This is a genomic window from Merdimonas faecis (assembly GCF_001754075.1).
Classification (GTDB): Bacteria; Bacillota; Clostridia; order Lachnospirales; family Lachnospiraceae; genus Merdimonas; species Merdimonas faecis.
Genome location: NZ_MIEH01000016.1, coordinates 1 through 56343, shown reverse-complemented (window position 1 = coordinate 56343; position 56343 = coordinate 1). Strand labels below are relative to the sequence as shown.

Here is a 56343-nt window from a genome sequence, read left to right as displayed (position 1 = left end):
ACTGATTGTCAAATGGTCTTTCTTCCACAGAACAAACAGGATACGTCCCTGACCACCGCTGATCTCAATGCCGTTTTCGCTTAACATTCTTTCAAAAATACGATCCTGGAGCTGTTTGATCTGTGAAATATAAAATCCACCTTTCGTCTCCACCTATCCGCCTCCATTCTTATTAGAATAGTTCTATTTAGAACAATTATAGTATAATAGTCCTCTCTATGCAACATATTTTCCGCTAGTTATATAAGACTTCTCTTTGGACTGCTATTCTTTACCAGCCTCTTTTGACCACTCCATCAGATACTCTTCTTCTTTAGTATCTTCGTCTGTCATTTCCCGCCGAATCCGGAAACCTTCCCGCAGATAAAAGCGGACTGCCTTTTCATTCTTCCGATATACGTGAAGTGCCAGTTCTGCTTTCTTCTCCTTCACAAAATCAAGAAGCGCCTTCCCAATCCCCCGGGACTGCGCCCCTTTCCGCACAAAAATCCCTGCAATATAGCTCTGATCCAGCCCAATAAAGCCCAGGATTTCTCCGTTCTCCTCATAGACATACATCTCAGCCTGCAAGAACATCTCCTTCACCAGCGCAAGATTTCCTTCCCAGTACTCTGCCGGGACAAAGAAATGGGCTTCCATATTGGTATCCAGCCAGATCTTTGCTACAGCATCGATATCATCCTCTTGCAAATGCCTGATCTGATTTTTCATCTGACCTTCAATCTGACTTTCCGTCTCCATTTTCTTCTCCCCTCTTCCTTTACAGTTTTCTTTACTCCACAAATGAATTGCTCATGATATAGAACGCTTCCTGGCTGGGTGTCCATTTTTTCTCCATTGGCTCCAGCTGATCGTCAAATTCCACGGCTGCCTGTTCATCAATGTTCATAGCCGGGCTCTCGGAGTAATACCATTTTCTTCCGTCCAGCGCGCCTTCCTTTAATTCCTTCACCAGCATGGCCGCCGGATATTTCCCGCCTTCCACACACACATTGTATTTTTTGCAGCACTGAAAACCACAGCTTACATAGTTCGCCGGGCTCCCAAGTATCACGATCACATCGAATCCAAGTTCTGCCGCTTTCTGACAGGAATGGTTAATCAACAGTTTGCCATATCCATTTCTCTGATATTCCGGCAGGACACTGACCGGGCCAAAGGTAAGAATTTCCTTTTCTGTACCATCTTCGTCAGTCAGCTTTGCTTTTGTATACATGATGTTTCCAATCACCTGACCATCCCGTTCCAGCACAAAGTCCAGCTCCGGGATAAAATCCTCGTGATCTCGCATCACATGGACCAGATAATGCTCCATGCATCCTGGAACATATACGTTATAAAATGCCTTTCTGGTAATCTCCTCTACGATTGAATAGTCTTCTTTTCTTTCATTTCTGATATCTAACATACCGTTTTCCCCTCTTACATCTATTTTTATTGTCATATTCTTCTCAAAACACAGGGGCATTACCTGCCCCTGTGTTTTTGCTTTCGTTTTTTCTGCTTCAGCTCGTATCTATATTCCTGCACGGCTTTTCTCCGTTCCTTCCTTGTTTCTTTGCGCTGCCTGCTCATCTCTTCCCGCTGCAGCGAAAGTGCTTGTTGTGATTTTGTACTGATTCCACTAAGAAAAGTCTGCTTTCTTGCTTCTCTCTGCACTCTTTTAGGATTAGCCGCTTGTTTTTTTACACGCACTTCCACAGATGGACTGAATTTCAGATCATAGTAATTTTCCAAGAGCAATTCCTGCACTTTATCGTCTCCCGGCTCTGCACCAAATACGACTTTACAGGCTGTCAGCTTTTCACCGTCAATCCTTTCAAATACGCCGGCCCAAAATGGCTCATCGAAAAATACTGTCACCTTTACGGATACTTTGTCCATAACGAAACCCTCCTTTATTTGTTATGAACAAAGAATGGACAACCCGGAGGGCAGGTTACTTACCTCATTAATATGAGACGGCCGGGCTACCTACCGGCTCTGGCACATCTTGTCGGATGCACGTTGCGTTTTTATCTTTGCTATTTTTCTATCTTAGCATGCCTGCGTTCTATTCGTAAAGCTAAAGAAGCTTTTACAGCATCTATATGATAAACCTCTATTCATCACTACTCTTTTCTGAAAATATCTAGTGCATGGCTGGAAACTCCCAGTAAATCCTCCCTCTCACAGGTGGAAAGATGATATTTCATATACAGCTGAAATGTCTCTTCGTCCATGGCATCCACTGCTTCCCGCATAAGAAGCGCACATCCGTCGGAGGCAACATAGTGAAGCCTTTTGACCGGGAAAACGGACATCAATTCATCCACATCCTCTTTACGAACAAGCTCGAACAAATCCTTTGGCTCCGATTTTGCCGCAAAGGTTTCTCCATCAAGAAGCCCTTTTTCGATATATTCTTTTACACTGATATTCCCACGGTTGAAGCCTTCGTCCAGCAAACAGCCGTCGGATATTACGTGCGCCGCGAAAATAATACCACCTTTTTTCGTCACCCGGAGCGCCTCGCTGACCGCCCGTCTTTTATCCTCCAGACTGTAAAGATGATACAACGGCCCTAGCAGCAGTGTCATGTCATAGGTATGATCTTCAAACGCAGACAGATCCATGGCATTTCCCTGTACGACTCGGATATTCTCATTCTCCTGCGTATTTTCGCGAAATACTTTGATATTGTGCTCCACCAGCTCTACGGCGTCCACTGTATAGCCCTGTCTGGCTAACGCATGAGAATACCGTCCCGTCCCAGCACCCACTTCCAGCACCCGATCGCCTGGCTTCAAATATGTTTCAATATAATGCATCGTCGTAAGAAATTCCACCATTCCATGCCTGGATCTCAAACGGCGGTCTTCATCATAGCTATTATAGAATTCTGTTAAAATTTCTTTTATATCCCTGCTGCTGTTCAAACGAATCCCTCCTCCAAATATCGTCTCTACTCAAACACAAAAAGTACCTTTTCATAATCCTTCACATAATACCGGAAATTTTTACGGCCTTTTTGGATGATGACATGTCCTTCTTTCTCAAGTCTCTCTTTTTGCGCCTCAACACCGCCGGGATACTTGGGATTCAGCTCCCCGTTTGCTTTCAGAGTCCTCCAGTATGGAGTTTCATTTTCGGTCCTTTGATAGCTGGCCCAGGCGGCGATCGATACAAAGATTCCTGCCGTTATAGGATCCGTAAAATCAGCATCATTTTTCCTTGCAAGATACTCCCTGATCGCACCTACTGTAACCACTTTTCCATAGGGAATCCGTTTCATAAGTTCATCGTAAGTAACAGGCGGCGCAAAAAACATCCTCTCTCCGCCATATTTCTTGATCGAGGCTTCATCTGTTACCATCTGGATCTTTGGCATCCCTGTATCCTTATGGAGCATCGCATTAAAATCCTTCTTCTCTTCATTTGCCATGTCAACGCCTCCTTTTCTCTAGAATAGACACTATTTCTATTTCATGCAATGAGACGGTTTGAAAAACTTTTTTAATCCAACCGCTGGATTTCTACAGTACTGATGCCTGACTGTGCCGGTTCTCCTGTGATGAGGTTCTGAGGCGCCGGGACAAGCAGCATATACCCATCTTCTCCATATCTGTTTTCATAACCTTTTGCGTATGCCTCATCCACGGTAGCGTGCACCACCTGCCCGGTCACCATAGCCGTAATCCCTGCACCGCTTAGATCCTCCACCGATCTTAACGTACACTCCAGGCTTAGGAAGGCCTCATCAATCTTCGGCGCATGGATCTCCTTTGCCTCTGTCAATGTAAAATCTCCCACCCGAAATTCATCCTCTTCAAAGTTATTGCGATGGATTGTTTCTACCAATCTGTCATAACAGCTGATCGGGAGAAAATTGATACAGAAGCATTTTTCTCTCTGGATATTTGCATAGGTATGTGTGTGCTGATACAGATTTCCCATCACTGCAAAGAAAGCTGTTTTGTCTCCATGGAAACAACTCCAGGCATGAAAGCACACATTGGGCTGTCCATTCTCCTTCCATGTCGTGACCGCAAATAATACGGTAGGGATCCCTGCCGTCACTTCAAAATGAGAGAATAGTTCGAACTCTTCCGGATATAAAGGCTTAAAATATTCCGGAAATTCTTTGCCAATTTCAATCTTCATTTTCATTTCACCCCGTCTCTTTACCTGATCACTCACCACCTGAGATTCCGGAATTTTCCACCACATGTCCAACAAAAATATAAGGCGGAAAATATTTTTCTCCTTCTTCGTCCAAGTTCCTGTCATCAAAATTTTCATAATTGCGCGCTTTAGCTACGATGATATCACGAAACTGAACCGGCAGTCCCGGTGAGTTGTAAAAACTTTTTCCCTGCTGGATATGAAAATGCAGATGGGGCTCCGTAGTATTGCCAGAATTGCCACATCTTGCTATTTTTTCTCCTCGTTGTACCCTTTGCCCCTCTGCAACAAGAATACTCTCAGGCTGCAAATGAGCCAGCAAAGAATATTCTTGTCCTGTATGCTCGATCAATATGTAATTTCCCCGGATATCATCAGCCTCACAGGAGACTGTTCTTTCTTCCGTAATCTGGCTGTCAGGATTTCCCGTGCCTATCTCAGCAACCACTCCATCTGCCGGCGCCAATATATCTTTTCCATAGCAATAGAAAGACGACGGATCTGTCTCTTTGCCGCAAAAACTTTTTCCGTTTTCATCCAGAATCACAAAATCATAAGCATATCTCTGAGTTGGAATTTCCCAGGAATGGGACAGCTTTTCTGTGACTCCGCCATTTACGACTGTCCATTTTCCTTCAAAAGGAAGCGAATATTGATTGATGGACTGATAATTCTCAATATCAGGAAGCCTGTCATGGTATTTATATTCCAGAACAATAATCCCCCACAGCTGCTTTAAAGACTGTTTTAATATTGATCGCTTCATATATACTTAGAGCCCTCCCGTATACTAAGTTTGTCCATTCTGTCCCTGTATTTGCTGATAAATGTCCGTACCCACTCCGGGTCTGTCTTTGAGTAATCCCGCAGACTCCAGCCAATCGCCTTGTTGATAAAAAACTCATCGCTTCCCAGGTTATTCACCAAAATCTGCTCTAATAGCTCTGTGTTTGTCCGCTCCTTCCTCAGAAGCTGATGATCAATGGCAATGCGTCTTACCCAGAAGTCTTCGTCCACAGACCATGCAAGCATGAGCGCATTCACCCGGCTATCTCCAAGTCCGATCTCTCCAATGATCCGGTCAAAAAAGTCGATGGTGTCCCACCACTGTTTTTCTTTGATATATTTCCATATTCTCGGAATATCATCTATTTTGCCATCTTTACAGCGTTTTCCGGATCCTGATGCGCCTCAAATCTTTCTTTAATTTCTGTGTATTTATCCATATACCTACTCCTTGATATGCATGATCTCTTCTGCAATTTTCCCCAAAGCCTTCCCAGACACGTCAATTTTCACAGTATCCAACGCATCATACAGAGGAAGGTAGGCAAGACTCCGTTCCATTACATCTTTCTTACGCAGCTTCTTTTCGATATCCTTCTCAATCCGCTTCCTTAATGCATCTTCTGTACAGACAAGGGAAACCTTTACGATCTGGCAGCCGGTCGTATCCAGCTTTGACAATATTTCATCTATGATCATCTGCTCATGCATCACCCAGCAGAACACGATATTATCATACACAGAGCAGCGGATAAACCGGTTCAGAAGATCGCATATATTTTCCATAACCATCTCTTTTGTTTCCGGTGTTACTTGAAACGGATCCATATCCCAGCACCAGTCTCCATCCAGAAAGGCGCAGTTTCCAAGCTGTTTCTTCAACGCCTGTCCCACGGTTGTCTTTCCAACACCCATAGGACCTCCTATCAGATATAAGATTTTTGCCATGACTTTCTCCTCCCATACCCCTAGGGTATTATCATCCTCAGATCAGCCTTCCATAAACATTCCTGATCACTTTGCCTGCCAGAATATGTTCTTTTACCTTCCTCTGCAGAGTCGTCTTCTCTGGAAGCTTCTCTGGGTCCTTCTCCTGTGTTTTAAAAATCCACTCCAGATAATCTGTTCCGGCCTCGCCTATATCCATGATCTCGAACCGCTTCTGGAAACTTACGATATTGGAATCCTGGCCCAGCATCGTCTGTAAGACAGGATCCAAAAGCCAGGAATGACAACAGTAAGCGCTGCTTTTTAGCGCCGGATCATATTCTGCAAAAAAGTGTTTTGCCGCAGCCAGAGATTCGTCCACACAGGCCGGTGAAAAGTCCGCATCCGAAGGTATATGGATGGAAATACCCGAGTCACCTTCCGGGCTCTTTCCGTCTGTGCGGATGATTTCATACTCCAGCTCTCCGATCCGAAACAGATGGCAGCCCGCCTGCCTGCCCGTCCACCAGTATCTGTCAAACACATATCTGCCGATCCTCTCATAGGCTTCCTCTAAAAAACGGGTATAGCATTTCATCGTGGCAAAATATATGCTGTCTTCGATTCCTTTTTTCTGGTAAATCTCGTAGGCATCTGCGGAAGCCTTCAGCATGCATGTCAATATTTTCATATGCTCCGGATCTTCGCCAATCTTCTCTTCTAAACGCATCCAGGCCTCTTTCATTTTGTCATAATCATGAAAATCCTTTAAGATTTCCTCGGCCGCACCAAAATCAAACTCCTTTGAGATTTCTTCCACCCGCTTTTTAACTTCCGGCTGCAGCCCTATTTTCTCACAAAGCTCCAAGACCTCCATCTCTTCTTCTCCTCCTGACACACTATAGATCCAGCCTCATATAGACCGAAGTTTCCATCGGACTGTCATTATAACTTTCAATCTCATAAAATCCCCACTTTTTATACATGTGTACCGCACTTTCCAGGAAAGGCAGTGTGTCCAGCAGCATATGCTGATAACCGATTTCTTTTGCATCCTCTATGATCTTCTGGATCAGCATGCTTCCAATACACTTCCCCCTGAATTCCGGCCGGACATACAGACGTTTCATTTCGCAGCGCACATCATCGATTTTTCTGAGCCCGATACAGCCTGCCAACTGGCCGCCGCAGTATGCAAGATATAGCCTTCCTTCCGGCATACCGTATTTTTCCCTCAAATGTTTCAGCTCTTCTTCATAGTTCTGAATCGCAAGATACTCTCCAAAGGCCGGATCATTGTCCACCAGCATCTGGGTATATTCTGAAAAAAGCGTATTTACCTCCTGGGGGAAATCATATGCCGGTATGATCTGAATCTCTGATTTCCCATAAATGCACAAATCATAAATCCTGCCGTTCTTGACTACCGCGTTTTTCATGATCCCTTCCAGTTCAAATCCATTTTTCTCCAGCACTCGTCTGGATGCCGTGTTCGGTGCGTAAACCATTCCGGTGATCCGAAGAATAGGAAGCTCCGCAAAGGCCTCTTCGCAGATTTTCTTCACCGCTTCCGTCATGATCCCCCGTGACCATTCTTCTGTTATCAGCATGTAGCCGATTTCTGCATCTTTCCTATAGACATCACTTTTTTGTTCCACAGATATATTTCCGACAATCTTTCCATCTGCTACGATCGCCCGGAACACGCCGTCCTTCCCGTCATGCTCCAGAACCATATTAAGCCACCAGTCTGCACACTCCTCTGTATAAGGATAGGGAAGCCGGTCAGAAAGATACTCCCGTTCCACCGAATTGCAGATATCCATCAGCTGCTTTTTATCATCAAGTGACCATTTCTTTAATTCTACCTTCATTCTCGTCCTCCTCGCCTTACATTTGCAAACTTTATGGTTGAAGTATAGCATACCCTAAGGATTTATGACATCTCTCAGCAGAAAAATCTCTTCCGGAATCTGAAAAAGCGGAGGGGTCTTCCCTCCGCTTTTATAGCCATGTTAGATATGATTTTATTAAATTTCCTAGAGTTCTTTCACAATTTCCTTCAGCGGACGAAACGTATCATGCCATGGTGTGTAAGGAGCAGCCTCTTTGCCCGGATACCCGATCGGCAAAAGGCATATTGGCTTGATGTTTTCCGGAAGATCGAATAATTCTTTCACCTGTCTGCTGTCAAATCCCCGGACCCATACGGAACCAATACCTAGCTCCCATGCTTCCAACATCATATATGTACAGACGATGCTGACATCCATCTCTCCCGTGTCGTACCCCTTTTCTACTGGACTTTTCCAGACTTTTGTCTGATCCGCACATAGCAGCAGGACAACCGGCGCATCATAGACAAAGCGAGTCAGTGAACAAATCTTTTGGAGAGCCTCTTTACTTTTTAAAACATATATTTTCTGAGGCTGATAGTTTACTGCCGTAGGTGCGAATTGTCCCGCTCTTAAAATCTGGTCTATCTTCTCTTGCTCAACAGGATGGTTCGAATAAGACCTGACTGAATATCTGTCTTCTACCAGATGTAAAAACTCCATAACGTTTCCCCCTTAAACAATCGATTTACCCAGCTCGTAGGCTTCCTGAACCTCCGGTTTCCCTTCGACATCACCTACATCCATATTTCCTCCTGCAAGGACATGGCCTAAGTTTTCCCACCGCAAATGCTCCATCAGATGGTCATAATAAAGTACAACATCTTCAAAGCCATTCCCCTCGGCTGCCATCAAAAGGGCACTGGCTCTTCCGTTTCCTCTCAGAAGATTTCCATCGCCTTCTTCCAAAGCAAACAGCCGGTCAACAGCTGTCCTGAGCTGTCCGCTCATATTCCAGTAATAAAGAGGACTTGCAAGCACGACCACATCGCTTTCTTTTACGGCAGGATAGATCTTTGCCATATCATCCTTTTGTACACAAGGACATTCCCTGCTGCTGTGGCCTCCAAAACATCCCTTGCAGCCATGGATCTCCATACCATCCAGGAAAAACTCTGTTACCGTATTGCCAGAACTTTCGGCGCCTTCTGTAAACGTTTTTACGAGAGTTGATGTATTGCCCTTTTTACGGGGACTCCCGTTTAAAATCACGATTTTTTTGCTCATTTCTATACCCCTCCACTTCCGTTATTTCTATAAATTCTCAGCCAATTCTGCAGCCTGTCTGCACCCGTCCGTCTTCTCAATATCTCCTGTGTTTAGTACGCCAGGAATCAGAACTTCTCCGATCATATGCCACTTTAATAGAGCTGCAGAACGTTCCAAGGGCATCCGCACTCCATCCAGCACTGTCATATCTTCTTCTTCACAGCAGACGATCAGGCCACAGCCTTTTCCTGCTACATCTTTTCCTGCCACACAGAAAGAATAGATCTTATCAATGACATTTTTTATCTGGCCGGGAATGGAATACCAATAAACAGGCATAGCGAATACGATATCATCCGCTTCCAGGATATGCGGTGCAATGGTGTTGAAATCATCGTCAAAGGAACAGGCTTTCCCTGACTTAAAACAGGTTTCACAGGCATGACATCCTCCTACGTTCATCATAGCCGCATCAAATCTTGTCACTGTATGTCCTTTTTCCTCTGCTGCTTTTATAAATGCCTCTGCCATAGCAGCGCTATTTCCGTTTTTCCTGGGACTCCCAGTGATCACAACCACTTTTTTGTTCATTATCAGACTCCTCCTTGCTCATAAGCTTTTGACTTTTCTTTTTATTGATATTATAATCATAACAAGAATTATACCGAAAACAAGTACGCACATTAAAGTGCGATACTTACATTCAAGTGTTATACTTACCTAAAGGAGAGTGCTATATGAATAACCGATGCATATCCAAAGAGAGCCTGAATACTACCGGCTTCAGCTATACCCTTTCATTGATCAACGGGAAATACAAGATGACCATCCTCTATACACTGATGGAATTTGGGGTGGTCCGTTTTAATGAAATGAAGAAATATATCGGAGGAATCTCCTATAAGACGCTTAGCTCTACCTTAAAAGAACTGGAGGCAGACCAGCTTGTTCACCGGGAAGAATACCCCCAGATCCCGCCCAAGGTAGAATACAGCCTGACGGATCGGGGAAAATCTCTGATTCCGATCCTGGACGGGATGTGTGAATGGGGAGATAAAAACAGACTATGATTTCTTCTGATCTTCTTCCAAAAGGCCATAAATCTGATACATGGACAGCATATTTTGATATTGAAGCTTATTTCCCATTAACTGGCGGTAGGTAGCGGATTTTTCCCTGCCCTCCGCCTTTAATTTTTTCATCTTTTCATCTGCATTTTCATAATTTTCCTGTACTGCCTTCAGCATCTTCTCAAATGCTAAGAGTCTCTTTTCATTTTCCATAACAATACCTTCCTTTTTTGATAGCTTCACTATACCTCTGCCGTACCGTTTCCGTCAATCAAAGCTTTTCACATATCTTGTTTTCGGGCTCCTATGATCCCACAGGCCAACACGGATACCAGCAGCAGTGCCAGAAGCGCCAGGAGTGATTTCCCGCCGTCTTCCACTCCCGCAAGCAGACGGTATCCCCAGGCAGCCGGGAAAAGCTTTCCTGCCCGTTCCAGGGCAAAGGGAAGAAGCCTGGACGGAAACATGATCCCTGACAGCAGGATCGACGGCAAAAAAAAGACCTGGCTTAACATGGTAAGCTTCGCCTGATTCTTCACCGCCAGTCCCAGCACGCAGGACAGTGCAAGCGAAACGATCAAAAACAGAGAAAGCTTCGCAAAATAAAGCCCGATATCCTTCGGAAGCTTTGCGTCAAATGCCGCCGGAGCTATCGCAAGGATCAGTCCGCTCATGATCATCAGATGAACAAAGGCTGATATCACCAGCGAGATCAGTCCGAAAAACCGCGGTGCTTCCCCGACCCGGTACATCTTTCTTATGTCTGTTCCATAAATTTCCAAAAGAGAGGGCGGAACCCCGATCAGCGCTCCCATAGACACACCCATCACCGTCATGGAAGCGATCAGAGTGTCTTTTGCTTCCGGCATCAGAGAGGTAAAGATTCCGCCCATAACAGCAAAGAAAAGAAGCGGCACCAGATAGCAGGTCACCAAAAGCGTTCTGCTGCGGATATCCATCCGAAACTGTAAACGGATTCCATAGATCAGCGCACTCATCATACTCCCTCCTTTGCCAGTTCTATAAAATGCTCCTCTAACGTTCCACGGCCGATCTGAATATCCTGGATCGGCACATGCTTTTCTTTATATTTTTGCAGGATCCTAAGCAGGGTTTCCTCAAGATTATCTGCCGGATACTCTTCTTCTCCCTCCACAGTCCTGATCTTGATCCGGTACCTTTTCCCCATATATCCGGCCAGTTCCTCCACCGTTCCAAGAAATGTGACCCGTCCCTGATTCAGGATCAAAATACGGCTGCACAGCTCTTCCACCTCTGCCATATCATGACTTGCCAGCACGACGGTTTTCCCTCTGGAAGCAAGGCTTCGGATTTCATCGTGAAGGGCTCTTCTCCCTTCCACATCCAGCCCGGCTGTCGGTTCATCCAGGAACACAACTTGCGGATCTCCGATCAGTGCCAGCGCAAGATGCAGCCGTCTCTTTTGTCCGGTAGACAGTTCCATATACAGCTTTTTCTTCATCCGGCCAATCTCCAGCGCCTCCAGTACCGATAGATCTGCTTTTGCCTTTTTCCACTTTTCAAACAGATGGACCGCCTCCATGGGCCGTATATAGGCAGGCAGCGAAGCCGACTGCAGCTGTACGCCCGTCTTCCCCTCCACCTGGATCCGGCCGCTTTCGCACCGCCGGAATCCCTCTATACATTCCAGCATCGTTGTTTTTCCGGCGCCGTTCGGCGCAAGTATTTATAGACAACACCCGCAACACCGCATAAATTAAGGTTGCACAGGACAAAAAGACCGTAAACGCCGCCCCGAAAAAACAGGCGGCAAAGACCAAAAACAAGGGATTGGAGGTATAGGAGCATGGGACAATTCACATTTGAAGAAATTAACTTTATCTGTTGTTACAGAAAGAAAACAAGGACTGATACGGTGGCGGCAATGACTGCCGCCATGCCCTACATGGAAACAGAGATACAGGAGCTTGCAGGGCGCACAGCGGAAAAGCTGAAGAAACTGACCGAAGAAGAATTTGACAGGCTTGTGTTCCTGCCTGCTGAAGATATGGAATGATTAAAAAGCCGGGGAGTGGCAGTCTATGGATTGCCGTTTCCCGGTTTTTTATATTGTAATAATAAAACAAAGTGGACTTTTCGACAAAATTTTGATATACTGTATCAGTCTTTATCACATAGGCTTTTGATTTACCTAAGGAGGTATTTGGTAGTGGACTATAATAACAGAAATTGTTCAGATAGTGAATATTCCCATGCAGAATAGTAGAAATGCAACGGTCTGTATGGGTTAAATGAAAGTTGCATTATCTGCTGGTTCTGCACTTTATTTAAGAAAATTAAGTAAAGGACGGAATAATATAATGAAATATATCAATGCAGCAGATGTGCTTCCTATGGAACTTCTAAAAGAGTTATCCGCATATGTAAACGGGCAATTACTGTATGTTCCATCTATGGAAAGTAAAAAATCATGGGGCAGCAAAAGCGGTTCTAAGCAATATTATGAGCAAAGAAACATGGATATTATCAATCTATACCATAAAGGCATGAGTATTGATGAAATCTGCGAACGCTTCCATCTATCCTATGATACCATTCGCAAAATCATAAAATCAGACTTACAGGGCTTTATCCAATAAAAGGATAAGGCTCTTTTTTTGTCGGAAAGAACAGTTATAACTGTTTTCTGCCCTTTGTTTGTTCACCAAAATACTTATACTGGAATATGTCAAAAGAAAGGAGTTAAAAGAAAATGAGTAAACAAACAAATATGACAACTGGCAATCCGACAAAATTACTTTTGTCCTTTGCCATTCCGCTTATGTTCGGAACTATTTTACAACAGTCATTTATCATTGTAGACAGAATTATTGTAGGACATTTAATCGGCGCAAACGCCTTTGCTTCGGTAGGTGCAACCGGCTCTGTTTCAATGGTATTTACCTCTCTCTGCTTAGGCATTGCCATTGGTTCGGGAATTGTTGTTTCCCAATTTTTCGGGGCAAATGATGAAGCAGGTACAGCCCTTGCCATTCGGAACGGAACAATGATAAGCATTGTAAGCACCTTGATTATATCGGCTTTTGCATTGCTGATTACAAGACCATTACTGATCCTGTTAAACACTCCTGTTTCCTTATTGGAGGACGCAGTAAACTATATGTCGGTATCTTTAGGCGGTCTTATTTTCGTAATCATCTATTACATACCGTTCAGCATACTTCGCTCATTGGGGGACGCAAAAACGCCGATTATTTTTTTGGCAACTTGCAGCATACTGAATATCGTATTTGATTTAGTATTTATCCTAATCTTCCATACTGGTGTAGAGGGGACTGCCATTGCTTCCCTGTTAGCGCAGGGGATAGCAGGAATTTTATGTTTTGCATATGCCATAAAGAAATATTCTTATTTCCAAAAGGCAATCAAAGAAGCGAAGTTTGACCGAAGCATTGCTAGGCAAATTCTTAAAATCTGTATTCCAATGGGCTTTCAATATTCATTGATTTATCTTTCAAGCAGTATCTTACAATGGGTAATCAATGGGTTTGGAACAAGCGTAATAGGGGCATTTGCAGCAACAAGCCAAATCGAAAACTTAATCCAACAGCCTTTTACGGCATTAGGTACGGCGATTGCAACTTATACAGGACAAAATATCGGGGCAGGCAAAACAGAACGGATAAAGCAAGGACTGATTTCCGCATTAAAAATATGCGCTTCCTATTCTCTCATTCTACTTTTGGTTTTTTGGGTATTTGGAAAATTGGCAATGAATATGTTTGTATCTGATACAGTCATTATTGAAAATGCCGTAACAGGTATTCATATCACAAGTACATTTTTTATGGCATTGGGTATGTCCCAAATACTCCGTTATCTGTTGAATGGGACTGGCGACTCTGCCTATTCTATGGCAAACGGTATTTTAGAAATCGTCTGTCGGCTTGTGTTTGTCTTTGCATTAACCAATATCTCTTTTATCGGTCAATGGGGGATATGGTGGACAACTGCTCTCACATGGCTTTGTACTGCACTATTTTCTCTTTGGCGATATAAAAGCGGCAAGTGGAAACAGAAAAAATATAAATGATTTGTATATTTTTATCCGCAAATTTGATATACTCAAAAACAATACACTTTCATTCATGGAGGGAAATATTATGAGTAAAGTTATAATGATGTGCGGAGTATGCGGTTCTGGAAAAACAACATATGCAAAGCAAAAAGAACAAGAGGGATATATCAGACTTTCTATTGATGAGGAAATGTGGAACATATACGGACAAAAAGGAATTGATTATTCGGAAACCCAGTACGATGAGTTATCTGAAAAAGTAGAACTCTTACTTCGGCAAAAAATGATAAGTTTAATCAAAAATGGGAAAAATGTTGTCATTGATTTTAGCTTTTGGAACAAAGATAATCGGGAGTTTTATCGAAATATGATTGAAAATGCGGGCGGTATCGTTGAATTGGTATACATGAAAGCTAATAAAGAGCTTTTACGAAAAAGACTTCAAAAAAGGAATTTATCTTTACATGCAAACTCACCATTCATAATAACAGATGAAATACTAGAACATCATTATAAGGGGTTTCAAGAGCCACAGGGAGAGGGGGAAATTGTAATATTACAAAAATAACTATTTTCCATGGAAATCTTTTTGTAAGGTTGACATTACAAGAAAATCTGTTATAATACACTGTAACGTCAACCTTACAGAAAGGAATTTATAAATGAAAAACCGAATTAGAGAACTGCGAGAAGAAAAAGGAATAACACAAGAACAATTAGGAGCAATGGTAGGCACATCAAGGCAGGCAATTAACGCCATTGAAACAGAAAAATTTGAACCGTCTATATGGCTTGCTTATGATATTTCAAAAGTGTTTGACTTTCCTATCGAAGAAGTATTTTTATTCGAGGAAAGCCAAAGAAAATCAAGGGCTGATAGTAGTCGGGGGGATAGCAATGGCAATAAGAAATATTCGATACTTTGACGACCCCATTCTGCGTAAAAGGTGTAAAGAAGTAAAATTTTTCAATGATAAAATCAGACAAATTCTTGACGATATGTTAGATACACTACAACAAACTGAAAACGGTGCTGCTATTGCGGCAAACCAAGTAGGTATATTAAAACGACTTGTTGTGATTGATTATAATAATTGCTTTTTAAAGCTGGTAAACCCTATAATAATCGGTTGCAGCGGCGTTCAAGAATGTAATGAAGCCTGCCTTAGCTTCCCCAATCGTTGTGTAAAAACAATCCGTCCGCAAAAAGTAACTCTTCAAGCGCAAAATGAAAATGGAGAGGAAATCATTATTACTGGCGAAAATGAACTTGCACAATGTTTCTGCCATGAAATAGAACATTTAGACGGGGAAATTTTCTTAGATAAGGCTATTGCAGAAATAGAATTAAATAAAACATAAATTCCCTTTTCAAAAAAGGTATAGAAAATGGTGGTAGTATGAGCAAGTTATTACTGCTGACACTTAATGAACAGCTGCCATATCTTTTCCCTGATCGACTGGGCCTGCCCTGTGAGGGCTTCTGCCACTTCTTCCGGCGTATCCAGTGATATCAGGCGGTTTTTGATATCTCCCAGAGAAAATCCAAGAGATTTCAGCGCCTGGATCTGATGTAGACGGATCATGTCCTTATACGTATAAAGCCTCCTGCCTCCCTCACTCTCTGATGATGGCGAGAGCAGGCCCTCTCTGTCGTAATACTGCAGGGTCCGCACGGTGGTCCCCATCTTTCCAGCCAGCTCTCCGACTGTCATATATCCTTCTGGGATTGCACGCTTTTTGTCCATATATCTTCCCTCCTGCTCCCATTATAATTCATGACGCCGCGTCACGAGCAAGACCTTTTATCACAAAAGGAACGCATTTACTGCGTCCCTTTCATTCCACCTTGTCCAGTTCCACACTCTCATAGGCCTGCCGGTAGGCTTTTGGCGTCATCCCAAAGCTTTTTTTAAACACCCGGTTAAAATAAGAAATATTATTAAATCCGGTATCCAGCGCAATATCTGTAATACTTTCCCGGCCGGATGACAGTCTTTCCGCCGCAATTTCCATCCGGTACTGATTCATATATTCCACACAGGTCATATTCATATACTGCTTAAAAAAACGCATGAAATAGCACTCACTGAAGTGGCAGACCGCCGCCAGTTCTCCAACAGTCACCGGCTTTTGATAGTTCTCTTTGATATATTGGATAACCTTTCTGAGCCTTTCAATGGTACTCTGATTTTCTTCTTTCCTTCTTTCAAAGGAAGATTCCCGATAAAGAAGCAAGACCATTTCCAGCAGGCATGCCTTTACCTCCATCTCATATCCGGTCTCTCTGTCAAGGAAACTGTTTTTAAGCCTGTCAAACAGCACTTTTAGTCCTTTGGAAAGTTCTCCGGCTCCTTCTTTTGAAAACACATACGGGAATCTAATGTCTCCGTTCTCCAGCGGAGAGATATATTTGACCCCGCACACATCCATGCCGCCCAACATCCCGGGATGAAAAACAAAGCTTTCTGTTTCCAGCATTTTCGTATTACCTTCCGGAATGCCGTGGAGAACTCCGGAGGGCAGAAATAAAAAATCTCCTTTTTTAACTCTTATGGGCATAAGATCGATCAGGTAGGTGCAGCTCCCCTTCCGCACATAGGTAACCTCAAACTCTTCATGCCAGTGAACCGGTAGCCCGGCCAGGTTGGCCGGATATTCGCAGTCATAATATTCCACCGGGAACATAGGCGTCCCGTGTCGTCCTTTCTCCAAATACTGTCCTTTTTGCTCCATTTTCTTCCTCCCTGCAGCTGTCCGGAGACAGGATTGTGTCAAAACCTGTCAGAAATATGCAAGATTCCCTGGGTCTACATTTATATAATAGTATCATATTGAAAAAAGAATCGGAAGGAGAAAATACATGGTACGTAAATATTCATTCGGAAATCCATTTCCCACTGACGCTGTCATCAAGCATTATCCTGCAGAACAGGATTCTCTTCCTTACTTTGCTATAAAAGAAGGCTCTCTGTACTATCCGCTTCCCGCGGATGTGCCTGTATATGGCTTAGGGGAACAGGTACGGGGCATTAATAAACGCGGATGGTCTTATACCAGCAACTGCAGTGACGACCCCCATCACCTGGAGACCACCCATTCTCTTTATGGAGCGCACAATTTTCTCTTAGTTGGCGGCTCCTCTCCTTTTGGAATTTTCATAGATTACCCGGGTCAGCTGACCTTCGATATCGGGTATACACAAAAGGATTTGCTTATTATCACACCTGAGAATTGGGATCTGGATCTTTATGTCATCGAAGAAGAGGACGGGCTTCTTACATCTATCGTTCATACTTTCCGGCAGATGATCGGAAGAAGTTATATCCCTCCCAAGTGGGCCTTTGGGTACGGCCAGAGCCGCTGGGGCTATAAAACAGAGGAGGATATCCGTGAAGTAGCGGCAAAATACAAAGAAGCGGATATGCCTCTGGATGCGATCTATCTGGATATTGATTACATGGAGCAGTATGAGGACTTCACCGTATCTGAAGAAAAATTCCCTGATCTGCCGCGTCTTGCCGCTGATATGAAAAAGCAGGGGATCCATCTTGTTCCCATCATTGACGCAGGTGTCAAGATCAAAGAAGGGTACTCCGTCTATGAGGAAGGCCTGGAGAAGGGATATTTCTGCAAGGAAGAAGACGGCACGCCTTTCGTGGGCGCTGTATGGCCGGGAAGAGCTCATTTCCCGGATATGCTGAATCCTGATGCCAGAAGATGGTTCGGCATGAAATATAAGGTTCTTCTGGATATGGGTATCGATGGCTTCTGGAATGACATGAATGAGCCTGCTATTTTCTATTCTGAAAAGCGGCTGAACCAGGTATTTGACGAAGTGGCGGCCCTGAAAGGCCAAAATCTTGATATGGAGAAGAATGACCATTTTCTGAGTCTTGTCAACACTCTTGCAAACAATCCGGAGGATTACAGAAGCTTCTATCACGAGCCTGGAAACGGCTTTCCGAAAATCCGCCATGATAAAGTACACAACCTGTACGGTTACAACATGACAAGGGCAGCCGGTGAAGCCTTTGAAGAACTGGAACCGGATAAGCGGATTCTCATGTTTTCCCGATCCTCCTATATCGGCATGCACCGTTACGGCGGCATCTGGCAGGGAGACAATCTGTCCTGGTGGTCCCATCTTCTGATGAATGTAAAGATGATGCCATCCCTAAGCATGTGCGGATTCCTTTACACCGGAGCGGATCTTGGCGGATTTGGGGCGGATACCACAGAAGACCTTCTGCTTCGCTGGCTGGAGTTTGGCATCTTTACGCCTCTGATGAGAAATCATTCCGCTCTCGGCACCAGAGAACAGGAGGCTTACCGCTTCTCCAACAAAGCCGCTCTTAGAAATATCATCCGGCTTCGCTACTGCCTGCTGCCATACCTGTACAGTGAATATATGAAGGCTGCGTTAAACGACACTATGCTGTTTGCACCGCTTGCTTTTGGCTACCCTTCTGACCCGCATGCTTCTCAGGTAGAGGATCAGCTTCTTTTGGGTGAAAGCCTGATGCTTGCTCCTGTTTACCAGCCAAATACCACAGGACGCTATGTCTATCTGCCGGAGGATATGCTGCTTGTTACCACCTCCGGCCCGGAAGACCTTCGGTTTGAAAAAATGACCGCAGGCCATCACTACGTGCCCGCCGCCGAACATGAGCTTATCTTCTTTGTCCGGAAAGGCCATCTTCTTCCCCTGGCCGATGCGGCAGAAAATGTAGAAAATGTGGACGCTTCTGTTCTCAAGGTCATCGCATATCCGGACACTGATACAAATGCTGTCTGCAGCTACACACTTTATGATGATGACGGCTATGGAAAAGACTACAATGATCCCTCACATCTGTCCGTCATACACATAGAAGCCGATGGAACGGTCAGCTGTGAGGGATCGGAAGAAAGGACGATCACACCATGTTTCATCTGCTCTTAGCGATTATATATCTTGCTTTTATAAGCCTGAGCCTTCCCGACGGACTCCTTGGGTCCGCCTGGCCCTCTATGTACCAGGAATTTCAGGTGCCCGTGTCTTACGCCGGCATCATTTCCATGATCATTTCCGGGGGAACCATCGTGTCCAGCCTCCAGAGTGACCGGCTGACCCTGCGCCTTGGTCCCGGAAAAGTAACGGCTTTAAGTGTAGCCATGACAGCAGCTGCCCTTTTTGGCTTTTCTTTCAGCCATTCCTTCCTCCCCCTATGTCTGTGGGCTGTTCCCTATGGACTTGGTGCCGGAAGCGTGGACGCTGCTTTGAACAACTACGTTGCTCTCCACTATACCAGCCGCCACATGAGCTGGCTTCACTGCATGTGGGGTGTCGGAGCCTCCGCAGGGCCATATATCATGGGAAGAGTACTTTCCGGCGGCGCCTCCTGGAACACCGGCTACCGGTATATCGGCATCCTGCAGGTGGCCCTGACAGCTATCCTGTTTCTCAGCCTTCCTCTTTGGAAGACCCGGAATGTTTCCGGCGCCGCCTCTGGATCGTCTTCCGGTGCTGCCATAGATAAAGACGCTGCGGAAGTTGTGGATACGGCGAAAGCTGCATATACCAGAAAGCCTCTGTCTCTCGGGCAGATCCTCCGGATCCCCGGCGCGCGCGAGGTCATGGTGGCTTTCTTCTGCTACTGCGCTTTGGAGCAGACTACAGGACTCTGGGCCTCCAGCTATCTGGCGCTCCATGAAGGAATATCCTCCGAAACAGCCGCCTTCTATGCCAGTCTGTTTTTCATCGGCATCACTGCGGGCCGGGCCGCCAGCGGATTTTTGACCCTGCGTTTTTCCGATACGCAGATGATCCGCCTTGGACAGGGGATCATCCTTCTTGGTATACTTATTTTATTTCTGCCATTCTCCGGAACCGCTTCGCTGGCCGGACTCATCGTGATCGGTCTTGGATGTGCGCCTATATATCCCTGTATCATCCACTCCACACCTGATCATTTCGGTGCGGATCTTTCCCAGGCCGTAATCGGCGTACAGATGGCCTCGGCTTATGTAGGCTCCTGCCTGATGCCTCCAATATTCGGACTGATAGCGAACCACATCAGCATTGCACTTTTCCCGCCATTTTTGCTGGTGATTCTGGTTCTGATGTTTCTGATGCATGAACGGCTGCTGACCAAAAGGGGACGTACACCTTCTGCGTAGGTGTACGTCCCCTTTTGCGTTTGCCTGTGTCCCCAATTGCAATATACCCTGTCCCTCTTAGTATCTCTTAATCTTCTTTGACGTGGTTTTGTCGAATTCTCTCTCCCGGACCACAAGACTGTAAATCCGTTTATACACTGGAGCCTTCTCGTTATAGGCATCGATCAACTTCTGAAGCTCCCCTTCCACATCCCGGATTCTTTTCTTCTTTACATAATCTGGATCAGGATAGATCACCGCCTGGATCACGCCTTCGTCCTCCCGGACCAGCACTTCCTGTACAAGCCTGGATTCTCCCAGCTTGTTTTCCAGTTCTTCCGGGGATACATTTTCTCCGTTGCGGGTGATGATCAGGTTTTTCTTCCGTCCGGTCAGGAATACGAACCCGTCCTCGTCCACATACCCCAGGTCGCCTGTCTTCAGCCATCCTCCTTCCAGGGTCTCTTTTGTTTCCTCTGGCATCTTATAATATCCCTGCATGACACTGCTGCCCCGCACCCATAACTCTCCGTCCACCGACTTTGCCTGGCAGTTTGGCAGAAGCTGCCCTACCGACTCCTTTTTGATGTTCCAGCTGACATTATTGCTGATAACCGGAGAACATTCTGTCATGCCATAGCCCTGCAGGATCGTAATTCCATATTTATGGAACAGATCAATATAAGAAGGATTCAGATATGCGCCGCCGCTGCAGATGGTGTGAAACTGCTTCCCGAACACCTTTGCCTTTATGACCGCTGCTGGAATGAGGGATGCATCCTCCAGCTTTTTAGCCAGTGTTTCGATCATCAGCGGCACCATTAATATCATCTCCGGCTTAAAAAGCTTGATATTTTTCGCCACCCTGAGAAGTGAATCATTAATGCAGATTACCGCCCCCAGCGAAATCCCTTTCAAAATATCCATACTCAGGCAGTAGGCATGATGGATCGGAAGCACCGACATGATCACAGTCCGCTCCGGAATCTTCATATCAAGACAGGTGGCGTTTTCCGCCAGATTCCGATGGGTCAGCATCACACCTTTGCTTTTCCCCGTGGTGCCGGATGTAAACATAATGGTACACAGCTGATCCGGATCCAACGGTTCGCTAAAGCTCCCTTCATTTTCCCTGATCATCTGCCAGAAAGAAAGGCTCTCTTCATCGCTTTCTTCCTTCTGCATGGAAATAAAATGTCGCAGCTTCGGACACTTTTCTTTTGCAATTGCCGCCACATCCGCCCGGATCTCATCGTACACCAGGACGGTCACATCTGCCCGGTCCATAAGCCCGCACAATTCTTCCTTCGGAAGTCCGGCATCCAGGGGCACCGCCACACTGCCGCTGTCCACGATCCCAAAGAAAGTCACCAGCCAGGGATATGAGGTCGCTCCAATCACAGCCACATGCTCGCCTCTTTCCCCCAGATCATCCAGCACCCGGGAAAAACTTTCGCTGTCATTCTTAAGGCAGGTATATGTCTTTGATTCTATTGTATCCTTTTTCACTTTATACCGAACGGCGTCCTCCCGTCCGTATTTTCTTTCCGTCCGCACCAGGATATCACGGATCGTACTGCACAGCATCACTCTCACCTCTTACTCTTCCGAAGCCAATGTTTCCAGATAATCTGCCGCTTCCTGCACGGTACGGATATCCACCGCCTTTGTCTGGTCAATCTCCACATCAAATTCGTCCTCCAGTTCGCCCAGCATGCTCATGAAATCAAAGGAGGTAAATCCCAGATCCTCAATAAAACGGGACTCCGGCTTTACATTTTCCGGTTCTACTTCTACATATTCACAGATAATATCTACCAATTTATTAAACATCTTCCTCTTCCTTTCTTTATACCAGTCTGATAATTTCTCCTACAGTCAGTTCCGGATTCTCTGTCCCCTTAAACATGATCCTGCAAAGATAATAATACAGATATTCCAGATCCTCTCTGCTGACCGCCTTCACCTGATGTTCAAAATTAAAGTCCAGTCCATTGTCTTCCGGGCGGTGCATGACTGTCAGATACATCGCCTGCGTGGTAGCCCCGTTGGGGTACCACCGGGTTTTATAGCGGATGCCGCCCAGCTTATCCAGCCCCTTCTCCTGAAGTGTCAGCGGCTGATATGTCAATGCCATTGGCTCATAGGTTGCTCCGTCCTTCTGCGGATATTTCTTCCCTCGATGAGCAAAATAAGCTACCGGGTCATAATTTGCATGACGGAAATATTCATTCTGCAGATCCCGGATCTCATAAACCCCGTCCAGGAACTTTTTGTCCTCTCCCATGATCGTACGGAACGGGAAGGAATGGATCCTTGTGCCTCCTGATTTCTTTTCTTTCAGAGTGGCCCTCCTGGCGATCGCCGTATTGATAGACACATCATCGTTTCCGTTCATCTTCTGGAAATATGTACGCAGCCCCATCAAAAGCAGGCAGACCAAGGACACATGATACGTCTCACAAAACTCCATCAGCCGTCTGGTAGGCTCTGCCTCCAGATGGAAGATATCCAGCGCCGAGTCTACGGAGTCTGAAACATTGACTGCCGCCCTGGCATCCGGGTTTCCGGTCCTCTTTCTTTCGTCCTCCAGGCGCTGCGGTCCCCGGAGGCCATTATAGATCGGTTCCGGCATATGATCGATCAGATCCTCAAAATATCTTGCGTCTCTGGCCTGCGCTTTACTGCCTGCCTCATAGGCCAGATCCTTTTTTACCTGTTCGATATATGAAGCCATGTCCTTCGGATACGGCACACCATCATATTTAGCACTGCAATACAATTCGATCACATCTTTTAAAAAGCAGATCAGCGACTGGGCGTCCGCCGTCATATGATCGATCAGAAGATAAAGACCATTAAAACCGTCCGGCATCTTAATCATAACAATCCGGTTCATTGGAGAATCCTGACGCTTAAACGGCACCTGTGTCCACTTCTGCATCTGGCTTTCCGCCTCTTCCATGGTCCGGTCTGAAAAATCCACAAACTCGATATCTCTTTCTTCCTTAGCAACCACATATTGGTACCAGGTACCTTCTTTATCTTTTGCAAACCGAAGACGCATACTCTCTGCCCGGTCATACGCCTTATAGATCGACTGTTTCAGAACCTCCCAGTCAATTTCCGTCTCAATCGTAAGACTGGTTCCGATATTCAGTACCTCCTTCTTAGGACAGAAATCATAATAGAAAAAGTGAAATTTCTGCGCTGCCGTCAGCGGGTATACAGGATAGCCTTTTCTTTTCCTCATCATCGGATCACACCTCCAATAAACTCTGTCATAGCCTTTTCATATTGTTCCATGTCTCTGTAATAGCTCTCTCCGTGAGCCGCATCTTTTATGATCACCATTTTTGCGGGTGATTTGCAGTTCGAATAAATTTCCCTGCACATATAACAGGGAACAAAATTATCCTTTTCTCCGTGGATCAAAAGGATAGGGATCTTCGCCTTTCTGACTTCCCGCTTTGCGTTACACTCGTCAAGCCCATATCCGGCTCTCTTTCTATTTACACAGTCTGCAATCTGGATCATGGGAAATGCAGGCAGATGATACCAGGATCTGAGCACATGGGAGAAAACCTCCTTGGCAGACGTAAATCCACAGTCAGAAATAATACCCTTTATCTGTCCGGGCAACGCCAGACCCGATGCCATCAAAACGGTTGCCCCTCCCATCGATGTCCCATGCAAAAGGATCTGTACCTCATCCGTGCATCTTTTTACCGCCCAGTCGATCCAGCGCATCAGGTCACGCCTGTCCAGGCATCCAAACCCCACGTACTCGCCTTCGCTCTTTCCGTGGGCTCTGGCATCCGGAAGAAGCATTGCATAGCCTCTTTTCAGATAGTAGTCAGATAATCCCACATAATCGCTCATTCCCTGGCTGGTATAGCCATGCAGGCAGATGGCAAGCTTCTTTGCGCCGCCTGTCCCCGGAAAGAATGTGCCATGAAGCTTAAGTCCGTCTTCTGACATAATCTCTGCCTCCTCATGAGGCTGGGACATCATCCAGGCTTTCCGCTCCTTCAGAAGATCAGCATACCTGCTCCAGTCCGTCCCTGACATCTTCATGGTATCTTCCACCTTCATCCTGTTGCGCTTCATGACCCGGCGGTAAAAATAGGCTGTTCCTCCCGCTGTCGCCGCCGATGCCGCTCCCGCCATAAACAGGAGACCTTTCCACCACTTCTGCATAGACACGCCTCCTTCCGGCTTTTATTTCTTATGGCTTTCTATCAGACTCTTCAACTTTAGTGCCTTATCAATATTTCCCTCTACCCTAAGCTTCCGAAGAGTGACCGCCAGAATCGGATCCATTTCTCCATCTGCAATCTTGCGAAGTGTCTGTGCGCTGCAGATAAACATTGCATCCCGGTCATAATACTCATAGGGTTCTACATACAGTTTCCCTTCTTTCACCTCTATATAGAAAATCCCTTCTGCCTCTCCCGTAATATTGAACTGGTAAGCCAGATGCTCCCGGATCCCGCTTACATCTGCTTCCATAAATCTTCCTTTGATTTCCGAAAAAAATTCAGCGTATGTCATATCTTCCTCCTTATTTTTTTTGACATTTTTCGACCATTGGTCGATAATTCTTTATAAGTAAATTACCAACTTTTCGACTATTGGTCAATATTTCTGGACGCAAAATTTTCGGCAAAAAAAAGGGGTTTTTTAGGTACATTTTTCTACTTGCATTCTTTATTTCCCACGTGCTATACTGATACTTAATTCTGAGACCTTTTCACATAGCATTAGATGAATTGCTTTTCTATTGATTTTGAAAAAAGGAACGTGAACAGACATGGCTAATCAGACAAAATATAATCAGATACTGGACGCTCTCCAGACACTTCTGGCAAAGAAAAATATCCAGACTATCTCCGTCAGCGAGATTGCCCAGACTGCCGGAATCGGGAAAGGCAGTATATATTACTATTTCCCGTCCAAATCCGCAATACTGGAGGCATTGATCGAGCGCAGCTACCAGCCGTCTCTTATGACCGCTCACCAGCTTACACAGCAAAAGGACATCTCACCCTTCACCCGGATGGCCCAGATCTTTCAGGCTTGCCGGGATTCCTCCAGAGACTTTCTGTCCAAAGACAGCCAGGTTTCCCCTCTGGATGAGCGCGAGCGTTCGTTTCTCCATCAGAAGTACCTGCATCATCTGATCACGGAGCTGAAGCCTGATCTGACAGAAATCATCTGTCAGGGCATTGAGCGTGGAGAAATTCACTTTGACTACCCTTCCGCTCTCTCCGAAATCGTACTGATCGTTCTGACAGTCAAGATAGATAATACTCTCCTCCCCTCTTCCAGAGAGGAGATTGAAGATACGATACAGGGACTTATTTCCCTTCTTGAAAAAGGAACCGGCAATCCTTCCGGCTCCCTGAACTTTTTAAAAGTATAGAAAAGGCGCCGGCACATGCCGACGCTTTTCATTTATGACTGGATTAGAATAACTGCCTCATAGGGCCTTAGCTTTTTACTCCATTCTCCCGGATAGTTATGGATCAGCACTTCTGCATCCACCCATTCCGCCAGAAGAGGACACTCTGCCTGTTCTCCCGAGAAATTTGCACATACCAGCATCCGGCTATCCCCGTTTGTCCTGGTGTAGGCAAAGATCTTCTCATCTTCCGGCATCAACAATTCAAACTTTCCATCTACAAATACCGGATATTCTTTTCTTAAACGAATCAGTTTCTGATAGAAATAAAAGACAGAATCCTGATCCTCTAACTCTTCCCTGGCATTGATCGTTGTATAGTTGGGATTGACTTCGATCCATGGCGTTCCCGCTGTAAATCCCGCGTTCGCAGTTCCGTCCCACTGCATAGGGGTTCTGGCATTATCCCGGCCTCTTGCATATATGGATTTCATGACATCATCCTTGTCATAACCTGCCTCTATGCGTTCTTTATACATGTTTACAGACTCAATGTCTTTATAATGACTGATATCCGCAAATTTTACATTGGTCATGCCAAGCTCTTCGCCCTGATAAATGTAAGGTGTTCCCTGCATGCCATGGAGAAGCGCCGCCAGCATTTTTGCTGATTCCACCCGGTATTCCCGGTCATTGCCCCATCTTGACACGATCCTCGGAAGATCATGGTTGTCCCAGAAGAGACTGTTCCATCCTCGTCCGTACAGGCCGGTCTGCCATTTTGCCAGTACCTTTTTCAGCTTCACAAACGGCAGCGGAGCCAGATCCCATTTCTCTTTTCCTTCCTGCTGGTCCAGACCGATATGCTCGAACTGGAATACCATGGAAAATTCGTTTCCGTTAGGGTTACTGTAAAGCTTTGCCCGTTCCACATCCGCGCCCCAGGCCTCGCCTACGGTGATCAGTTCTCCCTTCTGGAAGGTCTCGCGGCTCATTTCCCGGATAAATGCATGGAGCATAGGGCCGTTCGCCGTAATCTCAAGATCCGGTTCCTTTGCGATCTGATCGATCACGTCCAGACGGAATCCGCCCACACCTTTGTCCATCCACCAGAGGATCATATCATAGATCTCCCGGCGAACCTTCTCATTTTCCCAGTTCAGATCCGGCTGTTTTACCGAAAACTGATGGAAATAATACTGTCCAAGCTCCGGCACCCACTCCCAGGCCGAACCGCCAAAGGAGGCTCTCATTTCATTAGGCGGCGTGTCCTCTGTCCCGTCTCTCCAGACATAGTAATCATGATAAGGATTATCCTTGCTCTTTTTCGCCTCCAGGAACCATCTGTGCTCATCCGAGGTATGGTTCAGCACCAGATCCATGATGATGCGGATCCCGTGATCCTTTGCTTTCCGGATCAGCTCCTCCATATCCTCTAATGTTCCAAACATAGGATCAATGTCCTGGTAATCAGAAATATCATATCCGTTATCGTCCTGCGGGGAACGACATACCGGTGAGAGCCAGATGGCGTCAATTCCCAGTTTCTCCAGATATGGGAGACGCTCCATGATTCCTTTCAGATCTCCGATCCCATCTCCGTTGCTGTCCTGAAAGCTTCTCGGATAAATCTGGTAAACTACCGCATGTTTCCACCATTTGTCCTGTGTCTTTACCATGCTTTCTCCTCCTTTTCCTCTCCTGCACTTTTATATTGCCGGGGCAAAAGCCCCGGATACTCCCTGCGGCTTAACTCCGCTGAAACAGATGCCGCAGATGTTTCATTTCCTTCTCCGCTCTTCCGAAATCAGGAAGATGCCATTCCCAGTTTGGCGAGCCCACTGTTCCCGGAATATTCATATGCCCCTCTCTTCCAAGCCCCAGGATGTCCTGAAGGGGTACGATGGCATATTCGGCCGGGCTTGCAAAGGTATATCCAAGCAGCCTTTCCTTAACGGAACCCGTGCCAAAGCCTTCTGTTCTCAAGAAGCGGCGAACCTTGCGTTTTGCCGCTTTTGTCAGATTCTGATACCATTCCATCAGTGTATCGTTATCATGAGTTCCGGTATAGATGATCATGTTTTTTTCATCCGCAATGCCGTCACAAGCCCGTTTTCTCCATGTCTCAATCGCAAATACCAGTATCTTCATGCCCTTCAGATGATAGTGCTTCTTGAGAGTCATGACTTCCGGCCGCAGTTCTCCCAGATCTTCCGCTACCAGTTCCATCTTTGGAAAGCTTTCTGTCAGAAGATCCAGCACCTCATATCCAGGTGCCTCGATCCACTCTCCTTCGATAGCAGTCGGACAGGAGGACGGGATTTTCCAGAATGTGTCAAAAGCCCGGAAATGATCGATCCTTACGATATCGAACAGCTTTCCGCTGTAGCCGATCCTGTCCATCCAGAACTGGTATCCGCTTTCTTTCATGTGCTCCCAGTCATAAATCGGATTGCCCCAACGCTGTCCGGTAGCACTGAAATAATCAGGCGGTACTCCTGCGATAAAAATCGGCCTTCCATCGGTGTCCAGGAGAAAATTATCTTTTCCGCCCCACACGTCTGCCGAATCCAGTCCTACATAGAAGGGGACATCCCCCATGATACGGATGCCTTTTTCATTTGCGGCTATCTTGACTTTCATCCACTGGCAATAGAAGATATACTGAAGGAATGTGTGGAACCCGGCTTCTTCCTGCTCTTCTCCGGTCAGCTCTCTTTCTCCCTCCGGGAAGTTCTGGTCCTCTGCCTTCCATTCATTCCAGCACACGCCTCCATTCGCCTTTTTCAGAGCACGGAAGGCCGTATAGGTCTTGACCCAGTCTAAAGCTGCAAAGGCTTGATACTCCGGATCCTCATCCTGTTTCTTTTCCTTGAAGCTCTGGTAGGCAGTTCTTAAGACCGGCTGCTTAAATGCCCGGACCGCTTCATAGTCCACCCGCTTTTCTTCTGTCCGGAAAGGCTCCGGCAGCTCCTTCAAAAGCCCAGCTTCCGCCAGAAGCTCCAGGCTGATATAAAGCTCGTCTCCCGCATAGGAAGAGTAGGGCTGATAGGGAGAATTGCCATAGCCCAGGGGATTTAGGGGCAGTATCTGCCATATGGTGATCCCCGCCTCATGCATCAGGTCGATCCACTGGTATGCGGCCGCCCCCAGCTCTCCCACTCCGGTGCGGGACGGGAGAGCAGATACCGGCATCAGGATTCCTGCTTCTTTCATCTTCTTTTCGTCTCCTTTTTATTCTTTAAGACCCGCTCCCGCGAGTCTTTTTTACTTAAGATAAATGCCAGATGTCTTTGTCATACTCGGCAATAGTCCGGTCAGAAGAGAAGTATCCGGCTTTTGCGATATTTACCATCATCTTCTTTGCCCAGCTCTTTTCATCTTCGTAATCGTTCAGCATCTGTTCCTTGGTCTTAATATAATCCTTCAGATCCAGAAGGGTCATGAACCAGTCTTTGCTTACCAGTTCCTTATAAAGTCTTCCCAGGTTCACCGGATCACCGATCATGATCATCTCCTTGCTGATGATAAAGTCTACCAGCTCTTCGATCTCGGGATCGCTCTCATAAATCTTGCGGGAATGATATCCGCTCTGTGCATACAGATCGATGACCTTCTCAGATCTGGCTCCGAACACATAAATGTTGTCGTCTCCTACCAGCTCATGGATTTCTACATTGGCGCCGTCTTCTGTTCCCAGAGTTACCGCTCCGTTCAGCATGAACTTCATGTTTCCGGTACCGGATGCCTCCTTGGAAGCAAGGGAGATCTGCTCAGAAATATCGCAGGCCGGAATCAGCTTTTCTGCCTTCGTTACGTTATAGTTTTCCACCATCACGATCCTTAAGTACGGGCTTACTTCCGGATCATTCTTTACCAGCTCCTGCAGGCACAGGATCAGGTGGATGATGTCCTTTGCGATAGTATAGGCCGGAGCCGCCTTTGCGCCGAAGATCATCGTGATCGGACGTTTCGGCAGGTTGCCCTTCTTGATCTCTTTATATTTATAGATCGCATACAATGCATTCATCTGCTGTCTCTTATACTCATGGAGACGCTTGATCTGAATATCAAAGACAGAATTTTCATCAATCTCTACACCCTGTGTCATCTGAAGATACTTCTTCAGTTCTATCTTCGCATCTTTCTTGATCTCTTTTAATCTGGCGAGTACCTTCTCATCGTCCTGATACTGGAGAAGTTTCTCAAGCTCAGACGCATCCTTCATATATCCGGTACCGATCAGCTCCTTCAGATACTCTGCCAGCTCGTGGTTACAGTGCAGAAGCCACCGTCTGAAGGTGATACCGTTGGTCTTGTTGTTGAACTTCTCCGGATAAATATCATAGAACGGGCGAAGCTCTGATTCCTTTAAGATCTCTGTATGGAGAGCCGCTACACCGTTAACTGCATAGCCATAGTGAATGTCGATGTGAGCCATATGTACCAGCTGGTTCTGATCGATGATATAGACTCTCTCATCATGGAAATCCCGGCGCACTCTTGCGTCCAGCTCCCGGATGATCGGCATCAGCTGCGGCACAACCTGCTCCAGATAATGAACCGGCCATTTTTCCAGCGCTTCCGCCAGGATGGTATGGTTGGTATAAGCGCAGGTCTTGCGTACCACATCGATAGCGGTATCCATATTAAAGCCTTTTTCTGTCGTCAGGATCCTGATCAGCTCAGGAATTACCATTGTCGGATGAGTATCGTTGATCTGGATGCACACGTGCTCATGCAGGTGATACAGGTTTACGCCTCTTTCTTCTGCTTCTTTTAAGATCAGCTGTGCAGCATTGCTGACCATAAAGTACTGCTGATAGATCCTGAGAAGACGTCCTGCATCATCGCTGTCATCCGGATAAAGGAAGAGCGTCAGGTTCTTCTGGATGTCATGCTTATCAAACTGGATGCCATCATGGATGATGCTTTCATCTACCGTATCCAGATCGAATAAATGCAGCTTGTTCTTTCCTTCCTGCTGATATCCCGGCACGTCAATGTCGTACATTGTAGAGGTCAGGGTAAAGTCCTTAAACGGTACCTGGAAATGACAGTCTGTTCTGGTAAGCCAGCTGTCCTTGGAAAGCCAGGGGTTCTTGTCCTCCCACTGCTTGTGGTCCGAGAATTTCTGCAGGAACAATCCTTCGTGGTAGTTCAGGCCCACACCGTCTCCCGGCAGTCCTAACGTAGCGATAGAATCCAGGAAGCAGGCCGCCAGTCTTCCGAGGCCCCCATTCCCAAGAGAAGGCTCCATCTCCGCCTCTTCTACAGCCGTCAGTTCATGTCCGTATTTTGCCAGTACTTCCTTTGTCTCCTCAAACAGTCCCAGGTTGATCAGGTTGTTTGATAAAAGCTTTCCGATCAGGAATTCTGCGGAAATATAATATAGTTTACGCTTGCCGGTGTTTGGCCGGATTGCAGACATTTTTTCTTTTGTGATCGCAAGAAGCGCTGTATAGATCTCTGCATCTGAAGCGCTTTCCATATCCTTCTGAAATAAATCCTGTAACTTCTGTTTCAGTTCCTGTTCCATAGTGATTGATCTCCTTTCCATTTCATGGCCTTGCTGCCCATGGTGCCTTTTTATTATACCATTTTTTCCCTAGCTTAAATACGAAAATTTTCTTTTAGAAGTTTCGTATTGTTTCGTTATGTCTTCATATTAATCGATTGAGATTCATTCGTCAATCACTTTTTTACTTTTTTCTCTATTCTTTAACCCGGTCTTGTTTTCTTTCTCTTCCGAGGCTATAATATGGCTATAATTCAAAGTTTTTCATTATTTTTTGAAGGAGGGAATGAAGCGTTGGCTACCATACAGGAGATCGCAGACCGGCTGGGCATTTCAAAGGGAACTGTGTCCAAAGCATTGAACGGTGCGTCCGATATTAGCGAAACTTTACAAAAAACCGTCATTGAAACTGCGGTGGAAATGGGCTATCACAAGCTGCGCCGTCCCGGCGGGCTCCGGAAACTGTGTGTCCTCATCGCAAATATGGAATATACAGAGCCTCATCATTTCGGCCACGAACTGATCCTGGGCTTTCGCCAGATGGCCGAGCCTGCCGGCTATACCGTGGATATCGTACCTGCGACAGATGCGCTGCAGGCGTCCATATCCTACGACGCTTTCATGCTGCAGCATGATTACCTGGGCGCATTTATCCTGGGATTCTCTCTTTCCGACCCCTGGATGAAACATTTTCCCACAAGCCGCACCCCGGCTGTGCTCTACGATAACTATGTTTCTTCCAATCCCTGTATGGCTTCGGTAGGGATCGACAACCGGGAGGGCATGGAACTGGCCGTGTCCCATCTAAAGCGGCTGGGGCATACCCGGATCGGCTACTTAAGCCACGCCCTGGATTCCCATATCATGCAGGTGCGGCGGGAAGCCTTCTTCCAGTCCATGCGCCGTCAGGGGCTTTTTGCTGACGAGTCCCTGACCGGAAGCTCCCACTATATCGCCCACTGCATGGAAAAATATCTGCCCCGCCTTCTGTACGAGCAGCAGGTGACCGCCATCATCTGCAGCCACGACCAGATCGCAAACGCGGCAATGATCCAGTGCCAGCAGATGGACTTCCGGATTCCGGAAGATGTCAGCATCGTCGGCTTCGACGACCTTCCTATCTGCGCCTACACCTCTCCGCCGCTGACCACAATCCGCCAGAACCGCCTGCTGCTCGGCAAAAGCGGCTACTACGCCCTGGAAAGCCTGCTGAACGGCATTCCTATCGGGACCTTGCTGCTGCACGCAGAGCTGGTAGTGCGAAACTCTACGAATCAGGTTTCCTACGAGTAGGGACACCCCAAACAGCGAAGGGGGACGTACACTTTTGCAAAAAGTGTACGTCCCCCTTCGTTACCGGATCCGTATCTTCTGCCCCGGATAGATCAGATTCGGATTCGCAATCCCGTTGATCTGTGCCAGGTGCTGATACGTGGTGCCGTACTTTAGTGCGATTCCACTTAAGGTATCTCCGCTTTTTACGGTATAGACCACCGTCCCGCCGCTACCTGAACCAGCCGGGCTTCCGGCGGCGTACGCATCCCAGGCGGCGCGGTCTCCGTAAAATACATTCAAATCCAGATCATCGCTGTAGCCTGAGAGCCGGCCGCTGGCTGTATACTGATACAGTGCCGCAAATTTCCAGGCGCCGGTCCCGCCAATGATCGGGGCATCCGGATTATAACCCATTGCCGTACTGCCGGCATAATAGCCCGCATTCCAAAGGCCATAGTCGCCGTTTGCCACCGAAGACCAGTCGTAGCCATTCACCGTACCGTTATTCATATAGATCACCGGCTTCACACCGGTCAGCTGCCGCACCCGGTCCAGCCATTCTTTCGCCCAGGCCGGACCTCTGGACACGCCGCTTCCTTCCCAGTCCAGTGCGAGAAGCGCCTTTCCGATATATCCTTTGATATTGTTGACAAAGTATTCTGCTTCTTGCGAAGCGCCATTCTTTCCGGCAAAATGATAGACTCCGAGCTTTTTACCAAGTTTCAGGCCCTGCTGATATGCACGGTCGCAGTCCGGATTTACATAAGTCAGTCCTTCAGTTGCCTTTATGATCACAAAATCGCAGGGCACCTTCGCAAGGTCGATCCCGCTCTGCCAGCTGGAAATATCGATTCCATTCATACTCATACCTCTTGGCTCCTTTCCATGAAAGCTTTTTCATCTTTCAATACCAGCATATGGGACCAGTTCCGGAAATGTTCCTTACTCTTCTCAGGCTCTTAAGATAACTCTCCGCATGACTCTGCACAGAGCTGCTTCGACCAGAAAAGCTTAAAAAACAGGCTCTTATAAAATATTCATTCTATAAAAGCCCGTCTTACTATTTTACGCTATCACATCCTGTTCAAGAACTATTCTGTCACAAAAGCTGCTGATACTTCTGCGTTCTTCGCGCCATCCTCGATGATAAACAGATTATCTGTATCAAAGCCTGCATCCTTCATAACTGAAATAGCTGTCTTTGCGCAGTTATTTCCGCTGTAGCACAGAATATAAACCGGTTTTTCCGGATCCATCTCGCCAGTTGCCAACTCATACATCTGTGTCTGTGCCTCTGCATCCTCGATCTCCTTCAGATTACACTGCAGTGAACCTTCCAGGTGGCCTGCCGCATATGTCTCATCATCCCTGACGTCCAGGAACTGAACCTCGTCATCTCCTACCGCAGCCACTGCATCTTCACCGGATACATACTGCCACTCAATATTTTCCTCCGTACGATTGGTAGTCAGCGCTCCGTCTACTTCCGCAAGAGCTTTTGCTCCCCCCTCTACTGTAAACAGACGTGACGGATCAATCCCGGACTCTGTCAGAACTTCTGTTGCCTTTTCTGCTCCTTTTGCTCCACTGTTGCAAATAATATAAATATCTTTATCATCCCCAAAGTTTGCATCTGCATACTCTGTCATGGCTTCTGCCAGAGAATCGTCCTCCAGCGGGAAGATCGGGCACCATTCTGAATTTGCCACTCTGCCGCCTACATAATTTGCCCATTCTCTGACATCCAGCACATGTGTATCCCCCGCCTTTGCCGCTGCAACAGCATCCTCGGCGGACACATATCCATCTGAAGCCTCTTCGCTTTCTTCACCTGACGTCTCTTCAGCTGTCGTCTCTTCAGCAGATTCTCCGGACGTTTCCTCACCTCCTGATCCGCAGGCGGTTATCAGCGCTGCAGTCAGTGCAGAAGCCATCAGTAATGCTGCAATTTTCCTTTTCATTTCTTTTTCCTCCTTTACACTTTGGTATCACTGCTATTATAAATGGGGTCTCTTCTGTATTTCAATTAAATTGTCAGAATTTTCTATAGATTTTAGCCAACTGTCTTATTGGCTTTTTCTATAACTACTGCCCCCGTTTTCTGAACGCATTTACATCACGGCTATCCGGAAATAAACGCTTCCATCCGTTTCAGGAACCCGTCATCCAGATATGCCTCCAGCTTTCGGAATGTAGAAAGGTTAAAGATCTCCTTATCTGGGTTCTGGTACTGCACCCATGCCATTGCACACCATGTAATCCCTCTCAGGCAGGTTACAGGAATATAGATCCCAGTTCTTTCCTTCAGACCTGTCACATCAAATCTCCCATCCACCCTGCGGATATATTCATGAATAAATCTGTTCATTTGTTCCTTCTCAAGGATCACATCCGTCTTCCAGAAGGTCGTGGTGGGCGCCAGATAATGTCCCAGATCCTGAGCCGGATCTCCGTACAAAGGCTTTTCCCAGTCAATCAGATAATCCCGTCCATCCTTATTGATCAAAAAATTCGTAGAATTCAATTCCGTATTAATACAGCAAAAATATGGGATCTCACCTAATCCATCCACTTTCTTCCATCCCTGATCCAGAAGCTTTCTGATTTTTCTCTTTTTTTCCTCGTCTGCCAGATCAGATTCCACATAGACCCTGAACATCTTTTCACATTCCTCAAGAATTGCCTGAAGTGGATTCTCCGGGCTAAGCAGCGAATGCTCTTCCGGAAGTTTTATGCTGTGAATATCCGCCAGGCAACCGGCTCCCCGGAAAAGCTCTGTCTCATAATTCATCGCATGACCGGGTAGATATTCCATAACCATCACCCCATAAGGAAGGAAATCCTTCCTGCCGTCCACATAAAATGGCCGGGGTGTGCGCCCCGAATCCGAAAGCAGCTGAAGCGCTCTGTATTCATAACCGATCTGATCCTCCAGGTGCATCTGGCTTCCAAAATTAACCCGGAGCAGCATTTTCTGCCCGCTGGCAGGATGACAGAAAACATAATTCCGGTTATATTCCCCCTGTGCCAGCAGTTCATAGGTTTCTGTTATTTTCTCCGGAAGTCCCAGCGCTTCCCGGTATCGTTCCGATCTTACATACTCTTTTAACCCTTCCGTCCGTTCCATACGTTCCTCCGTTTTCCGCCAGGATCAGCGCACATCCCTGTACATTTCCGCAAGCCGTTCTGCCGGCACGCCGTCCCGGTACATTTTTCTAAGCCGGTTCATCTTCCACATCAACTTAAGCTTCGGCACCGTTCCTTTCGGGAACCGCCGGTCTGATGTATAGATCCTGCGGTCTGCCATTCCCAGTTTTACATGCATTTTCTTCAGCGTCAGTGAAAACTGATAATCTTCCATAATCGGAATCTCCGGAAATCCCCCGGCTTCAAAAAACAGCTCTCTGTCTATAAAGATCCCCTGATCCCCAAACATGACTTTCCGGTCTTTTACCCGGTGATTGGAGATTATCCGGCATGTAAACATAAAAAAATGACATGAGTGGAATGCGATCCCGAAACATCCCGCACGGTGATCCCGCATAACCTTTCGGATCCGGGCCAGCGGATGCGGCGGAAGCTCACTGTCACAGTGAAGGAAAAACAATATGTCCCCGGTACTCTTTTCCGCTCCCAGATTCATTTGAAAAGCACGTCCTTTTGGCGACTTCAGCACCTCGATCCAGGCGGGGATCCTCTCAAGGGTACCGTCCGTACTCCCTCCGTCTACCAGCAGGATTTCACACTTCCCTCTAAGAGTTTCCAGCTGCCTTACCATACTGTCAATAGTCCCCGCCTCATTATAGACAGGCACAATAACAGAAATCCAGCTGATCTTTGCCAGATATTTCCCGGTACTGCTCCGTTTCTTCTTAGGGTCCTTCCTCATTCGCTCCCGATATCCCTGAAGATCCGAAACTGTATCCATATCTGCCAGGGTTTCCGTATAACCCACAGTAATCTTTTCCCGCTGCAGGTCCTGTATCGTTTCTTTCAGCACCTTCCCATGTCCGTACGAATCCAGCGCAAAGGCCGCCCGGTAAGGCTTTTTCATTCCTACCAGATAATATCCTCCGTCTGTGGTCTTTCCAAAAACTACATCCTTATTTTCCAGCACTTCAAACGCCTTCTTAAGGCAGCCGCAGCTTATCTCCGGCACGTCTGTTCCGATCAGAAGACATGCGTCATAGCCATTTCCCAGTACCAGGGAAATGGCATGATACATCCTTTCTCCCAGACTTTCTCCATCCTGCGGAATATACCGCTGTCTGCCAAAAATCTGCTTTAGCCGCAAAAGGTTCCCCTCCGGAGAATAGCTCACAAAAATATCCGCTGATATTTTCTTACATTCCCGGAAAATATCCTTAAGAAAACAGGTATGCAGCTTCGCACACTGAGCAGGTGTAAGGCGGGGCATCATCCGGGTTTTTGTCTTTCCTGGCTCTGGTATTCTGGTGAAAATAATCAATGCCTTTTTCATTTATAAGATCTTCTCCAATATCCTGATCGTATCATCAACAACCTCCGGACAGAACTGAAGCAGTAGTCCTTTTTCCATCACCTTGTCCATCTCTCCCGGCTTTGAAATATCATGCCCCAGGAGTTCCCGACACATACAGGATGGATATTTTTCAAGAAACAGGCGTTTAAATTCTGCCACTTTTTCGGACATAATCCGCTTTTGTTCCTGATCCCCTTTCCGGCTGTGCCCGAAAGTCATCCCAATGACCATCAGCGCCCCCGTCACTGCACCGCAGGTCTCTCCACACATCATCCCTCCCCCAAAGCAGGAGGACATCTTCCTTGCGTCGTCTTCTTCCATTCCCATCCGGTCTGCAAACCGGCCGGTCACAACCTGAGAACAATCAATCCCCTGTATAAATAATTCGCGAATCTCTTCTTGTGTCATATATCTGCCTCCTCTCTAGCCTTCTGTAGCACCCCCGCAGCTGGACCCCTGACCGGCCGTACATCCGTAACAGTGATTTGCCAGGCAGAGTTTTCGTCTCGTATAGGGTCTGCCAAGCATGTCATAAATAGTCTCTCCAGACATCACCGGAAGGTCTGCTGCCTGATTAAAATCACAGTCGTAAAGCTTCCCGTCATATCCTACAGACACCTGAAATCTGCACATCAGTCCGGGGAGTGTACCTGCATTAAAGGCATCTGACAGCTTTTTCATATAGCTTTCCAGGTTGCCGCTGCGTTTCAAAAATGCTTCAAACCGTCCCATTGGATTATTCGTCAGCGTAAAAAGCCGGTTAAACACAATCCCAAAATCAGCTCCAAGCTTTGCTTTATACTCCTTTTCCATCGCACTTTGCACCGGCGGGAAAAAGGCTCCGGCCGGATTATATACCATATTCAGCACTAACCTCGGATCCCTTCCATAGCCAAGGGCGTTCAGTTCCTGTATCACTTCGATCGCCGCGGAAAAGGCGCCGTCTCCTCTGACCCGGTCCATCTCCTTTGCCCGGTAATATGGAAGGGAACACACTATCTCCACCTTGTGATCTGCATAAAATTCCGGCAGATGACGATACTTCTTCTCTTTTAAGATCACCAGATTTGTCCGCACAATCACATGGCTGCATATTTTAACAGCCTCTGATACAAGCCATTCAAAGTGTGGATTCATTTCCGGAGCTCCTCCGGTAATATCAATGGTTCCAACGTTCTGCTCCCTGCATACTGCAAGACAGGCTTCCATTACCTCACGGCTCATTACTTCTGTCCGGTCCGGCCCCGCTTCCATATGGCAGTGCTTACAGGAAAGACTACACAATCTTCCAACATTGATCTGCATTACATCCAGTGTATCTGTGGTATATTTATATTCCTCTTCCGTGATACGGCTTTCAAAATCCGGTATATTTTTCAAACTTTTCAAATCTTCTAAGGCCTGACTCATTTCTTACAGCTCCAGTTTCTTAATAACATTTTTCATCTGTACACCATGTACCAGGGTCGCCCCTCCTCTGATCGCCGCTGCCACATGCACGGCCTCTGTCATCTCTTCCTCACTGACACCCTTGTTCAAACAGTCATTAGTATAGGAATCAATACAGTATGGGCACTGCACCGCATGCGCTACCGCCAGTGCGATAAGAGATTTCTCTCTCTGCGTCAGCGCCCCTTCCGCAAATACAGCTCCATAATAGTCAAAAAACTTCTCTGCAAGAACTGGAGCTTCTTCTCCGATAGTTCCAAACTTTCCAAGGTCTTCAGGGTTGTAATACGTTTCCATTATTTTTCTCCTCCTTTTCTGGTACTTTGCCTGTCCATATATATTTTTCTTAACATTACGACCAGCGCCGATAAAGCGAACAGGATCAGCAATCCCGTCATCAAAAGCTGCGCCCCTCCTGTCAGCATACCGCCCACATAAGAGTAGACGATGGTCGCCGGCAGCTGTCCGATCCCTGTCGCCAGAAAAAACGATCCAAATGACATAGATGTAAGTCCAGCCGCATAACTGACGATGTCAAAAGAAATAAACGGCAGGAGCCGGCAGATCAGAATCGTATTCCGGCCGTATTTTTCAAAAAATGTATCTATCTGGGCAATACCGGCTTTGCTGGTCAGCCGCTCCGCGGCATCTCTCCCCAGAATCCTGGCAATAAAGAAGCAAACTGCTGCTCCTGCCATTGCACTGGACCAGGATAGGATTGCCCCCTGCCACCAGCCAAACAGATTGGCATTTGCAAGCGTCAGAAGAAAGGCGGGAAGCGGTGCCGCTACCGACTGAAAAATCATCAGCAGAAAAGATGCAAGAGCGGCATACGCCCCATAAGAAGCAACAAACTCCCTCACTACATCAAAATCTCCACTGGCAAACATCTTCATTACTCTGTTTATACTGCTGTTTACAGGCGGCACCAAAATGTATACCAGAACTGCCGCCAGGATAATTCCAAGCAGAAGCACTTTTTTAACCCATGTTTTTTCTTTTTTCATAACTTTTCTCCTTCCAGCATCCTGCCTTTATTCGGTTCAGAACCGATTTCTTTACGTCCGGACGCTCTGTTCTCCCCAGGATCTCAGGCAGGATATGGCTGGCATTTCTATATCCTTTTCTAGTCAGGCTGCCGCTGCAGGAAGCACAGTATGTAAAGAAAGATTTCGAGTCTTCCAGTCCCTGCGGCATCTTTCCGGCAAGCTCCGGCTCTTTTACACCTGCACATCCGCCCAGCCCACAGCACTGTACTCCTTCCAGGACGTCTGGCTCTCCGGAGAGAAAGTAACAGATATCTCTGAGCATCTCTTTCTCTTCCCGATCCGGACATGGCGGAAAGATCACTGCTTTTTCCGCAATCTTTTTCCCCAGTCCCAGTTCGTGAAGTTTCCGGTAAACTGTCTTAACCTCTATGGAAAGACGCCCTTTCAGGAAATGATAGCAGTTGGGGCACATCGTCACCACTTCTTCTATCCCTTTTTCTTTCAACCGCTGATCCAGCTGCCTGATGATCCGTCTCTCTTCGTCTTCCATTCCAAGCTCTGCTACCGGTTTTCCACAACAATCGAAAAGAATTCCCATCCCCGCCTCCCTGGCAAGGATCTCCGCCAGATACCGGGTGGTTTCCGGAAAAAAAGAAGGAAAATTACAGCCGGGAAAAAGTATACTTTTTCCCCTGATATTCTTTTCATTGCGGAACCGATAATCCCTTTTCTCCCACAAAAGCATCCCATATCCCTTTTCCGGGACTCTGCCGCCATTCTCTCTGACCTCTTTTTGCCGCATATTCAGGATGACCTGCCGTCCGTCAATTCCTTTCGGACAGACTTCCGTACACCTCCCGCACAGAAAGCAGTGATAAGCAAGCTCTTTCAGCCGCTCTGTATCTCCGATATCAATCCCGTATTTCCCCAGAAACGCACAATGGTTCCGGCAAAGATGACAATGAACGCAGGCTTCTGCATCTGCATATTTAACCTGCTTCTTCACTTTTTGTCCCATCCTTTCCTCCTGCTTTGTCCTCTACATATCGTTTCTTAAAATAAAATCCAATTCCGAGGACAACCGCCGCCAAGATGACTGCAATTCCGATATACAGCACCCGGTTCTTCTCATCTGCAATCCCGGCTGTCCCGATTGTATACATTGCTGTTCCAGGCAGCATAAACACAAAAGATCCTGCCGTGTATGTCCAGAACCCTATATCCGTCACACCATAGGCAAAATTCTGGAGATTATACGGAAACAAGGGCACCAGCCTCGTGATCATCAGGATAAACAGCTGGTTTTTCCCGGATTCGTCAAACAGCCATTTCTTCAGGTACTTATTTTTCATTGCCGCCGGTTTGATGCTGTCTTTCAGGAAAAATCTGCCCGCCACAAACGCCAGCACCGCCCCTGCCGTAGCCCCTATCGAACAGCAGATGGTTCCAAGGGCCGGTCCGAATAACAGGCCTGCAAGGATAGCAAAAGTGATTCCCGGCAAGGCCAGAACCACACTCCCTACAATAGTAACAGCCATATAGATTCCTATGGCTAACGCAAGATTATCCTGCACCATTTTTTCTAAAAATTTCAGGTTGTCAGTGTCTCCCAGATAGGAGGACCACCCAAATATGTAATTTAATATCAGGATCAGGATTACTATCCCGATAAATATCCACAACTTCTTATTTTTCATCAGATTTCTTCCCACACATCAGCACTGCCGCACCGGTCTTTAAAATCTGAACAGCCGCAGCTATCCCAAACAGAAGGCTCAGAAAATAGTAGGCCCTCATGGTCTCTCTGGAGCTGATCACTGTATAAGAAACATAAAGCAGTGTCAGCAAGATCATCACAACATTCATAGATATCAAAAGCTTTCCTGCTTCCCGTTTCCTTTTTAAGAAAAATAAAAATACAAGGATGGTCAGAAGGATCAACACTGCCATCACAGCCATTTTCAAGGTATCCATAGGATAATCTCTCTCCCACCCCTGGTTCTTATAAATTACCCATCTGGCCATCCCCATTTTCTTGTTTGTAAAATAATTGATTATATATGCACCTGCCAATGACGCCGCTTCCAGCAGCACCATCAGAACATATCCCAGCTTTTTCATATTGTCGTCCTCATTTAGCTTGTTCTGTTTTCCATGGAAAATAAGCGCCGCAAAATCCGCAGCGCTTATCACCTTACTCCCTGTTTTATTCAGCCGCCTTGTCTGTAGACAGCTCGCCTACTGTCGTATGTACGCAGTCATCACTTGCAGGATCACCTACCTGTACCGGATTGCTGTCATCCATCTGCCACTGATACCATCCGCCGTCATACAGTTCCATATTGGTGTAACCATTTTCATACATGATCAGGAACGGAATTGCTGCTCTCCACCCGGTTCCGCAGTAAAATGCCAGCTCATTATCCAATGAAGCCCCGGACTCTGCCAGATATCCTTCCAGTACATCCACGCCAACGGTAGTCCCGTCATCGTTGCAGTAGGATCCGTCGTCTGTATCATGTCCCCAGATCGCACCTTCCGGCTCTCCGGCTCTGTCAATATAACTGTATCCGCTGGTCTCGCCCAGCCACTCAGCCTCGCTGCGGATACTTACCAGTTTGAAATTGTCGTCATTTTCCAGCTTATCCTGTACATCATCAATGCTGATAATATATTCAGGATGTGCAGGTACCGTTGTTCCGAATTCTTCCACTGCTTCCGGCTCATTGCTCTCGGACTCAGTTGCATATCCCGCATCATTCCATGCCGCAAGGCCGCCGTCCAGACATTTTACATTTTCCACACCTGCCCAGAGGAACGCGATGGCTACACGGTCATCTGCAGAGTTTACCCCGTCTTCGCCATAGCAGATTACCGTCGTGTCTTTGGTAATCCCGTAGTCCAAAAGCAGCTGCTCGATCTCTTCTGCCGAGCGGATATTCCACATTTCTTCAGATTCCACACTATCGGTATTCATATGATAAGCGCCTGGCACATGTCCTTTTGTATAGGACGGAGAGTCTTCCTCTTCTCCCCAGGAGCACTCCAGGATCACGTAGTCCGAAGATTCTTCCTGATTACCGTCGATCACGCTCTGAACCCAATCTGGTGTTACATATACCTTTTTCGTATCTACCGGATCAGCCTGGACATCAGACTCTTCCTCTGCCGCATCTGCGCCTTCAGTATTTTCTCCTGCAGTCTCTTCCTGTGTGTCTGATCCGCATCCGACTGCAAGAGATGCTACCATTGCTGTACATAACAGAACACTTACAAGTTTCTTTTTCATGATAACCCTCCTAAACTAAATGTTCTTTTATATTCTAGTCTGGCAGACTTCCACTGTCCAATTGATATCAATCATAAATCCGCTTATTTATCAGCCATTTCTATAGGGTATCAGTAGATTCCATACGACACAAATCGCTTCCTGCATAGGTTGCCTGAAATGGTTGCCCTGTAATTTTCCCATCTAAAAAGAGCCACAGACAAATGCCTGCAGCTCTTCATAAAAATATTCGATTTTATAAGAAAAGATACTTAAGCACAAACAGCACTGCCAGCACATACATCAGCAGGCTGATTTTCTTCTCCTTTGCCTTCCCTGTCATAACATTCAGCACCACATAGGAGATCACTCCCATGGAGATTCCTTCGGAAATGCTGTAGAAGAAGGGCATTGCCCCGATACAGATATAACAGGGCAGCGCCTCGGAAACATCGTTAAAATCAATATTCACCACATTGGTCAGCATATAGAATCCTACCACTACCAGAGCCGGAGCTGTAGCAAAGGAAGGGATTGCCAGGAAGATCGGCGACAGGAACAACGCCAGCCCGAACAAAATAGCTGTGGTCACGGCCGTAAGACCCGTACGTCCTCCTTCTGATACTCCTGATGCACTCTCCACAAATGTCGTGGTTGTAGAGGTACCAAGCACAGCCCCTGCGGTTGTAGCGATGGCATCCGCCAGCAGCGCCCCTCTGATATTTGTAAGCCTTCCATTTTCATCCAGCATATTTGCCTTGGATGAAACTCCGATCAGGGTTCCAATGGTGTCAAACATATCTACAAACAAGAATGCAAAGATTACCACCAGGAACTCCAGAGAGAAGATCCCGGAAAATTCCAGCTTGGCAAAAATCGGTGACAGGCTTGGAATAGAAAGCCCGGAGCTGAAATCCGGAAGTAGTCCGTAAAAGCCAAGCTCTGGGTTTGGAACATACAGTCCGGTAAACTGGCAGATGATCCCCAGAATCCATGTAATCAGGATTCCCCAAAGGATATTTCCTTTGACATTTTTGATCACGAGGAAACCGGTGATCAGGATGCCAATCACAGCCAGCAGCACAGTGATGCCTGCATCCTGGAATGAAGCTTCCACGCCATTTACCTCATTATAGCCCTCGACAGAAAACAGCTGCAAAAGTGTGGAACCTCCGATTACGATCTTTGCATTCTGCAAACCGATAAACGCAATAAACAGCCCGATTCCTACGCTCACTGCTGCCTTCAGGTTCTGGGGGATCGCATTAAAGATTGCTTCCCGCACATTCGTCAATGATAATACTATAAAAATAATACCTTCGATAAAAACCGCCGTCAGCGCCACTTCCCAGCGGTAGCCCATGCCCAGAACCACTGTGTAGGCGAAGTAAGCATTTAATCCCATCCCCGGCGCCAGTGCAAAAGGATAGTTGGCACAAAAAGCCATCAAAAGCGTTCCGATCAGCGCCGCAAGTGCCGTAGCCGTAAATACTGCTCCCTGATCCATCCCCGCATCGGCCAGAACGCTGGGATTTACCGCCAGGATATAAGCCATTGTCATAAACGTAGTGATACCTGCGATAATTTCTGTTCTGGCATTGGTTCCATTTTCTTTCAGTCTAAATACTTTCTCTAACATTCCTTTTCCCTCATCTCTCTACTGTCTGTTCTACTGGATGTCTACTGAATCTCACGGATCTTCTTCCTGAGCGCCAGCACCTGGTTGGGTGTTACGGACAGCTCGTCAATCCCCATCTGGATAAAGGTCTCTGTCAGATCCAGATCTGCCGCAAGATCACCACAGATGCTGATCTTTTTTCCTTCCAGATGTACATTATTCGCCACGATCCTGATCATCTTGATCAGCGCCGAATGGTGTGAGTTATAAAATTTGCCCAGCTTGTCATTTGTCCGATCCATGCCAAGAGTAAACTGGGTCAGGTCATTGGTTCCGATGCTGAAGAAATCCACTTCCCTTGCCAGTTCTCCGCTGATCATAACAGCTGCCGGTGTCTCGATCATAACTCCTATCTGGATATCCTCATCGAAGGCCGTCTTTTCCGCCTTCAGCTCCCTCTTTGCCGTCTCCAGCAGAAGCTTCGCCCTTGTCACCTCTTCGATAGCCGTGATCATTGGAAACATAATAGATACATTTCCATAAACCGATGCACGAAGGATCGCACGAAGCTGGGTCTTAAATACTTCCTCTTTTTCAAGGGAAATCCGGATCCCCCTCATTCCCATGGTAGGATTGGACTCATGGCCTACGTCCAGACAGTCCGCCTGTTTCTCCCCTCCCAGATCCGCCGTACGGATCACGACTTTTTTTACGCCCATAGACTCTGCCGCCAGCTTATAAACCTGAAACTGCTGCTCCTCAGTCGGAAGCTTTGGCCCGTTTTCCATATAAAGGAATTCGCTTCGAAACAGGCCGATTCCTCCGGCGTCACTGCGGATCACGTTCTCGATATCCTCTCTGGTGCCGATATTTGCACAGATATCAATCCTCTGTCCGCTCTGGGTAATGTTCTCCTTTCCCTTCAGGCGCTCCAGGTTTTTGACATGAGTCACGTTTGTATCCTGCTTCTGTTTCATTTTCGTCAGCGTTGTATAATCCGGCTCAATATATACCTTGCCCTCATAACCATCCACTACGATCATCTTACCGTCATAATCCTTTTTCAAGGCCTCCCCCAGGCCTATCACGGACGGAATCCCTTTTGTCCGGGCAAGAACTGCTGTATGGGAATTGATCGTACCGTATCTGGTTACAAAACCTAATACCTTATTTTTATCCAGCTGTACTGCCTCACTGGGATATAATTCTCCGGCCGCCATAACAAAAGGCTCGTCCATCAGCATCTTATCTTTCCAGCTTCTGGAGAGGACTCGAAGAAGACGGTTCGCCACGTCTTTTACATCTACATCATGTCCAGGAGTATAAATCTTATTTTCTGTATCCTCATTGGATAGATACTCCGAGATCACTGTCTGGATAGCATACTCTGCATTCAGTTTATCCTCTACGATAATACTGTTGACCCGATCCACCAGCGTCTGCTCTTCCAGAATGGTCTGCTGCATCTCAAAAATGGCGGCATTGGCATCTCCGACTTCCTTTGCCGCAGTATCATAAAGCACTTTTAATTCCTGAATTGCCTTCTGCCTGGCCTTCTGGAATCTCTGGACCTCCTTTTCCACATCCTTTACATAGATGCGCCGGATCTCCTTTCCTTCTCTTTTATAAAAAGTCAGCTTTCCAATGGCGATCCCCTCTGATACCTTTTTCCCCGTTAATGTTATCATACGCATTCGATCCTTTTCTAAAATCTCTTCATTTTTAAAGCTAGTTATACTTTACATGTTTGCTTACGATTCGTCAAGATACTTGCGGCTCATTGACTTTTTGCCCCCTGTTCCATTGACTTTTAGACGCACATATGCTAATCTGACCTCGTATTCTTTTAGTTATGCTCCGGCATGACTGATTACAATTTTTTCATTATTTATGGAGGTATCTATATGAAAGGTACGGTAAAATGGTTTAACAACCAAAAAGGCTATGGTTTCATCTCTGATGAGACAGGCAACGATGTATTCGTACACTACTCCGGCCTCAACATGGAAGGTTTCAAGACCCTGGATGAAGGACAGGAAGTAGAGTACGACGTAACTGAAGGCGCAAAGGGACCTCAGGCAGTAAACGTGACAAAACTTTAATTCCCTGGGCGGTAATCATGATTTGAATGTACCTTTTATAATATATAAAGCAAAGCAGCATTGATTTAGATATTTAAAAGCAATACACTAAAATTAAGATTATGGCTGAGACCGGCAGCAGGCGCTGTCGGTCTTTTCATGGTCGAAAGGGGACGTACACTTTTTGCAAAAGTGTACGTCCCCTTTCGCATTTGCCGGTGTCCCTTTTTGAGGAAGCCCCTGTCCCCATCTGCATTAACTACTTGTAGGAATCTCATTTTAGTGATATGATGGACAACGAAAGAAAATTGCATAGAAGGGAAATAAAGAACGTGACCTACAAAGAAGCAAGGGTATATTTGGACCACGTGTCGAAATACGGAAGTGTACTTGGCTTGGATACGATTCGTGAACTGTTGCATGAGCTTGGGGATCCGCAGCAGGATCTGAAGTTCATACACATCGCCGGAACCAATGGAAAGGGATCTGTGCTCGCATACATTTCATCCGTATTAAGCGAAGCGGGATACCGGACCGGCAGATATGTATCGCCGACAGTGATTTCCTATCTGGAGCGGATTCAGATAGACGGCGCCTCGATATCTGAAGAAGCATTTGCCAGACTGACTGATAAAGCACAGCAAGCTATTGCCCGCATGGAAGCAGCCGGTAAGCCAAGTCCGACTGTCTTCGAAGTGGAGACCGCAATAGCTTTTTTATATTTCAAAGAAACATATTGTGATTATGTCGTCCTGGAATGTGGTATGGGCGGCGAGGGAGATGCGACCAACATCATCCCCGCTCCTCTGTGCGCAGTGTTTGCCTCTATCAGCCTGGATCATCTGGGAATCCTTGGAAACAGTGTCGAAGAGATCGCACGGACCAAGGCCGGGATCATCAAACCTGGCTGCCAGGTAATCTCTGCGCCCCAGCCTGAGGAAGCCGCCTTAGCCTTAAAGGAAACAGCCCGGCAGAAGGGCTGTCCCTTCCATCAGGTGGATGATATGTGCATCAGGCAGATTCGGGAGGGTTGGAAAGGACAGACCATAGACTACCGGGAACAGAAGGGCCTGTACCTTCCGCTCCCCGGCGGCCACCAGGCTATCAACGCCGCTGTGGCGCTGGAAACCCTGGACAGCCTGAGGAAGCAAGGGCTTACGATCCCGGAAGGAGCCATTCAGGAAGGCTTTAAAAAGGTTCAGTGGTTCGGGCGCTTCACCTGTCTTATGGAAAGCCCCTGGTTTTTCATCGACGGCGCTCACAATCCGGCGGCCGCCCGCTGCCTGGCAGGGACGGTGCACCGCTGCTTTCCAGGCAAACGCCTCATACTGATCATGGGCGTATTCCGGGATAAGGAATATGAAGAGATTGCAAAAATCATGGCTCCACTGGCCAAATCCGTCCACACCGTCACCTTGCCGGATGAGGTTCGCAGCCTTTCCGCTGACGTCCTTGCCGACACCATGAGGCGGTTCTGCGGTAAAGAGGTTCCTGTCACTGCCAGCCCCGGGATTATGGAGGCCGTTGCATCTGCACTGAACGAAGCAGACGGCCAGGATGCGATCCTGGCATTTGGTTCTCTGTCATACCTGGGACGGATTAAGGACGCCGTGTCCAAGATATGTGAAACAAAGACGCCGTAAAAGCAGCCGAAAAACAATAGAAGAAATAAGAAATATAGAAGAAATAAAAAAGAAATAGAAAAGAGGATTGATAGGATGATCGATCAGGAAAAAATCAAAGAAGGGGTCCGGCTTTTGCTGGAGGGCATCGGCGAAGATCCCTCCCGGGAGGGTCTCATCGAGACCCCGGACCGGATCGCAAGGATGTATACCGAGTTATTCAGTGGCATGGAAGAAGCGCCTTCCACACATTTATCCAAAATGTTTCATACCGACAATACGGAAATGGTGCTGGAAAAGGACATTACCTTTTATTCCACCTGTGAGCACCATATGCTGCCCTTCTTCGGCAAGGTTCATATTGCTTACGTCCCTGACGGGAAGGTTGTTGGATTAAGCAAGCTGGCCCGGACGGTCGAGGTTTACGCAAGGAGGCTCCAGCTCCAGGAACAGCTCACTGACCAGATTGCGGACGCCCTTATGACCTGCATGCAGCCCAGGGGGGTCATGGTACTTTCTGAGGCCGAGCATCTGTGTATGACGATGCGTGGCATCAAAAAACCTGGCAGCCGGACCGTAAGCATGGCACGCCGCGGCGTCTTTAAGACAGATCCTGCCCTGGAAGACCGGTTCTTCCGGATGCTGGAAAAGAGGGACTGATATGGAACATGATATCTGCAGGGAACGGCTGGAGGCGATCCGAAACCACCCTCTCTACCAGTCTTCTCTTCGGCGTTTAAACGATCTGGAACGCGGCCGTATTTTCTGCCGTCACGGCATGGAGCATCTTTTAGACACTGCCAGGATTGCCTATATCAAAAGCCTGGAAAGAGCCCTTCCTCTTTCCAGAGATCTGATCTATGCCGCCGCCCTTCTCCATGACATCGGAAAATGGGAGCAGTATGAAAATGGCACGCCGCACGAACTTTCAAGCGCCCGGATTGCAGAAGAGATCCTTTCCGGACTTCCCCCTCATCTTAGATTTTCTCCGGAGGAAACCGAAACGATCCTGACTGCTATCCGCGGCCACCGGAAACTCAGGGAGACGCCAGAGCTTCTGGAGGCTCTCCTCTATGAGAGCGACAAAGCCTCAAGGGCCTGTTTTAGCTGCCCTGCCAGCGAAGCCTGTAATTGGGATACTACGAAAAAGAACAAGGAGATTGACTTATGATTATCAGGAACAGACATTTTGACACCGACCACCACACCTATATCATGGGAATCTTAAATACCACGCCGGACTCTTTTTCCGACGGAGGAAAATACAACAATTTAGACGCAGCCCTTTTCCATGCGGAAGAAATGATCAATGCCGGAGCCGATATTCTGGACATCGGCGGGGAGTCCACCCGTCCGGGCCATACTAAAGTCACGGATGAAGAAGAGATCAGCCGTACTGTCCCGGTCATTGAGGCTATCCGGAAACGCTTTGACATCCCGCTTTCCATCGATACCTACAAAGCAGGGGTTGCCCGCTGCGCCCTGGAGGCCGGGGCCGACCTGGTCAACGATATCTGGGGACTTAAGTATGATCCTGAAATGGCAGAAACCATCCAGAAATTCGGCGCATCCTGCTGCCTGATGCACAACCGTAAAGAACCGGATTACCAGGATTTCTTCCCGGATTTTCTGGAAGATCTGAAAGGCTGTATCCGCCTGGCAAAAGCGGCCGGCATCCCAGATGACAAGATCATGCTGGATCCCGGCGTCGGATTTGGAAAGACTTACGAGATGAACCTTGCCGTGATCCGGAATCTTGGCTGCATGCAGGAGCTTGGCTATCCGGTACTCCTTGGAACCTCCCGGAAATCCGTGATCGGGCTGACCCTTGATCTTCCCGCCGATCAGCGAGAGGAAGGAACCCTTGCCACCACTGTATACGGAATGACTCAAGGATGCGCCTTTGTCCGTGTCCATGATGTGCAGGCTAACGCACGGGCGATCCGCATGACAGAGGCTATTATGAATAAGGAGTGATTACTATGAACGATCAGATCACCATCAAAAATCTGGAAGTCTACGCCAATCACGGCGTTTTTCCGGAAGAGCAAAAGCTGGGACAGAAATTCATCATTTCTGCCATTCTTTATACAGATACAAGAATAGCCGGAAAAACGGATGATCTGGAAGCTTCCATTGACTACGGAACCATCTGCCAGACCATCACCCGCTTCCTGAAGCAGCACACCTATAATCTTTTGGAGCGGGCGGCAGAAATGCTGGCAGAGGATCTTCTTTTGCACACAAAAGGCCTGTCTTCCATTCAACTGGAAATCAAAAAGCCCTGGGCCCCCATCGGCCTTCCGCTTGAAACGGTTTCTGTCGCTATCGAACGTGGCTGGCATACCGTATACCTGGGTATGGGGTCTAATATGGGAAATAAGGAGGATTACCTTCTCCAGGCAGTCCAGGCATTAAAAGAAACCTCCTCCTGCCAGGTGGAAGCAGTCTCTGATTTTCTGGTCACAAAACCCTACGGCGTGACAGACCAGGATGATTTTCTGAACGGCTGTCTGAGGCTTCGCACACTCCTTACTCCCCGCGAGCTTCTGGACAGTCTCCACCACATCGAACAGGAGGCTGGACGGGAACGCACCTTACGCTGGGGCCCCCGGACGCTGGATCTGGACATCCTCTTTTATGACGATCTGATCCTGGGTGAAGCCGATCTTTGCATCCCACATGTGGATCTTCCCAACCGGGAGTTTGTTCTCCGCCCCCTGTGCGAGATCGCTCCTTACCTGCACCATCCGGTCACCGGAAAAACTGTATGGGAGATGCTGCAGGAACTTTAATCTGCCAGAAACACCCGCAAAAAGCGGGACCGGATATCCGATCCCGCTTTTTGCGGCTTCATACTTATATCTTTTCTTTTACTGGTTCGCTCTGTAAGCTTCATCCGCACTATATACGTCAAATCCGCTGCCCTTCAGAATATCCACCACTTTCAATGGATCATCGCTCTTTAAGACGGCCGCCGCATCGCTTCCATTGGCAAAGGCATACATGTATTCAATATTAACCCTGCCCTCCACGATCTGGTGCATCGCCTTGCTAAGGGATCCTGTCGCATGGGGCACGCGCAGTGCCACTACATCTGTCAGCATGGCTGTGATGCCCGCATCCTTTAAGGACGCCCGCCCTTTTTGCGGATCAGACACGATCATGCGGAGCATGCCGTAATCAGACGTATCCGCCAGGCTCAGCGCCACAATATTGACATCGTTCTTTGCAAGCACATCCAGCACATCGTCCAGACGTCCTTCTCTGTTTTCCAAAAAAACCGATAACTGCTGAATTGTATGATTCATACCCAAGTTCCCCCTTTTACAACACTCTGTTATCAATGACACGTTTTGCTTTACCTTCACTTCTCTGAATGGTCTTTGGCTCTACCAGCTTCACTCTTACAGATACGCCCAGTGCCTGCTTAAGCACGGCGCCCACTCTGTTTTTCAACTCATCCAGCTTACGGATCTCATCCGAGAAGTATTTCTCATCTACCTCTACCATAACCGTCAGCACATCCAGGTTATTCTCGCGGTCCACGATCATCAGATAATGCGGAGCCACACCGCCGCCCATAGACAGAAGCGCTGCCTCTACCTGTGTCGGGAATACATTGACGCCGCGGATAACCTTCATGTCGTCGGTACGTCCGGTAAATTTCTGGATCCGAGGAAGTGTTCTTCCACATTCGCATGCTGTATGATCAATGCTGGTCAGATCCTTCGTGCGGTACCGGATCAGCGGCATTCCTTCTTTAGCCAGCGTAGTAAATACCAGCTCACCGGTTTCTCCATCTGCACAAGGTGTCTGATCGGCAGGATTCAGGATCTCTGGATAGAAATAATCCTCATGGACATGCAGCCCTTTATGATGGATACAGTCCATTGCCACGCCAGGCCCGGTGATCTCACAAAGTCCGTAAATATCGAATGTATTGATGTGAAGGATACTCTCGATCTTCTTCCTCATCTCATCGGTCCAGGGCTCAGCGCCGTTGATGCTTGCCTTCAGCTGCAGACGGTCCACAATACCCGCTTCCTGTGCCGCCTCTGCCAGATACACTGCGTAAGAAGGAGTACATGCAAAGGCTGTAGCGCCGAAATCTTCCATACACATCAGCTGCCGTTTTGTATTTCCTGCGGACATCGGTATTGCCATCGCCCCCAGCGCCTGTGCACCAAAGTCAAGGCCCAGACCTCCGGTAAACAATCCGTAGCCATAGCAGATATGGATCCGGTCTCCGGCTGTGAGTCCTGCCATTGCAAGGCCTCTGGCCACACACTCACCCCACACTTCTACATCCTTCTGTGTATAAGAAGCCAGGGTCAGCTTTCCGGTTGTTCCGGAAGTTCCCTGTACTCTTACAATCTTCTCCTGCGGAACCGCAAGCAGTCCGAACGGATAATGATCTCTCAGATCTTCCTTGGTTGTAAACGGGAGCTTTCCGATATCCTCGATCCCTTTGATATCCCCGGGCTCTACGCCCATTTCATCCATTTTCTTCCGGTAAAACTCTACATGCTCATAAACATTCTTTACCTGCTTTACCAGCCGTTCACTCTGCAGGGCAGTCATTTCATCCCTGCTCATGCACTCAATTTTTGGATCTCTGATCATTTCTTTCCAGTTTTCCAACGCCACTCCTGCCATCTCTTTTTCTCTCCTCCTGTGTCTCTAAAATAATGATTTCTATAACTGGTAGCCCACATCAAATGCCTTTTTGTTAATTTCTACTGTTTTTGGCGGTACCGTTTTTTCAATGACCTCATACCACTGCTCTTTTGTAAAATCCATATGCTGTGCTGCAATTCCAAGGACGATCAGATTAAATACCCTGGAATTTCCAAGTTTTTTTGCTTCCTCTGTTGCATTGACCGTATATACCTTATGATTTTCCTTCAGGGTTTCAATAATGTGGTCCGGATACTGAGCCGCCCCAATCACTACAGGCATGGGATCGATCCGCCAGTCATTCACGACCAGTGCCCCGTCTTTTTTCAGGAAATGTGCATACCGTAAAGCTTCCAGGCGTTCGAAGGCAATGATGACATCTGCCTGGCCCTCTTCCACGATAGGCTCCGCCACGTTTTCTCCGTAGCGCACAAAGGTGACTACACTTCCTCCCCTCTGTGCCATCCCGTGCACTTCAGAAAGCTTTACATCATATCCTCCGGCAATCGCCAGTCCTCCCAGAACCCTGCTGGTCAGAAGTGTGCCCTGTCCGCCGACGCCGACGATCATAATATTCTTTGTTTCCATTATCTGTCACCCTCCTTTACCAGCTCGATCGCATCAAATTTACACAGGTTCTCACACAGTCCGCACCCGGTACACATGGTATCATCGATGCGGATGGTGCCGTCTGCATTTTTTGTCATGGCGGGACATCCCGGCTTCATACACATGCCGCACTTTTTACATTTATCCGTAAGGGCCCTGTAAAGCGGCTTTTTCGATTTATCAAGAAGCACACAAGGTGTTTTGGTTATGATCACAGACACCTCGTCCTTTGCCACCTCTTCTTTGATCACCTTCTCCAGGTTCACAATATCAAATGCATTGATTTCGATCACGTTCGGCACGCCGATAGCCTTGCAAAGCGCCGGAATATTGATCGCATATGTAGGATCTCCCTGCAGGGTCTTTCCGGTTGCCGCATGATCCTGGTGCCCGGTCATTCCTGTGGTGGAATTGTCCAGAATGAGTACTGTTCCAGTTGCTTTGTTATACATCATGTTCATCAGGGAATTGACACCGGTATGCAGGAATGTGGAATCTCCGATCACTGCCACCCAGTTTTTGATGTACTCTTTTCCCTTTGCTTTTTCCATTCCATGAAGGCTGGAAATACTTGCGCCCATACAGATGGTGGTATCTACCACGCTAAGAGGCGCCACGGCTCCCAGCGTATAGCATCCGATATCTCCTGCTGCGTGCAGCTTCAGTTTATTTAATACATAGTATACACTCCTGTGAGGACATCCCGGGCAGAGAATCGGCGGTCTTCCCGGCGCAGCTGCCGGTTTTTCCAGACCTAAATCTTCCTTTAAGACAGCCTCCCGGATCATATTGGCGCTGTACTCGCCCTGTACGGTAAAGATTTCTTTTCCAATGGCAGAAATCCCCCATGATTTTACCTGTTCTTCAATTACCGGATCCAGCTCTTCTACAATATATAAGGTCTCTACTTTAGAAGCGAAATCTTCGATCAGCTTTCTTGGCAGCGGATTTACCATACCAAGCTTCAAAACAGATGCCTCCGGCAGCGCTTCCTTTACATATTGATACGGGATTCCGCTGGTGATCACACCGATCCTGGTATCATTCATCTCCACTTTATTGATCGGCAGAGTGTTGGCAGCCTCAGCAAGCTCCAGATTCCGCTTCTCGATCTCCACATGGCGGAGCTTTGCATTGCCCGGCATCATGACGGTCTTCTGGATATTTTTTTCATAGGGTCTGTCTTCCGGACAGACACGCTCTCCCAGTTCCACGATTCCCTGTGAATGAGCCAGCCTTGTGGTGGTACGGAAAACAAACGGGCGGTCAAACTGTTCGCTCAGATCAAAGGCCAGCTTCATAAACTCCTTGGCCTCTGAACTGTCGGAAGGCTCCAGTACCGGAAGCTGTGCCGCTCTTGCCACCATCCGGGTGTCCTGCTCATTCTGCGAGCTGTAAAGTCCCGGATCGTCCGCCACTACAATCACGAGTCCGCCGTTTACCCCCATATAGGATACGGTGTATGCCGGATCAGCGGCCACGTTAAATCCAACATGCTTCATACAGGACATGGCCCGCACGCCTACCACTGACGCTCCGATAGCCACCTCGGTCGCTACCTTCTCATTCGGCGACCATTCACAGTACAGGTCGTCCTTATACTGTACCAGATATTCACTGATCTCCGTGCTGGGTGTCCCCGGATAAGCGGCAGACACCTTGACTCCCGCCTCGTATGCACCTCTGGCAATGGCTTCATTGCCCAGCATGATCACTTTTTTATTTTCTGACATACTACAATTCATCCTTTCGCTCTCAACGTTATAACCTGCACATTGTACTGTGCGTAACGCAGTTATTATACCATATTACTTTCACAGATTAAAGCATTAAGTTGACAAATTTTGCAATTTTCTTTTACCTGCCGGTTATACTTGTTTTGCCGGCTCATGCTTTTTACAGGTATATATGTCCGCTTCTACTTTCAATATTCCCACCGTCTGCTCCAGCCGTGGGTTTTCCCGGAATTCCGAAAAATCTTTTCCGGTCTGATGTTTCATCAGCTTTTCCAGCGCACACAGCTTTTCTTCCGGATCTTCTACGATCACAGCCTTTCCTTTTCCGATCACACTGGCAAAATAATAGCTGTACTGGCAGGCCTTATCACCTTCCATCAGTTCATGCCGTCCGTCCATTTCAAATCCCACCTCTGGATTCTTCCGGATCAGATCCAGTTTCTTTCCTTCCTTCGCTCCGTGAAAATACAGGGTCAATACCCCATCTTCCAACCGGTATCCGTAATTGAGCGGCACAATGTAAGCACCTCCCTCATCCGCAATTCCAAGCCGGCAGACTTTGCAGATATCCAGCACTTCCCGGATCTCTTTTATATCTGTGACTTCCCTTTCTTTTCTCCTCATCTTTGGTTTCCTCCTTATTCCTTAATTCTTGAATATAAACACCGGTATCGGCGGCTGATTTTTTCGATTATGGTACTGGTTAACAATAACCGTATATTCTTTCGGCGGAAGAGTTTTTAAGAATTCAAGAAGCCGATCTCGCTCCTCAAATCCGGTGTCTCCTCCGCTGTAAATGCAAAGGCTCATCATTCCTCCCTTTTTCAAGAGGTCAAGGCCCTTTTCTACTGCCTTAATGCTGGTGTCTGCCCTGGTTGCAATCTTATGGTCGCCGCCCGGCAGATAGCCGAAATTAAAACAGATGGCATCCACAGACCCCCGTTCAGCGTAGGAATCCATATGCTCATGGCTGTCCAGGATCAGTTCTGCTCTCTCTGCCATCCCCTGATCTTTTAACAATTCCCTTGTGGACTCCAATGCGGCCGGCTGGATATCAAAAGCCAGCACCCGTCCGCTTTCTCCAGCCAGCCGGCTGAAAAAAAGAGTATCATGCCCATTTCCCATAGTTGCGTCAATATAAAGACCTCCCGGTCTGGCCTGGGTGCGGAGAATCTCCTGGCACCAGTCTGTAATCTGTGATGGGCGCATCTCGCAGCTCCTCCTTCATCGTATCATAATGCAATCATTATATCACGATTATTTGGGGACGTACACTTTTGCAAAAAGGGACAGGGTAAAACGCAGATGGGGACACCCACAAACGCGATCGGGGACGTACAC

64 protein-coding genes and 1 pseudogene (1 of these 65 only partly in view) are annotated in these 56343 nt (G+C 47.2%); 17 read left to right on the top strand and 48 right to left on the bottom strand.

The window, feature by feature from the left end; translation table 11 throughout:
- From BKD12_RS07620 to BKD12_RS07545, 15 genes are all read right to left on the bottom strand, one after another.
- Nucleotides 1-153: the beginning of a MarR family winged helix-turn-helix transcriptional regulator gene (locus BKD12_RS07620; protein ID WP_070088719.1), read on the bottom strand. It extends 279 nt beyond the left edge of the window; 153 of the gene's 432 nt are visible here — the first part of the coding sequence; its start codon is at nucleotides 151-153; its stop codon lies beyond the left edge, outside the window.
- Nucleotides 154-264: 111 nt separating this feature from the next.
- A complete protein-coding gene (locus BKD12_RS07615; protein ID WP_242872736.1) occupies nucleotides 265-741 on the bottom strand; it encodes an N-acetyltransferase in 477 nt (158 codons plus the stop codon).
- Nucleotides 742-772: 31 nt separating this feature from the next.
- A complete protein-coding gene (locus BKD12_RS07610; protein ID WP_070088789.1) occupies nucleotides 773-1408 on the bottom strand; it encodes a GNAT family N-acetyltransferase in 636 nt (211 codons plus the stop codon).
- A gap of 59 nt (nucleotides 1409-1467) precedes the next feature.
- Nucleotides 1468-1884, bottom strand: a complete 417-nt coding sequence (locus BKD12_RS07605; protein WP_070088718.1) for a YjdF family protein — start codon at nucleotides 1882-1884, stop codon at nucleotides 1468-1470.
- Between the two features lie 227 nt (nucleotides 1885-2111).
- Nucleotides 2112-2918, bottom strand: coding sequence for a class I SAM-dependent methyltransferase (locus tag BKD12_RS07600; protein ID WP_330385557.1), 807 nt, complete (start codon nucleotides 2916-2918; stop codon nucleotides 2112-2114).
- Nucleotides 2919-2944: 26 nt separating this feature from the next.
- Nucleotides 2945-3424 (bottom strand): MGMT family protein, encoded by a 480-nt coding sequence (locus tag BKD12_RS07595; RefSeq protein WP_070088717.1) that lies wholly within the window; start codon nucleotides 3422-3424, stop codon nucleotides 2945-2947.
- 71 nt (nucleotides 3425-3495) lie between these two features.
- Nucleotides 3496-4143 (bottom strand): flavin reductase family protein, encoded by a 648-nt coding sequence (locus tag BKD12_RS07590; protein ID WP_070088787.1) that lies wholly within the window; start codon nucleotides 4141-4143, stop codon nucleotides 3496-3498.
- Nucleotides 4144-4171: 28 nt separating this feature from the next.
- Entirely contained in the window at nucleotides 4172-4930 is a 759-nt protein-coding gene (locus BKD12_RS07585) for a M23 family metallopeptidase (protein WP_070088716.1), read from the bottom strand.
- Entirely contained in the window at nucleotides 4927-5286 is a 360-nt protein-coding gene (locus BKD12_RS07580; RefSeq protein WP_242872739.1) for a DNA alkylation repair protein, read from the bottom strand. Before BKD12_RS07580 ends, BKD12_RS07585 begins: the two co-directional genes overlap by 4 nt.
- A 108-nt stretch (nucleotides 5287-5394) precedes the next feature.
- Nucleotides 5395-5898 (bottom strand): ATP-binding protein, encoded by a 504-nt coding sequence (locus tag BKD12_RS07575; RefSeq protein WP_070088715.1) that lies wholly within the window; start codon nucleotides 5896-5898, stop codon nucleotides 5395-5397.
- Between the two features lie 37 nt (nucleotides 5899-5935).
- On the bottom strand, nucleotides 5936-6754 hold the full coding sequence (locus BKD12_RS07570) for an acyltransferase domain-containing protein (RefSeq protein WP_070088714.1): 819 nt from the start codon (nucleotides 6752-6754) through the stop codon (nucleotides 5936-5938).
- Nucleotides 6755-6776: 22 nt separating this feature from the next.
- Nucleotides 6777-7751, bottom strand: a complete 975-nt coding sequence (locus tag BKD12_RS17495) for a GNAT family N-acetyltransferase (RefSeq protein WP_094078744.1) — start codon at nucleotides 7749-7751, stop codon at nucleotides 6777-6779.
- A gap of 165 nt (nucleotides 7752-7916) precedes the next feature.
- Complete coding sequence (locus BKD12_RS07555; protein ID WP_070088713.1) at nucleotides 7917-8435, bottom strand: nitroreductase family protein; 519 nt, start codon at nucleotides 8433-8435, stop codon at nucleotides 7917-7919.
- 12 nt (nucleotides 8436-8447) lie between these two features.
- Entirely contained in the window at nucleotides 8448-8999 is a 552-nt protein-coding gene (locus BKD12_RS07550) for a flavodoxin family protein (protein ID WP_070088712.1), read from the bottom strand.
- Nucleotides 9000-9026: 27 nt separating this feature from the next.
- Nucleotides 9027-9572 (bottom strand): flavodoxin family protein, encoded by a 546-nt coding sequence (locus tag BKD12_RS07545; RefSeq protein WP_070088711.1) that lies wholly within the window; start codon nucleotides 9570-9572, stop codon nucleotides 9027-9029.
- A gap of 146 nt (nucleotides 9573-9718) precedes the next feature.
- Here BKD12_RS07545 and BKD12_RS07540 point away from each other — a divergent pair, with 146 nt between their 5' ends.
- Entirely contained in the window at nucleotides 9719-10051 is a 333-nt protein-coding gene (locus BKD12_RS07540; protein ID WP_070088710.1) for a winged helix-turn-helix transcriptional regulator, read from the top strand.
- Here the strand turns inward: BKD12_RS07540 and BKD12_RS07535 are convergent.
- The 3 genes from BKD12_RS07535 to BKD12_RS07525 all read right to left on the bottom strand — a co-directional run bounded on the left by BKD12_RS07535 (nucleotide 10046) and on the right by BKD12_RS07525 (nucleotide 11726).
- Nucleotides 10046-10264, bottom strand: a complete 219-nt coding sequence (locus tag BKD12_RS07535; RefSeq protein ID WP_070088709.1) for a hypothetical protein — start codon at nucleotides 10262-10264, stop codon at nucleotides 10046-10048. The genes BKD12_RS07540 and BKD12_RS07535 overlap by 6 nt on opposite strands.
- A 68-nt stretch (nucleotides 10265-10332) precedes the next feature.
- Nucleotides 10333-11049 (bottom strand): ABC transporter permease, encoded by a 717-nt coding sequence (locus tag BKD12_RS07530; RefSeq protein ID WP_070088708.1) that lies wholly within the window; start codon nucleotides 11047-11049, stop codon nucleotides 10333-10335.
- The gene (locus BKD12_RS07525) at nucleotides 11049-11726 is read right to left on the bottom strand and encodes an ATP-binding cassette domain-containing protein (protein ID WP_083262888.1); all 678 of its coding nucleotides are present in this window, start codon (nucleotides 11724-11726) and stop codon (nucleotides 11049-11051) included. The genes BKD12_RS07530 and BKD12_RS07525 overlap by 1 nt, the downstream gene beginning before the upstream one ends.
- A 153-nt stretch (nucleotides 11727-11879) precedes the next feature.
- Here BKD12_RS07525 and BKD12_RS07520 point away from each other — a divergent pair, with 153 nt between their 5' ends.
- From BKD12_RS07520 to def, 6 genes are all read left to right on the top strand, one after another.
- Entirely contained in the window at nucleotides 11880-12089 is a 210-nt protein-coding gene (locus tag BKD12_RS07520; protein ID WP_070088707.1) for a transposon-transfer assisting family protein, read from the top strand.
- 235 nt (nucleotides 12090-12324) lie between these two features.
- Entirely contained in the window at nucleotides 12325-12672 is a 348-nt protein-coding gene (locus BKD12_RS07515; protein WP_242872735.1) for a CD3324 family protein, read from the top strand.
- 113 nt (nucleotides 12673-12785) lie between these two features.
- Nucleotides 12786-14126 (top strand): MATE family efflux transporter, encoded by a 1341-nt coding sequence (locus BKD12_RS07510; RefSeq protein WP_070088705.1) that lies wholly within the window; start codon nucleotides 12786-12788, stop codon nucleotides 14124-14126.
- A 70-nt stretch (nucleotides 14127-14196) separates the two neighbouring features.
- Entirely contained in the window at nucleotides 14197-14679 is a 483-nt protein-coding gene (locus BKD12_RS07505; protein WP_070088704.1) for a P-loop nucleotide/nucleoside kinase family protein, read from the top strand.
- A gap of 94 nt (nucleotides 14680-14773) precedes the next feature.
- A complete protein-coding gene (locus BKD12_RS07500) occupies nucleotides 14774-15037 on the top strand; it encodes a helix-turn-helix transcriptional regulator (protein WP_070088703.1) in 264 nt (87 codons plus the stop codon).
- Nucleotides 15009-15473 carry a peptide deformylase gene (def, locus tag BKD12_RS07495; protein ID WP_070088702.1) on the top strand — a complete coding sequence of 155 codons (465 nt, stop codon included), beginning with the start codon at nucleotides 15009-15011 and terminating at the stop codon, nucleotides 15471-15473. The genes BKD12_RS07500 and def overlap by 29 nt, the downstream gene beginning before the upstream one ends.
- A 71-nt stretch (nucleotides 15474-15544) precedes the next feature.
- Here the strand turns inward: def and BKD12_RS07490 are convergent.
- Together BKD12_RS07490 and BKD12_RS07485 are read right to left on the bottom strand one after the other, a co-directional pair.
- Nucleotides 15545-15859 (bottom strand): annotated as a pseudogene (locus tag BKD12_RS07490) (MerR family transcriptional regulator); the annotation flags it as partial.
- A 91-nt stretch (nucleotides 15860-15950) separates the two neighbouring features.
- Nucleotides 15951-16847: an AraC family transcriptional regulator gene (locus BKD12_RS07485; RefSeq protein WP_070088701.1), complete on the bottom strand. Its 897-nt coding sequence runs from the start codon at nucleotides 16845-16847 to the stop codon at nucleotides 15951-15953.
- 127 nt (nucleotides 16848-16974) lie between these two features.
- On the opposite strand from BKD12_RS07485, the gene BKD12_RS07480 reads away from it, so the two are divergent.
- On the top strand, nucleotides 16975-19056 hold the full coding sequence (locus BKD12_RS07480; protein WP_070088700.1) for a glycoside hydrolase family 31 protein: 2082 nt from the start codon (nucleotides 16975-16977) through the stop codon (nucleotides 19054-19056).
- Nucleotides 19038-20273 (top strand): MFS transporter, encoded by a 1236-nt coding sequence (locus BKD12_RS07475; RefSeq protein WP_070088699.1) that lies wholly within the window; start codon nucleotides 19038-19040, stop codon nucleotides 20271-20273. The genes BKD12_RS07480 and BKD12_RS07475 overlap by 19 nt, the downstream gene beginning before the upstream one ends.
- A 57-nt stretch (nucleotides 20274-20330) precedes the next feature.
- Here the strand turns inward: BKD12_RS07475 and BKD12_RS07470 are convergent, their stop codons facing one another.
- The 5 genes from BKD12_RS07470 to BKD12_RS07450 are packed head-to-tail and all read right to left on the bottom strand — an operon-like array spanning nucleotide 20331 to nucleotide 24806.
- On the bottom strand, nucleotides 20331-21839 hold the full coding sequence (locus tag BKD12_RS07470; protein WP_070088698.1) for an AMP-binding protein: 1509 nt from the start codon (nucleotides 21837-21839) through the stop codon (nucleotides 20331-20333).
- A gap of 12 nt (nucleotides 21840-21851) precedes the next feature.
- Nucleotides 21852-22085: an acyl carrier protein gene (locus BKD12_RS07465; RefSeq protein ID WP_070088697.1), complete on the bottom strand. Its 234-nt coding sequence runs from the start codon at nucleotides 22083-22085 to the stop codon at nucleotides 21852-21854.
- 16 nt (nucleotides 22086-22101) lie between these two features.
- Nucleotides 22102-23505, bottom strand: coding sequence for a condensation domain-containing protein (locus BKD12_RS07460; protein WP_070088785.1), 1404 nt, complete (start codon nucleotides 23503-23505; stop codon nucleotides 22102-22104).
- Entirely contained in the window at nucleotides 23505-24452 is a 948-nt protein-coding gene (locus BKD12_RS07455; RefSeq protein ID WP_083262886.1) for an alpha/beta hydrolase, read from the bottom strand. The genes BKD12_RS07460 and BKD12_RS07455 overlap by 1 nt, the downstream gene beginning before the upstream one ends.
- Before the next feature lie 21 nt (nucleotides 24453-24473).
- The gene (locus BKD12_RS07450; protein WP_070088695.1) at nucleotides 24474-24806 is read right to left on the bottom strand and encodes an SCP2 sterol-binding domain-containing protein; all 333 of its coding nucleotides are present in this window, start codon (nucleotides 24804-24806) and stop codon (nucleotides 24474-24476) included.
- Between the two features lie 259 nt (nucleotides 24807-25065).
- Between BKD12_RS07450 and BKD12_RS07445 the strand changes: the two genes are divergently transcribed.
- Nucleotides 25066-25677: a TetR/AcrR family transcriptional regulator gene (locus BKD12_RS07445; protein WP_070088694.1), complete on the top strand. Its 612-nt coding sequence runs from the start codon at nucleotides 25066-25068 to the stop codon at nucleotides 25675-25677.
- Nucleotides 25678-25709: 32 nt separating this feature from the next.
- Here BKD12_RS07445 and BKD12_RS07440 read toward each other — a convergent pair whose 3' ends face one another.
- The 3 genes from BKD12_RS07440 to BKD12_RS07430 all read right to left on the bottom strand — a co-directional run bounded on the left by BKD12_RS07440 (nucleotide 25710) and on the right by BKD12_RS07430 (nucleotide 31195).
- A complete protein-coding gene (locus BKD12_RS07440; protein WP_070088693.1) occupies nucleotides 25710-27335 on the bottom strand; it encodes a glycoside hydrolase family 13 protein in 1626 nt (541 codons plus the stop codon).
- 70 nt (nucleotides 27336-27405) lie between these two features.
- Nucleotides 27406-28872, bottom strand: coding sequence for a 4-alpha-glucanotransferase (malQ, locus tag BKD12_RS07435; protein WP_070088692.1), 1467 nt, complete (start codon nucleotides 28870-28872; stop codon nucleotides 27406-27408).
- A 55-nt stretch (nucleotides 28873-28927) separates the two neighbouring features.
- On the bottom strand, nucleotides 28928-31195 hold the full coding sequence (locus tag BKD12_RS07430; protein WP_176730937.1) for a glycogen/starch/alpha-glucan phosphorylase: 2268 nt from the start codon (nucleotides 31193-31195) through the stop codon (nucleotides 28928-28930).
- 273 nt (nucleotides 31196-31468) lie between these two features.
- Between BKD12_RS07430 and BKD12_RS07425 the strand changes: the two genes are divergently transcribed.
- Nucleotides 31469-32467, top strand: a complete 999-nt coding sequence (locus BKD12_RS07425; protein ID WP_070088691.1) for a LacI family DNA-binding transcriptional regulator — start codon at nucleotides 31469-31471, stop codon at nucleotides 32465-32467.
- A 60-nt stretch (nucleotides 32468-32527) separates the two neighbouring features.
- Here BKD12_RS07425 and BKD12_RS17395 read toward each other — a convergent pair whose 3' ends face one another.
- The 14 genes from BKD12_RS17395 to ptsP form a co-directional block, all read right to left on the bottom strand.
- Entirely contained in the window at nucleotides 32528-33316 is a 789-nt protein-coding gene (locus tag BKD12_RS17395; RefSeq protein ID WP_083262885.1) for a GH25 family lysozyme, read from the bottom strand.
- Between the two features lie 224 nt (nucleotides 33317-33540).
- Nucleotides 33541-34410 (bottom strand): rhodanese-like domain-containing protein, encoded by an 870-nt coding sequence (locus BKD12_RS07415; RefSeq protein WP_070088689.1) that lies wholly within the window; start codon nucleotides 34408-34410, stop codon nucleotides 33541-33543.
- A 161-nt stretch (nucleotides 34411-34571) separates the two neighbouring features.
- Nucleotides 34572-35576 (bottom strand): phosphotransferase family protein, encoded by a 1005-nt coding sequence (locus tag BKD12_RS07410; RefSeq protein ID WP_070088688.1) that lies wholly within the window; start codon nucleotides 35574-35576, stop codon nucleotides 34572-34574.
- Between the two features lie 24 nt (nucleotides 35577-35600).
- The gene (locus BKD12_RS07405) at nucleotides 35601-36929 is read right to left on the bottom strand and encodes a TIGR04283 family arsenosugar biosynthesis glycosyltransferase (RefSeq protein ID WP_070088687.1); all 1329 of its coding nucleotides are present in this window, start codon (nucleotides 36927-36929) and stop codon (nucleotides 35601-35603) included.
- Nucleotides 36930-37358, bottom strand: a complete 429-nt coding sequence (locus BKD12_RS07400) for a C-GCAxxG-C-C family protein (RefSeq protein WP_070088686.1) — start codon at nucleotides 37356-37358, stop codon at nucleotides 36930-36932.
- A 15-nt stretch (nucleotides 37359-37373) separates the two neighbouring features.
- On the bottom strand, nucleotides 37374-38360 hold the full coding sequence (arsS, locus tag BKD12_RS07395; RefSeq protein ID WP_070088685.1) for an arsenosugar biosynthesis radical SAM (seleno)protein ArsS: 987 nt from the start codon (nucleotides 38358-38360) through the stop codon (nucleotides 37374-37376).
- A gap of 3 nt (nucleotides 38361-38363) precedes the next feature.
- A complete protein-coding gene (locus BKD12_RS07390; RefSeq protein ID WP_070088684.1) occupies nucleotides 38364-38696 on the bottom strand; it encodes an arsenosugar biosynthesis-associated peroxidase-like protein in 333 nt (110 codons plus the stop codon).
- Nucleotides 38696-39406 (bottom strand): TVP38/TMEM64 family protein, encoded by a 711-nt coding sequence (locus BKD12_RS07385; protein WP_070088683.1) that lies wholly within the window; start codon nucleotides 39404-39406, stop codon nucleotides 38696-38698. The genes BKD12_RS07390 and BKD12_RS07385 overlap by 1 nt, the downstream gene beginning before the upstream one ends.
- The gene (locus tag BKD12_RS07380) at nucleotides 39381-40394 is read right to left on the bottom strand and encodes a (Fe-S)-binding protein (RefSeq protein WP_408606946.1); all 1014 of its coding nucleotides are present in this window, start codon (nucleotides 40392-40394) and stop codon (nucleotides 39381-39383) included. The genes BKD12_RS07385 and BKD12_RS07380 overlap by 26 nt, the downstream gene beginning before the upstream one ends.
- Nucleotides 40378-41085 (bottom strand): TVP38/TMEM64 family protein, encoded by a 708-nt coding sequence (locus tag BKD12_RS07375; RefSeq protein ID WP_070088681.1) that lies wholly within the window; start codon nucleotides 41083-41085, stop codon nucleotides 40378-40380. Before BKD12_RS07375 ends, BKD12_RS07380 begins: the two co-directional genes overlap by 17 nt.
- Nucleotides 41075-41581 carry a hypothetical protein gene (locus BKD12_RS07370; RefSeq protein WP_083262884.1) on the bottom strand — a complete coding sequence of 169 codons (507 nt, stop codon included), beginning with the start codon at nucleotides 41579-41581 and terminating at the stop codon, nucleotides 41075-41077. Before BKD12_RS07370 ends, BKD12_RS07375 begins: the two co-directional genes overlap by 11 nt.
- Before the next feature lie 13 nt (nucleotides 41582-41594).
- A complete protein-coding gene (locus BKD12_RS07365; protein WP_070088680.1) occupies nucleotides 41595-42677 on the bottom strand; it encodes a sulfurtransferase in 1083 nt (360 codons plus the stop codon).
- 235 nt (nucleotides 42678-42912) lie between these two features.
- Nucleotides 42913-44295 (bottom strand): NCS2 family permease, encoded by a 1383-nt coding sequence (locus tag BKD12_RS07360; protein WP_070088679.1) that lies wholly within the window; start codon nucleotides 44293-44295, stop codon nucleotides 42913-42915.
- A 41-nt stretch (nucleotides 44296-44336) separates the two neighbouring features.
- Nucleotides 44337-45962, bottom strand: coding sequence for a phosphoenolpyruvate--protein phosphotransferase (gene ptsP / locus BKD12_RS07355; RefSeq protein WP_070088782.1), 1626 nt, complete (start codon nucleotides 45960-45962; stop codon nucleotides 44337-44339).
- A 216-nt stretch (nucleotides 45963-46178) separates the two neighbouring features.
- Between ptsP and BKD12_RS07350 the strand changes: the two genes are divergently transcribed.
- From BKD12_RS07350 to folK, 6 genes are all read left to right on the top strand, one after another.
- Nucleotides 46179-46376, top strand: coding sequence for a cold-shock protein (locus tag BKD12_RS07350; RefSeq protein WP_070088678.1), 198 nt, complete (start codon nucleotides 46179-46181; stop codon nucleotides 46374-46376).
- A gap of 311 nt (nucleotides 46377-46687) precedes the next feature.
- Nucleotides 46688-47998: a bifunctional folylpolyglutamate synthase/dihydrofolate synthase gene (locus BKD12_RS07345; RefSeq protein WP_083262898.1), complete on the top strand. Its 1311-nt coding sequence runs from the start codon at nucleotides 46688-46690 to the stop codon at nucleotides 47996-47998.
- Nucleotides 47999-48073: 75 nt separating this feature from the next.
- Nucleotides 48074-48637, top strand: a complete 564-nt coding sequence (gene folE, locus BKD12_RS07340; protein ID WP_070088677.1) for a GTP cyclohydrolase I FolE — start codon at nucleotides 48074-48076, stop codon at nucleotides 48635-48637.
- A gap of 1 nt (nucleotide 48638) precedes the next feature.
- On the top strand, nucleotides 48639-49148 hold the full coding sequence (locus BKD12_RS07335) for an HD domain-containing protein (RefSeq protein ID WP_070088676.1): 510 nt from the start codon (nucleotides 48639-48641) through the stop codon (nucleotides 49146-49148).
- A complete protein-coding gene (folP, locus tag BKD12_RS07330) occupies nucleotides 49145-49954 on the top strand; it encodes a dihydropteroate synthase (RefSeq protein WP_070088675.1) in 810 nt (269 codons plus the stop codon). The genes BKD12_RS07335 and folP overlap by 4 nt, the downstream gene beginning before the upstream one ends.
- Before the next feature lie 5 nt (nucleotides 49955-49959).
- A complete protein-coding gene (gene folK / locus BKD12_RS07325) occupies nucleotides 49960-50772 on the top strand; it encodes a 2-amino-4-hydroxy-6-hydroxymethyldihydropteridine diphosphokinase (protein ID WP_070088674.1) in 813 nt (270 codons plus the stop codon).
- A gap of 78 nt (nucleotides 50773-50850) precedes the next feature.
- Here the strand turns inward: folK and BKD12_RS07320 are convergent, their stop codons facing one another.
- From BKD12_RS07320 to BKD12_RS07295, 6 genes are all read right to left on the bottom strand, one after another.
- On the bottom strand, nucleotides 50851-51288 hold the full coding sequence (locus BKD12_RS07320; protein ID WP_176730936.1) for an ACT domain-containing protein: 438 nt from the start codon (nucleotides 51286-51288) through the stop codon (nucleotides 50851-50853).
- Nucleotides 51289-51304: 16 nt separating this feature from the next.
- On the bottom strand, nucleotides 51305-52636 hold the full coding sequence (locus BKD12_RS07315) for a phenylacetate--CoA ligase family protein (RefSeq protein WP_070088672.1): 1332 nt from the start codon (nucleotides 52634-52636) through the stop codon (nucleotides 51305-51307).
- Between the two features lie 39 nt (nucleotides 52637-52675).
- Complete coding sequence (locus BKD12_RS07310) at nucleotides 52676-53245, bottom strand: indolepyruvate oxidoreductase subunit beta (RefSeq protein WP_070088671.1); 570 nt, start codon at nucleotides 53243-53245, stop codon at nucleotides 52676-52678.
- Entirely contained in the window at nucleotides 53245-54999 is a 1755-nt protein-coding gene (gene iorA, locus BKD12_RS07305) for an indolepyruvate ferredoxin oxidoreductase subunit alpha (RefSeq protein ID WP_070088670.1), read from the bottom strand. The genes BKD12_RS07310 and iorA overlap by 1 nt, the downstream gene beginning before the upstream one ends.
- 135 nt (nucleotides 55000-55134) lie before the next feature.
- A complete protein-coding gene (locus tag BKD12_RS07300) occupies nucleotides 55135-55626 on the bottom strand; it encodes a pyridoxamine 5'-phosphate oxidase family protein (RefSeq protein WP_070088669.1) in 492 nt (163 codons plus the stop codon).
- A 21-nt stretch (nucleotides 55627-55647) separates the two neighbouring features.
- Nucleotides 55648-56211, bottom strand: a complete 564-nt coding sequence (locus BKD12_RS07295; RefSeq protein ID WP_070088668.1) for a tRNA 5-(aminomethyl)-2-thiouridylate-methyltransferase MnmM — start codon at nucleotides 56209-56211, stop codon at nucleotides 55648-55650.
- Nucleotides 56212-56343 lie beyond the last annotated feature (132 nt).

Coding starts and splice junctions, on each gene's coding strand:
- BKD12_RS07615 (WP_242872736.1), bottom strand. CDS start 741: ATGGAGACGGAAAGTCAGATTGAAGGTCAGATGAAAAATCAGATCAGG.
- BKD12_RS07610 (WP_070088789.1), bottom strand. CDS start 1,408: ATGTTAGATATCAGAAATGAAAGAAAAGAAGACTATTCAATCGTAGAG.
- BKD12_RS07605 (WP_070088718.1), bottom strand. CDS start 1,884: ATGGACAAAGTATCCGTAAAGGTGACAGTATTTTTCGATGAGCCATTT.
- BKD12_RS07595 (WP_070088717.1), bottom strand. CDS start 3,424: ATGGCAAATGAAGAGAAGAAGGATTTTAATGCGATGCTCCATAAGGAT.
- BKD12_RS07590 (WP_070088787.1), bottom strand. CDS start 4,143: ATGAAGATTGAAATTGGCAAAGAATTTCCGGAATATTTTAAGCCTTTA.
- BKD12_RS07585 (WP_070088716.1), bottom strand. CDS start 4,930: ATGAAGCGATCAATATTAAAACAGTCTTTAAAGCAGCTGTGGGGGATT.
- BKD12_RS07575 (WP_070088715.1), bottom strand. CDS start 5,898: ATGGCAAAAATCTTATATCTGATAGGAGGTCCTATGGGTGTTGGAAAG.
- BKD12_RS07570 (WP_070088714.1), bottom strand. CDS start 6,754: ATGGAGGTCTTGGAGCTTTGTGAGAAAATAGGGCTGCAGCCGGAAGTT.
- BKD12_RS17495 (WP_094078744.1), bottom strand. CDS start 7,751: ATGAAGGTAGAATTAAAGAAATGGTCACTTGATGATAAAAAGCAGCTG.
- BKD12_RS07555 (WP_070088713.1), bottom strand. CDS start 8,435: ATGGAGTTTTTACATCTGGTAGAAGACAGATATTCAGTCAGGTCTTAT.
- BKD12_RS07550 (WP_070088712.1), bottom strand. CDS start 8,999: ATGAGCAAAAAAATCGTGATTTTAAACGGGAGTCCCCGTAAAAAGGGC.
- BKD12_RS07545 (WP_070088711.1), bottom strand. CDS start 9,572: ATGAACAAAAAAGTGGTTGTGATCACTGGGAGTCCCAGGAAAAACGGA.
- BKD12_RS07540 (WP_070088710.1), top strand. CDS start 9,719: ATGAATAACCGATGCATATCCAAAGAGAGCCTGAATACTACCGGCTTC.
- BKD12_RS07535 (WP_070088709.1), bottom strand. CDS start 10,264: ATGGAAAATGAAAAGAGACTCTTAGCATTTGAGAAGATGCTGAAGGCA.
- BKD12_RS07530 (WP_070088708.1), bottom strand. CDS start 11,049: ATGAGTGCGCTGATCTATGGAATCCGTTTACAGTTTCGGATGGATATC.
- BKD12_RS07525 (WP_083262888.1), bottom strand. CDS start 11,726: ATGCTGGAATGTATAGAGGGATTCCGGCGGTGCGAAAGCGGCCGGATC.
- BKD12_RS07520 (WP_070088707.1), top strand. CDS start 11,880: ATGGGACAATTCACATTTGAAGAAATTAACTTTATCTGTTGTTACAGA.
- BKD12_RS07515 (WP_242872735.1), top strand. CDS start 12,325: ATGAAAGTTGCATTATCTGCTGGTTCTGCACTTTATTTAAGAAAATTA.
- BKD12_RS07510 (WP_070088705.1), top strand. CDS start 12,786: ATGAGTAAACAAACAAATATGACAACTGGCAATCCGACAAAATTACTT.
- BKD12_RS07505 (WP_070088704.1), top strand. CDS start 14,197: ATGAGTAAAGTTATAATGATGTGCGGAGTATGCGGTTCTGGAAAAACA.
- BKD12_RS07500 (WP_070088703.1), top strand. CDS start 14,774: ATGAAAAACCGAATTAGAGAACTGCGAGAAGAAAAAGGAATAACACAA.
- def (WP_070088702.1), top strand. CDS start 15,009: ATGGCAATAAGAAATATTCGATACTTTGACGACCCCATTCTGCGTAAA.
- BKD12_RS07485 (WP_070088701.1), bottom strand. CDS start 16,847: ATGGAGCAAAAAGGACAGTATTTGGAGAAAGGACGACACGGGACGCCT.
- BKD12_RS07480 (WP_070088700.1), top strand. CDS start 16,975: ATGGTACGTAAATATTCATTCGGAAATCCATTTCCCACTGACGCTGTC.
- BKD12_RS07475 (WP_070088699.1), top strand. CDS start 19,038: ATGTTTCATCTGCTCTTAGCGATTATATATCTTGCTTTTATAAGCCTG.
- BKD12_RS07470 (WP_070088698.1), bottom strand. CDS start 21,839: ATGCTGTGCAGTACGATCCGTGATATCCTGGTGCGGACGGAAAGAAAA.
- BKD12_RS07465 (WP_070088697.1), bottom strand. CDS start 22,085: ATGTTTAATAAATTGGTAGATATTATCTGTGAATATGTAGAAGTAGAA.
- BKD12_RS07460 (WP_070088785.1), bottom strand. CDS start 23,505: ATGAGGAAAAGAAAAGGCTATCCTGTATACCCGCTGACGGCAGCGCAG.
- BKD12_RS07455 (WP_083262886.1), bottom strand. CDS start 24,452: ATGCAGAAGTGGTGGAAAGGTCTCCTGTTTATGGCGGGAGCGGCATCG.
- BKD12_RS07450 (WP_070088695.1), bottom strand. CDS start 24,806: ATGACATACGCTGAATTTTTTTCGGAAATCAAAGGAAGATTTATGGAA.
- BKD12_RS07445 (WP_070088694.1), top strand. CDS start 25,066: ATGGCTAATCAGACAAAATATAATCAGATACTGGACGCTCTCCAGACA.
- BKD12_RS07440 (WP_070088693.1), bottom strand. CDS start 27,335: ATGGTAAAGACACAGGACAAATGGTGGAAACATGCGGTAGTTTACCAG.
- malQ (WP_070088692.1), bottom strand. CDS start 28,872: ATGAAAGAAGCAGGAATCCTGATGCCGGTATCTGCTCTCCCGTCCCGC.
- BKD12_RS07430 (WP_176730937.1), bottom strand. CDS start 31,195: ATGGAACAGGAACTGAAACAGAAGTTACAGGATTTATTTCAGAAGGAT.
- BKD12_RS17395 (WP_083262885.1), bottom strand. CDS start 33,316: ATGAGTATGAATGGAATCGATATTTCCAGCTGGCAGAGCGGGATCGAC.
- BKD12_RS07415 (WP_070088689.1), bottom strand. CDS start 34,410: ATGAAAAGGAAAATTGCAGCATTACTGATGGCTTCTGCACTGACTGCA.
- BKD12_RS07410 (WP_070088688.1), bottom strand. CDS start 35,576: ATGGAACGGACGGAAGGGTTAAAAGAGTATGTAAGATCGGAACGATAC.
- BKD12_RS07405 (WP_070088687.1), bottom strand. CDS start 36,929: ATGAAAAAGGCATTGATTATTTTCACCAGAATACCAGAGCCAGGAAAG.
- BKD12_RS07400 (WP_070088686.1), bottom strand. CDS start 37,358: ATGACACAAGAAGAGATTCGCGAATTATTTATACAGGGGATTGATTGT.
- arsS (WP_070088685.1), bottom strand. CDS start 38,360: ATGAGTCAGGCCTTAGAAGATTTGAAAAGTTTGAAAAATATACCGGAT.
- BKD12_RS07390 (WP_070088684.1), bottom strand. CDS start 38,696: ATGGAAACGTATTACAACCCTGAAGACCTTGGAAAGTTTGGAACTATC.
- BKD12_RS07385 (WP_070088683.1), bottom strand. CDS start 39,406: ATGAAAAAAGAAAAAACATGGGTTAAAAAAGTGCTTCTGCTTGGAATT.
- BKD12_RS07375 (WP_070088681.1), bottom strand. CDS start 41,085: ATGAAAAATAAGAAGTTGTGGATATTTATCGGGATAGTAATCCTGATC.
- BKD12_RS07365 (WP_070088680.1), bottom strand. CDS start 42,677: ATGAAAAAGAAACTTGTAAGTGTTCTGTTATGTACAGCAATGGTAGCA.
- BKD12_RS07360 (WP_070088679.1), bottom strand. CDS start 44,295: ATGTTAGAGAAAGTATTTAGACTGAAAGAAAATGGAACCAATGCCAGA.
- ptsP (WP_070088782.1), bottom strand. CDS start 45,962: ATGATAACATTAACGGGGAAAAAGGTATCAGAGGGGATCGCCATTGGA.
- BKD12_RS07350 (WP_070088678.1), top strand. CDS start 46,179: ATGAAAGGTACGGTAAAATGGTTTAACAACCAAAAAGGCTATGGTTTC.
- folE (WP_070088677.1), top strand. CDS start 48,074: ATGATCGATCAGGAAAAAATCAAAGAAGGGGTCCGGCTTTTGCTGGAG.
- BKD12_RS07335 (WP_070088676.1), top strand. CDS start 48,639: ATGGAACATGATATCTGCAGGGAACGGCTGGAGGCGATCCGAAACCAC.
- folP (WP_070088675.1), top strand. CDS start 49,145: ATGATTATCAGGAACAGACATTTTGACACCGACCACCACACCTATATC.
- folK (WP_070088674.1), top strand. CDS start 49,960: ATGAACGATCAGATCACCATCAAAAATCTGGAAGTCTACGCCAATCAC.
- BKD12_RS07320 (WP_176730936.1), bottom strand. CDS start 51,288: ATGAATCATACAATTCAGCAGTTATCGGTTTTTTTGGAAAACAGAGAA.
- BKD12_RS07315 (WP_070088672.1), bottom strand. CDS start 52,636: ATGGCAGGAGTGGCGTTGGAAAACTGGAAAGAAATGATCAGAGATCCA.
- BKD12_RS07310 (WP_070088671.1), bottom strand. CDS start 53,245: ATGGAAACAAAGAATATTATGATCGTCGGCGTCGGCGGACAGGGCACA.
- iorA (WP_070088670.1), bottom strand. CDS start 54,999: ATGTCAGAAAATAAAAAAGTGATCATGCTGGGCAATGAAGCCATTGCC.
- BKD12_RS07300 (WP_070088669.1), bottom strand. CDS start 55,626: ATGAGGAGAAAAGAAAGGGAAGTCACAGATATAAAAGAGATCCGGGAA.
- BKD12_RS07295 (WP_070088668.1), bottom strand. CDS start 56,211: ATGCGCCCATCACAGATTACAGACTGGTGCCAGGAGATTCTCCGCACC.